Origin of the sequence: Kitasatospora sp. NPDC015120 (assembly GCF_043080305.1) — a bacterium.
GTDB lineage: Bacteria > Actinomycetota > Actinomycetes > Streptomycetales > Streptomycetaceae > Kitasatospora.
Map to the genome: position 1 here is coordinate 1,001,805 of NZ_JBIBVJ010000001.1, position 45,962 is coordinate 1,047,766.

Annotated in this window: 43 protein-coding genes and 1 pseudogene (1 of these 44 only partly in view); 22 read left to right on the forward strand and 22 right to left on the reverse strand. The window is 76.1% G+C overall.

Going from position 1 to position 45,962, the window contains the following annotated elements:
- Positions 1-2,025, reverse strand: the 5' portion of a protein-coding gene (locus ACF1AK_RS04640) for a discoidin domain-containing protein (RefSeq protein ID WP_391497277.1). The gene continues 36 nt to the left of window position 1, outside the view; the window shows 2,025 of its 2,061 coding nt (coding positions 1-2,025); the start codon lies at positions 2,023-2,025; its stop codon lies beyond the left edge, outside the window.
- A 244-nt stretch (positions 2,026-2,269) separates the two neighbouring features.
- Here ACF1AK_RS04640 and ACF1AK_RS04645 point away from each other — a divergent pair, with 244 nt between their 5' ends.
- Positions 2,270-3,787 carry an MFS transporter gene (locus ACF1AK_RS04645; RefSeq protein ID WP_391497278.1) on the forward strand — a complete coding sequence of 506 codons (1,518 nt, stop codon included), beginning with the start codon at positions 2,270-2,272 and terminating at the stop codon, positions 3,785-3,787.
- Between the two features lie 69 nt (positions 3,788-3,856).
- Here the strand turns inward: ACF1AK_RS04645 and ACF1AK_RS04650 are convergent, their stop codons facing one another.
- From ACF1AK_RS04650 to ACF1AK_RS04660, 3 genes are read right to left on the reverse strand one after another with little or no spacing between them, the layout of a single operon-like run.
- A complete protein-coding gene (locus tag ACF1AK_RS04650) occupies positions 3,857-5,269 on the reverse strand; it encodes an MFS transporter (protein WP_391497279.1) in 1,413 nt (470 codons plus the stop codon).
- Entirely contained in the window at positions 5,266-5,664 is a 399-nt protein-coding gene (locus ACF1AK_RS04655) for a hypothetical protein (protein ID WP_391497280.1), read from the reverse strand. The genes ACF1AK_RS04650 and ACF1AK_RS04655 overlap by 4 nt, the downstream gene beginning before the upstream one ends.
- Before the next feature lie 50 nt (positions 5,665-5,714).
- On the reverse strand, positions 5,715-7,544 hold the full coding sequence (locus tag ACF1AK_RS04660) for a glycoside hydrolase family 15 protein (protein WP_391497281.1): 1,830 nt from the start codon (positions 7,542-7,544) through the stop codon (positions 5,715-5,717).
- 230 nt (positions 7,545-7,774) lie between these two features.
- Here ACF1AK_RS04660 and ACF1AK_RS04665 point away from each other — a divergent pair, with 230 nt between their 5' ends.
- Entirely contained in the window at positions 7,775-7,975 is a 201-nt protein-coding gene (locus tag ACF1AK_RS04665) for a hypothetical protein (protein ID WP_355363385.1), read from the forward strand.
- Positions 7,976-7,987: 12 nt separating this feature from the next.
- Here the strand turns inward: ACF1AK_RS04665 and ACF1AK_RS04670 are convergent, their stop codons facing one another.
- Complete coding sequence (locus ACF1AK_RS04670) at positions 7,988-10,732, reverse strand: LuxR C-terminal-related transcriptional regulator (RefSeq protein ID WP_391497282.1); 2,745 nt, start codon at positions 10,730-10,732, stop codon at positions 7,988-7,990.
- A gap of 257 nt (positions 10,733-10,989) precedes the next feature.
- Between ACF1AK_RS04670 and ACF1AK_RS04675 the strand changes: the two genes are divergently transcribed.
- The 3 genes from ACF1AK_RS04675 to ACF1AK_RS04685 all read left to right on the forward strand — a co-directional run bounded on the left by ACF1AK_RS04675 (position 10,990) and on the right by ACF1AK_RS04685 (position 12,770).
- Positions 10,990-11,529 carry a hypothetical protein gene (locus ACF1AK_RS04675; protein ID WP_391497283.1) on the forward strand — a complete coding sequence of 180 codons (540 nt, stop codon included), beginning with the start codon at positions 10,990-10,992 and terminating at the stop codon, positions 11,527-11,529.
- A 165-nt stretch (positions 11,530-11,694) separates the two neighbouring features.
- Positions 11,695-12,171, forward strand: a complete 477-nt coding sequence (locus tag ACF1AK_RS04680) for a hypothetical protein (protein WP_391497284.1) — start codon at positions 11,695-11,697, stop codon at positions 12,169-12,171.
- 185 nt (positions 12,172-12,356) lie between these two features.
- Positions 12,357-12,770: a hypothetical protein gene (locus tag ACF1AK_RS04685; protein WP_391497285.1), complete on the forward strand. Its 414-nt coding sequence runs from the start codon at positions 12,357-12,359 to the stop codon at positions 12,768-12,770.
- A 4-nt stretch (positions 12,771-12,774) separates the two neighbouring features.
- On the opposite strand, the gene ACF1AK_RS04690 is transcribed toward ACF1AK_RS04685, so the two are convergent.
- Together ACF1AK_RS04690 and rpmG are read right to left on the reverse strand one after the other, a co-directional pair.
- Positions 12,775-13,347, reverse strand: coding sequence for a GNAT family N-acetyltransferase (locus ACF1AK_RS04690; RefSeq protein ID WP_391497358.1), 573 nt, complete (start codon positions 13,345-13,347; stop codon positions 12,775-12,777).
- An 85-nt stretch (positions 13,348-13,432) separates the two neighbouring features.
- Complete coding sequence (rpmG, locus tag ACF1AK_RS04695; RefSeq protein ID WP_391497286.1) at positions 13,433-13,597, reverse strand: 50S ribosomal protein L33; 165 nt, start codon at positions 13,595-13,597, stop codon at positions 13,433-13,435.
- A gap of 153 nt (positions 13,598-13,750) precedes the next feature.
- On the opposite strand from rpmG, the gene ACF1AK_RS04700 reads away from it, so the two are divergent.
- Positions 13,751-14,767 carry a PHP domain-containing protein gene (locus ACF1AK_RS04700; RefSeq protein WP_391497287.1) on the forward strand — a complete coding sequence of 339 codons (1,017 nt, stop codon included), beginning with the start codon at positions 13,751-13,753 and terminating at the stop codon, positions 14,765-14,767.
- Positions 14,768-14,788: 21 nt separating this feature from the next.
- Here ACF1AK_RS04700 and ACF1AK_RS04705 read toward each other — a convergent pair whose 3' ends face one another.
- The 3 genes from ACF1AK_RS04705 to ACF1AK_RS04715 all read right to left on the reverse strand — a co-directional run bounded on the left by ACF1AK_RS04705 (position 14,789) and on the right by ACF1AK_RS04715 (position 20,014).
- Positions 14,789-15,667 (reverse strand): RimK family alpha-L-glutamate ligase, encoded by an 879-nt coding sequence (locus ACF1AK_RS04705; RefSeq protein ID WP_391497288.1) that lies wholly within the window; start codon positions 15,665-15,667, stop codon positions 14,789-14,791.
- Between the two features lie 170 nt (positions 15,668-15,837).
- Complete coding sequence (locus tag ACF1AK_RS04710; protein WP_391497289.1) at positions 15,838-19,173, reverse strand: LamG-like jellyroll fold domain-containing protein; 3,336 nt, start codon at positions 19,171-19,173, stop codon at positions 15,838-15,840.
- Positions 19,174-19,375: 202 nt separating this feature from the next.
- Positions 19,376-20,014: an HD domain-containing protein gene (locus tag ACF1AK_RS04715; RefSeq protein WP_391497290.1), complete on the reverse strand. Its 639-nt coding sequence runs from the start codon at positions 20,012-20,014 to the stop codon at positions 19,376-19,378.
- 212 nt (positions 20,015-20,226) lie between these two features.
- Between ACF1AK_RS04715 and ACF1AK_RS04720 the strand changes: the two genes are divergently transcribed.
- The 5 genes from ACF1AK_RS04720 (at position 20,227) to ACF1AK_RS04740 (ending at position 27,677) form a co-directional block, all read left to right on the forward strand.
- Positions 20,227-20,706: a hypothetical protein gene (locus tag ACF1AK_RS04720; protein WP_391497291.1), complete on the forward strand. Its 480-nt coding sequence runs from the start codon at positions 20,227-20,229 to the stop codon at positions 20,704-20,706.
- A 639-nt stretch (positions 20,707-21,345) separates the two neighbouring features.
- Entirely contained in the window at positions 21,346-23,934 is a 2,589-nt protein-coding gene (lanKC, locus tag ACF1AK_RS04725) for a class III lanthionine synthetase LanKC (protein WP_391497292.1), read from the forward strand.
- A gap of 80 nt (positions 23,935-24,014) precedes the next feature.
- The gene (locus ACF1AK_RS04730; RefSeq protein WP_391497293.1) at positions 24,015-24,152 is read left to right on the forward strand and encodes a SapB/AmfS family lanthipeptide; all 138 of its coding nucleotides are present in this window, start codon (positions 24,015-24,017) and stop codon (positions 24,150-24,152) included.
- 133 nt (positions 24,153-24,285) lie between these two features.
- The gene (locus tag ACF1AK_RS04735; RefSeq protein ID WP_391497294.1) at positions 24,286-26,127 is read left to right on the forward strand and encodes an ABC transporter ATP-binding protein; all 1,842 of its coding nucleotides are present in this window, start codon (positions 24,286-24,288) and stop codon (positions 26,125-26,127) included.
- A gap of 122 nt (positions 26,128-26,249) precedes the next feature.
- Entirely contained in the window at positions 26,250-27,677 is a 1,428-nt protein-coding gene (locus ACF1AK_RS04740) for a pyridoxal phosphate-dependent decarboxylase family protein (protein ID WP_391497295.1), read from the forward strand.
- Here ACF1AK_RS04740 and ACF1AK_RS04745 read toward each other — a convergent pair.
- Positions 27,663-28,550, reverse strand: a complete 888-nt coding sequence (locus tag ACF1AK_RS04745; protein WP_391497296.1) for an SGNH/GDSL hydrolase family protein — start codon at positions 28,548-28,550, stop codon at positions 27,663-27,665. The genes ACF1AK_RS04740 and ACF1AK_RS04745 overlap by 15 nt on opposite strands.
- A 209-nt stretch (positions 28,551-28,759) precedes the next feature.
- On the opposite strand from ACF1AK_RS04745, the gene ACF1AK_RS04750 reads away from it, so the two are divergent.
- Entirely contained in the window at positions 28,760-29,158 is a 399-nt protein-coding gene (locus ACF1AK_RS04750; RefSeq protein ID WP_391497297.1) for an SHOCT domain-containing protein, read from the forward strand.
- A gap of 31 nt (positions 29,159-29,189) precedes the next feature.
- Here the strand turns inward: ACF1AK_RS04750 and ACF1AK_RS04755 are convergent, their stop codons facing one another.
- The gene (locus tag ACF1AK_RS04755) at positions 29,190-30,581 is read right to left on the reverse strand and encodes a hypothetical protein (protein WP_391497298.1); all 1,392 of its coding nucleotides are present in this window, start codon (positions 30,579-30,581) and stop codon (positions 29,190-29,192) included.
- A gap of 241 nt (positions 30,582-30,822) precedes the next feature.
- Here ACF1AK_RS04755 and ACF1AK_RS04760 point away from each other — a divergent pair, with 241 nt between their 5' ends.
- Both ACF1AK_RS04760 and ACF1AK_RS04765 read left to right on the forward strand, forming a co-directional pair.
- The gene (locus tag ACF1AK_RS04760; RefSeq protein ID WP_391497299.1) at positions 30,823-31,293 is read left to right on the forward strand and encodes a DUF6325 family protein; all 471 of its coding nucleotides are present in this window, start codon (positions 30,823-30,825) and stop codon (positions 31,291-31,293) included.
- Positions 31,294-31,324: 31 nt separating this feature from the next.
- Entirely contained in the window at positions 31,325-31,630 is a 306-nt protein-coding gene (locus ACF1AK_RS04765; protein WP_391497300.1) for an SHOCT domain-containing protein, read from the forward strand.
- Positions 31,631-31,849: 219 nt separating this feature from the next.
- On the opposite strand, the gene ACF1AK_RS04770 is transcribed toward ACF1AK_RS04765, so the two are convergent.
- A complete protein-coding gene (locus ACF1AK_RS04770) occupies positions 31,850-32,668 on the reverse strand; it encodes a methyltransferase domain-containing protein (RefSeq protein WP_391497301.1) in 819 nt (272 codons plus the stop codon).
- Positions 32,669-32,968: 300 nt separating this feature from the next.
- Between ACF1AK_RS04770 and ACF1AK_RS04775 the strand changes: the two genes are divergently transcribed.
- Positions 32,969-33,976 carry a polysaccharide deacetylase family protein gene (locus ACF1AK_RS04775; protein WP_391497302.1) on the forward strand — a complete coding sequence of 336 codons (1,008 nt, stop codon included), beginning with the start codon at positions 32,969-32,971 and terminating at the stop codon, positions 33,974-33,976.
- A 67-nt stretch (positions 33,977-34,043) separates the two neighbouring features.
- On the opposite strand, the gene ACF1AK_RS04780 is transcribed toward ACF1AK_RS04775, so the two are convergent.
- Positions 34,044-34,844, reverse strand: coding sequence for an aminoglycoside adenylyltransferase domain-containing protein (locus tag ACF1AK_RS04780; RefSeq protein WP_391497303.1), 801 nt, complete (start codon positions 34,842-34,844; stop codon positions 34,044-34,046).
- A gap of 190 nt (positions 34,845-35,034) precedes the next feature.
- On the opposite strand from ACF1AK_RS04780, the gene ACF1AK_RS04785 reads away from it, so the two are divergent.
- Positions 35,035-36,360, forward strand: a complete 1,326-nt coding sequence (locus ACF1AK_RS04785) for an ALF repeat-containing protein (RefSeq protein ID WP_391497304.1) — start codon at positions 35,035-35,037, stop codon at positions 36,358-36,360.
- An 86-nt stretch (positions 36,361-36,446) separates the two neighbouring features.
- Here ACF1AK_RS04785 and ACF1AK_RS04790 read toward each other — a convergent pair whose 3' ends face one another.
- A complete protein-coding gene (locus ACF1AK_RS04790) occupies positions 36,447-36,554 on the reverse strand; it encodes an oxidoreductase (RefSeq protein ID WP_391497305.1) in 108 nt (35 codons plus the stop codon).
- A 71-nt stretch (positions 36,555-36,625) separates the two neighbouring features.
- Positions 36,626-36,898, reverse strand: a pseudogene (locus tag ACF1AK_RS04795) (FAD-dependent oxidoreductase); the annotation flags it as partial.
- A gap of 167 nt (positions 36,899-37,065) precedes the next feature.
- On the opposite strand from ACF1AK_RS04795, the gene ACF1AK_RS04800 reads away from it, so the two are divergent.
- Complete coding sequence (locus tag ACF1AK_RS04800; RefSeq protein ID WP_391497306.1) at positions 37,066-37,506, forward strand: VOC family protein; 441 nt, start codon at positions 37,066-37,068, stop codon at positions 37,504-37,506.
- Positions 37,507-37,542: 36 nt separating this feature from the next.
- On the opposite strand, the gene ACF1AK_RS04805 is transcribed toward ACF1AK_RS04800, so the two are convergent.
- Complete coding sequence (locus ACF1AK_RS04805) at positions 37,543-37,956, reverse strand: MarR family winged helix-turn-helix transcriptional regulator (protein WP_391497307.1); 414 nt, start codon at positions 37,954-37,956, stop codon at positions 37,543-37,545.
- 53 nt (positions 37,957-38,009) lie between these two features.
- Here ACF1AK_RS04805 and ACF1AK_RS04810 point away from each other — a divergent pair, with 53 nt between their 5' ends.
- Complete coding sequence (locus ACF1AK_RS04810) at positions 38,010-38,828, forward strand: SAM-dependent methyltransferase (RefSeq protein WP_391497308.1); 819 nt, start codon at positions 38,010-38,012, stop codon at positions 38,826-38,828.
- A 19-nt stretch (positions 38,829-38,847) separates the two neighbouring features.
- Here the strand turns inward: ACF1AK_RS04810 and ACF1AK_RS04815 are convergent, their stop codons facing one another.
- Entirely contained in the window at positions 38,848-39,909 is a 1,062-nt protein-coding gene (locus ACF1AK_RS04815; protein WP_391497309.1) for a methyltransferase, read from the reverse strand.
- 292 nt (positions 39,910-40,201) lie between these two features.
- Here ACF1AK_RS04815 and ACF1AK_RS04820 point away from each other — a divergent pair, with 292 nt between their 5' ends.
- On the forward strand, positions 40,202-40,543 hold the full coding sequence (locus ACF1AK_RS04820; protein ID WP_391497310.1) for a hypothetical protein: 342 nt from the start codon (positions 40,202-40,204) through the stop codon (positions 40,541-40,543).
- 121 nt (positions 40,544-40,664) lie between these two features.
- Here the strand turns inward: ACF1AK_RS04820 and ACF1AK_RS04825 are convergent, their stop codons facing one another.
- Entirely contained in the window at positions 40,665-40,889 is a 225-nt protein-coding gene (locus ACF1AK_RS04825; RefSeq protein WP_391497311.1) for a hypothetical protein, read from the reverse strand.
- 149 nt (positions 40,890-41,038) lie between these two features.
- Here ACF1AK_RS04825 and ACF1AK_RS04830 point away from each other — a divergent pair, with 149 nt between their 5' ends.
- Positions 41,039-41,281, forward strand: coding sequence for a DUF6458 family protein (locus ACF1AK_RS04830; protein ID WP_391497312.1), 243 nt, complete (start codon positions 41,039-41,041; stop codon positions 41,279-41,281).
- Between the two features lie 520 nt (positions 41,282-41,801).
- On the opposite strand, the gene ACF1AK_RS04835 is transcribed toward ACF1AK_RS04830, so the two are convergent.
- Positions 41,802-42,176 (reverse strand): hypothetical protein, encoded by a 375-nt coding sequence (locus ACF1AK_RS04835; protein WP_391497313.1) that lies wholly within the window; start codon positions 42,174-42,176, stop codon positions 41,802-41,804.
- A gap of 211 nt (positions 42,177-42,387) precedes the next feature.
- On the opposite strand from ACF1AK_RS04835, the gene ACF1AK_RS04840 reads away from it, so the two are divergent.
- Positions 42,388-43,659 carry an MFS transporter gene (locus ACF1AK_RS04840; RefSeq protein WP_391497314.1) on the forward strand — a complete coding sequence of 424 codons (1,272 nt, stop codon included), beginning with the start codon at positions 42,388-42,390 and terminating at the stop codon, positions 43,657-43,659.
- Here the strand turns inward: ACF1AK_RS04840 and ACF1AK_RS04845 are convergent.
- Positions 43,586-44,533: a LysR family transcriptional regulator gene (locus tag ACF1AK_RS04845; RefSeq protein WP_391497315.1), complete on the reverse strand. Its 948-nt coding sequence runs from the start codon at positions 44,531-44,533 to the stop codon at positions 43,586-43,588. The two genes, ACF1AK_RS04840 and ACF1AK_RS04845, sit on opposite strands and share 74 nt — an antisense overlap.
- Before the next feature lie 145 nt (positions 44,534-44,678).
- On the opposite strand from ACF1AK_RS04845, the gene ACF1AK_RS04850 reads away from it, so the two are divergent.
- Positions 44,679-45,308, forward strand: a complete 630-nt coding sequence (locus ACF1AK_RS04850; RefSeq protein ID WP_391497316.1) for an RICIN domain-containing protein — start codon at positions 44,679-44,681, stop codon at positions 45,306-45,308.
- Between the two features lie 88 nt (positions 45,309-45,396).
- Here ACF1AK_RS04850 and ACF1AK_RS04855 read toward each other — a convergent pair.
- The coding region (locus ACF1AK_RS04855) for a carbohydrate-binding protein (RefSeq protein ID WP_391497317.1) at positions 45,397-45,962 on the reverse strand (566 nt) is incomplete at its 5' end.

Sequence of the window (45,962 nt, forward strand, 5' to 3'; positions counted from 1 at the left end):
CCCCCACCCGGTGCCGCGCTGCTCGCCGTGGATCCGCACCTGGCGGGCCGGGACGGCGGGGAAGCGCGCGGTGTCCAGCCCGCCGTCGCCGGTGGCGGTGGACCAGACCGTGCGCCAGGTGGTCCCGTCGGTGGACACCTCGATCCGGTACGCCCGGGCGTGGGCGCGCTCCCAGTCCAGGGTGACCCGGCCGACCAGGGTGGTGGCGGGCAGGTCGATCCGCAGCCACTGGTCGTCGCTCCAGTCGCTGGCCCAGCGGCTGGAGGCGTTGCCGTCGACCGCCCGGGCGGCCCCGAAGTCGGTGAACGGGTTCCACTCGGCCGAGCTCGCGGCGGCGGTGGCGCCCCCCGCGAGGTTCACCTCGGACCGGTACCGCTCGGAGGCGCCCCAGGTGGTCAGGTAGGACTCCGCGCCCCGGAACAGGTCGTCGATCACGCCCTGCCCGCCGACCAGCCGGATGTCCTCCAGCCAGTCCGGCACCAGACCGTAGTGCGCGGCGCCGTCGGTGTTGACGTCCCAGGTGCGGCTGCCGGCGGTGGCACGCTCGACCACGGAGCCGCCGTCGGCGGTGCGGAACGGGTAGCGCACCGGGTTCGCGGTGCCGGCCCCGCGCGGACCGGGCCAGCCGCCCACCCCGTTCATGTCGGTGCCGTAGCCGTAGCCGACGCCGTACTTGTCGCGCAGCGCGTCGGTGCGCCGCGCCTCCGCGCTGAACGCCTCCGCGCCGTTCATGTACTGGGCGACGAAACCGCCGAGCCGGTAGACGCGCTCCGTCCAGCCGAGGTCCATCCAGCTGTGCGAGGAGAGGACGCCCGGGTACGCCTCGGACTCCAGGACGTCCAGCGCCCGCCCCGCCGCCTTGACGCTCATGTGGTCGAGCTCCAGCATCATGCCGCGCCGCATCATCCCGCGCAGCGCGTACTCGCCGAGTTCGCTGAGGCCCCGGGTGTTGCACTGGGCGTCCGACGCGTAGGCGGGCAGCGTCACCCCCGGGGGCAGCTGGCTCTGCACGGAGGCCGGGGCGGGCGCCAGTCCGATCGGATTGTCGTGCTGCGGGCCGGTGCACTGCTCGGTCTGCCAGAACGTGCCGGTCGACAGGAACTGGCCCGCGTTGATCGCCGCGCCCAGCGTGCCCTCGTCGAACCGCACGCCGCACAGCGCGTTGTCGAGCTTGTGGCACAGGAACATGCTGCGCACCCCGAGCCCGTACAGCTCGTCGAGGCCGCGGTCGATGTCGGCCCGGCTGCACTGGGCGACGTCCAGCACCTGCTTGCAGCCGAACGGCTCCGAGGTCTCCACCCCGAGCACCACGGCCAGCTTGCCCTGCCGGACGACCTCCCGGGCCTGCGCGCTGTCGGTGACGATCCGGAACCAGCCCTTGCCCGGGCCGCCGTACATCCGGTCGACGTAGGCCTGCATGTCGTGGCTCAGCTTCGCCTGGAGGCGGATCGAGGTCATCTCGTCGCAGCTGCGGTCCTTGAAGAAGTAGACCGAGCAGATCACCCCGTTGGTGACCAGGTCGTTGACGAGCACCCGCTCGCCGCCGCGCCAGGCGCGCTCCACCCAGGCGTAGTAGTTCTGCTGGTGGGTCAGCGAGTCATGGGCGGGCCAGTCGGCGAAGGTCGGCCAGCCGACCGGGTCGTGCCGGCCGTCGCCGCCCTTGGTGATCATGTCGAAGACGGCGAGCGTGCCGTCGGGGTAGTGCTCGGGGCAGTCCTTGAGGGCGTCCGCGACGCCCGCCTCGGAGAAGGCCTTGCCGCAGATGAGGCGGCCGCCGAAGGCCTCGTTAGCCAGAATGTGGTCGTGCGCGTCGACGAAGCCGCGGACCCGGCCCCGGTCGTCGGTGCCGGTGAACGGCTCGCCCGTGACGCCGATCCCGGCGTCGGGCGCGGGCCGGGCGACCGGGTCCCACCAGTTCGTGCCGCCGGCCCCGCGCGCCGGGGCGGCGAGGGCGGCGGCGACCAGGGCGAGCAGCGCGGCGAGCAGGGTGGCGAAGCGCAGGCGTGCGTGGGGGATTCGGGTCATGGGCACCCCAGTTCCGGACGGGCGGACGGCGCGGCCGACGTCCCGTCCGTGGCGCGGCACCGCACCCTGGCCGGTCGTCAGGTCCGGCGCACTCGGTGTTGACGAGAATCGCCACTGTTGGACATTTCGTCAATAGAGTCGGCAGAACCGCCGCCGTCCCGGCCCCCGCGACCGTCGGCATGCCCGTCGCAGGACCGGGCACACGCCGGGGCGTCCATGACCGGCGAGCGCGGAGGAGACAGCAGTGGGGGAACGGACGAGAACGGCGGACCGGGGGCCGGAGGCGAAGGCCGGACCGGGCGGCGGCGCCGTGGAGAGCACGATCCCGGCCCGTCTGGACCGTCTGCCGTGGTCCGCCTGGCACTGGCGGATAGTCATCGGCCTGGGCACCGTCTGGATCCTGGACGGCCTGGAGGTCACGATCGTCGGCAACATGGCGGCCAGGCTCGCCGAACCGGGCAGCGGCATCGGCATCTCCACCGCCCAGGTGACCACCGTCGCGGCCGCCGTGTACGTGGCGGGCGCGTGCAGCGGGGCGCTGTTCTTCGGCTGGCTCACCGACCGGCTGGGCCGCAAGAAGCTCTTCATGCTGACGCTGGCGGTCTACCTCGCGGCGACCGCCGTCACCGCGTTCTCCTGGAGCGCCTGGTTCTTCTTCGTCTGCCGGTTCTTCACCGGCTTCGGCATCGGCGGCGAGTACGCGGCGATCAATTCCGCGATCGACGAACTGATCCCCGCCCGGGTGCGCGGACGGATCGACCTGATCATCAACGGCAGCTTCTGGATCGGCGCGGCCGTCGGCGCCTTCGCCTCCATCGCGCTGCTCGACACCGCGCTGTTCGCCACCGGCACCGGATGGCGGCTGGCCTTCGGCATCGGCGTGGTGCTCGGCCTGGTGATCCTCCTGGTGCGCCGCCACGTCCCGGAGAGCCCGCGCTGGCTGGTGACGCACGGGCGCGCCGACGAGGCCGAGGCGGTGGTGGCCGAGGCCGAGCGGATCACCGAGGAGCGGACCGGCTCCGCGCTGCCGCCGGTCACCGGCGAGCCGATGCTGATCCGCGAACGCGGCCCGCTCGGCTTCTTCACCATCGCCCGCACCGTGGTCACCCGCTACCCGCGCCGCACCGTCCTGGGCCTGGCCCTGTTCATCGGCCAGGCGTTCCTCTACAACGCGGTGACCTTCGGCTACGCCGTCATCCTGACCACCTTCTTCGACGTTCCCGAGGGCGACACCGGCTACTACTTCGCGGTGATCGCGCTCGGCAACTTCCTCGGCCCGCTGCTGCTCGGTCACCTCTTCGACTCGGTCGGCCGCAAGCCGATGATCGCCGGCACCTACCTCGGCTCCGGCGTGCTGCTGTTCGCCACCGCCGCGCTCTTCCAGCAGGGGGCGTTGTCCGCCGTCACCATGACGGCCTGCTGGACGGCGGTGCTCTTCCTCGCCTCGGCGGGCGCGAGTTCGGCCTACCTGACGGTCAGCGAGATCTTCCCGCTGGAGACCAGGGCGCTGTGCATCGCCTTCTTCTACGCCGTCGGCACGGCGGCCGGGGGCATCAGCGGCCCGCTGCTGTTCAACGGGCTGGTGAGCACGGGCGAGGTCTCCGACACCACCCTGGCGTTCTGCATCGGCGCCGCGCTGATGACGCTGGCCGGCCTGGTGGAGGCCCGGCTCGGCGTCCGCGCGGAGCGCCGCAGCCTGGAGTCCCTGGCGACCCCGCTGAGCGCCGTCGGCAGCGCCCCGCCGGGAACCGGTCGGGCGTGACCCGGTCCGGCCCGACTCGGTCCGGCCCGACCGGTGCGCCGGCGCCGTGCCCCGGGCGGTGGGAGCCGCTCACCGCCCGGGGGCGGACCGGGCCTCCCCGGTGCCGCCCGGCGGGCGGTCGTGCGGCAGGAACAGCGCCGCGCCGAGGCCGAGCACGCCGATGGCGGCGAGCGCGATCATCGCCGCCGCGTAGCCGTTGCGGGAGAGCTCGGAGACCAGGATGGTGCCCGCGACGGCGGTGCCCAGTGAGGAGCCGAGGTTGGAGATACTGCGGGACAGGCCGGAGATCTCGCCCTGCCGACTGTCGGGGAAGGCGGACTGCACCACGTTGACCGACGGGGTCAGCATCAGGCCGAGGCCGAGCCCGATCAGCAGCAGACCGGGCGTGAAGGGCCAGGCGCCGCCGAAGGAGCGCACCAGCAGGAGCAGCACGACGATGCCGGCCGTGGTGGTGGCGAAGCCGGTGACGATCAGGGTGCGCTGGGCGCGCCGCTTCGCCAGGCCCTCGGCGGCGAGCGAGGAGGCCAGCAGCCCCAGGGTGGCGGCGGTGAAGACACCGCCGGTGGCGATCGCGCTGTAGCCGCGGACGACCTGGAGGTAGGCGCCGACGGTGAAGGAGACGCCCATCAGGACGAGCCACTGGGCGTTCTGGGTGACCAGGCCGAGGTTGGAGACCCGGTTGTGGAACAGGCTGGTGGCCAGCAGTGGTTCCCGGCCCGCCCGCTCCAGCCGCCGGATCCAGCCGAAGAAGGCGGTCAGCACGGCGGCGCCGGCGGCCAGCAGGGCGATCATCAGCCAGGTGTTGTTGTCGGCGGCCAGGATGCCGGTCACCAGCAGGACCAGACCGGCCGCCGACAGCACCGCGCCCACGATGTCGAAGGACCGCGCGGGGTCGGCGGGCAGCGGGTCCTCCAGGGTGCGGGTGAGGAACAGGATCACGGCCACCACCACGGTCTGGAAGCCGAAGTTGGCGCGCCAGTCGATCGCCGTGGTGAGCAGGCCGCCGATCAGCGGACCGGCGGCCGCGCCGATCCCGCCGAGCGCCATGATGGTGCCGAACGCGCGGGCCCGGGCGGCGGTCCCGGTGAACAGCAGCGTGGTCAGGATGTAGACCGGCGGGATCAGCAGGGCGGTGCCGACGCCCTCCAGCACCGAGTTGCCGAGGATCAGCACGCCGAGCCCGGGGGCGGCCGCGCTGAGCACCGCGCCGACGCCGTAGACGGCCAGACCGAGCATCAGACAGCGTTTGCGGCCCCAGCGGTCGGTGAGCTTGCCGCCGGGGATCATCAGGGCGGCCATCACCAGCAGGAAGACCGTGATCGCCACCTGGACGCCCTGGACGCTGGTGTCGAGGTCCTCGCTGATGTCGTTGATCATCACGTTCATGCTGGAGCCGGCGAAGCTGCAGATGAACTGGGCGAGGGCCAGCGGAGCGAGCACGCGCCGGGCGGCCGTGGTGGGGTGAGCAGGTCCGGTGGTCATTCCCGGCTCCGTCCGTCGGGCGCGGTGAGCACCGCGTAGAGCGCGGCCACGTCGATGGCGATGATCATGAGTGACCAGGCGGGGTAGCTCGCCAGGAAGACGAACTGCACGAAGACGTTGGCGCAGAGCACCGTCGCCGGGAACCAGCGGGGGGGAAGGTCCCCGGTGAGCAGCATGATGCCGGCCAGCCCCTGGGCGACGGCCAGCGCGAGCACCGCCCAGCCGAGGCTGTGCAGGTCGCCGAAGACGTAGCGGTCGGTGCCGGTGACGACGGGCGAGTCGATCAGCGCGGCCATCGCGTCCCACCCGTTGAACAGGGCCAGCAGGATCATCGCGACGCCCGCGAACGGCAGCAGGTTCCGGCGGGGCCGCGCCGGGCGGGTGGGTGAGGCCATGGCCGGGCTCCTTTCGCGGACCGCGGACCTGGACCGGGCCGGGCCCGGCGTCAGGCGTCGCCCCGCCGGTCGAGCTCCTCGTCCAGGGCGAGCGCCGCGTCGATGAGCGCGAGGTGCGTGAACGCCTGCGGGAAGTTGCCCAGTTGCTCGCCGGAGGGGCCGATCTCCTCGGCGAACAGGCCGACGTGGTTGGCGTAGGTGAGCATCTTGTCGAAGGCGTAGCGGGCCTGCTCGACCCGGCCGGCCCGGGCGAGGGCCTCGACGTAGAGGAAGGAGCAGAGGTTGAAGGTGCCCTCGGTGCCGCTCAGCCCGTCGGGGGAGGCGGCCGGGTCGTAGCGGTAGACCAGGCTGTCGCAGACCAGTTCCCGGTCCATCGCGTCCAGGGTGGACAGCCAGTCCGGGTCGTCGGGGGACAGGAAGCCGACCTTGGGCATCAGCAGCAGCGAGGCGTCCAGGACCTCGGTGTCGTAGTGCTGGACGAAAGCTCCGCGCTCCGGGCTCCAGCCGCGCTGCACGACCTGGCGCAGCACGTCGTCGCGCACCGAGCTCCAGCGGTCCAGGTCCGCGGGGCGGGCGTGGGTGCGGGCCATCCGCACCGCGCGGTCGAAGGCGACCCAGCACATCACCCGGCTGAAGGTGAAGTCCTGACGCCCGCCGCGGGTCTCCCAGACCCCCTCGTCGGCGCGGTCCCAGTGCTCGGTCAGCCAGTCCACGAGCCGGCGGAACGCGTCCCACCCGCGCAGCGCCCCCATGCTGCCGTCCCCGGCGGCGAACGCGTAGGCGGCCTCGCCGTAGATGTCGAGCTGGAGCTGGTCGGCGGCGGCGTTGCCGGCCCGCACCGGGAACGAGCCCAGATAGCCCTCCCAGTGGTCGAGCGTCTCCTCGCTCAGGTGCGGATCGCCGTCGACGCGGTACATGATCTGCAGGCGTTCGCCCCCGGCGCCCGCGGCCTCGACCCGCTCGCGCACCCAGCGGCGGAACGCCTGCGCCTCCTCGCGGAAGCCGAGTCCGATCAGGGTGTGGACGGAGAGCGAGGCGTCGCGGATCCAGGTGTAGCGGTAGTCCCAGTTGCGCTCGCCGCCGACCTGCTCCGGCAGGCCCATGGTCGCGGCGGCGATCAGCGCCCCGGTCGGCCGGTAGCTGAGCAGCTTCAGGGTGATCGCCGACCGGTCCACGATCTGCCGCCAACGGCCCTGGTAGTTCGAGGACTTCAGCCAGCCGTACCAGAACGCCCGGCAGGCCTCGAAGGCGGCGAGGGCCTCCTGCTCGCTCGGCGCGGGAGGCGGCTCGCCGCCCGGGGGCAGGGTGGTCAGCTCCACCGTCGCCAGCTCCCCGGCGGACAGCGTGAACCGCGCGGTCACGTCCTCGCCGTCCGCGCGCAGGGTCACCGGGGCGGTGGTCCGCACGCACAGCTCCTGGCCGGGCGAGCTCAGCAGGGCGGTGTGCTCGTCGGGGAGGGCGAGCCGGTGGGCGGCGCGGCCGTAGTCGAAGCGCGGCCGGCACTCCAGGACGAAGGGCACCCGGCCGCGCACCACCCGCGCGCCCCGAATGATCCGGTGCCGCTCGGACGGGCTCGCGGAGGTGTCCGGGAGCATGAAGTCGATCACCTCCGCCACGCCCTGCGGGGCGAGGAAGCGGGTGATCACGATCGCCGTCCCGGCCAGGTAGAGCTGCTTCACCCGGGCGTCGGGCACGGCCTCCCGGTCCACGGCGAGCCGGCACCGCCCGCCCCTGGCGTCGTCCAGCAGCGCGGCGAACAGACTGGGGGAGTCGAACCGCGGGGCGCACCACCAGTCGATGTCACCCGCGGTGGAGACCAGGGCGGCGGTCTGCAGGTCGCCTATGACGCCGTGCTCGGCGATCGGGGGGTAGGGACTCATGGGGGACGCTCCCTCGGCGGACGGCGGGAACTGGACGGCGGGAACTGCCTGCGCCGCCACCGTACGGGCGGCGGCCCGCGCGCGGGATCACCCCGCGCGGGTGAGCACCCGCGGGGGCGGGTGCCGGGGCCGGCCGCCCCGCCCCGGCGGGTCACCTCGTGGGGGTGATGCGCCGCGCCCGGCGGGCGGCGAGGCTGGAGGCCACCGTCGAAGGGAAGGGAGCCGGCCCCATGCGCTACGAGATCCGGGTGTCCGGCGTGCTGCAGGAGACGACCCGCCGGGAGGGCTTCCCCGAGCTGGAGAGCAGGGTCGTCCCCGATCACACCGTGTTGTACGGGGACGTCGTCGACGAGGCCCATCTGTTCGGCCTGCTGAACCGCTGCCAGGCGCTGGGGCTGCGGGTGACGGAGCTGCACCGGCTGCCCGAGTGAGGCGCCGGCCGCTCACGGCCCGTCGATCAGGTGCAGCCGCGCCGCGGTGCGCACCGCCTCGCGGCGGTTGGCCGTCAGCAGTTTGCGGTTGATGCTCTTCAGGTGCGTCTTCACGGTGTTCGGCGACAGGAACAGCGCGTCGGCGATCTCCTGGGTCGACAGCATCCGCGCCGCGTGCCGCAGGACGTCGCGTTCCCGCTCCGTCAGCGGTTCGGCCGGCGGCGGCGGTCCGGCCGGTGACGGCTCGGCCGTCCGCACCGGGCCGGCCGGCGAGGGGCGGGCGGCCGGGGGTGGCGGGCCGGGCGGGGCCGGGCGCAGGTCGCCGGGCAGCCAGGCGTGGGCCAGGGCCAGCCGGGGCCGCCGGCGCAGCTGGTGCCGCACCCAGGGGGCGGACTCGCGGAACGGCCGGCGCAGCCGCTCCGGCTCGGCGACGGCGAGGGCCCGGGCCAGCAGCCGGGCGCCGTCCGCCCCGTCCGCTCCGTCCGCCCCGTCCGCTCCGTCCGCCCCGGCACCGGCCTGGGCCAGCAGGAGCAGCGCCCGGGTGCGGATCGCGCTGCCCACGGCGGGGTCGTCGCGCAGCGCGCGCAGCCGGTCGAGGGCGCCCGCCTCGTCCTGTCCGGCGGCCAGCCGGGCCCGGGCCGCGACCAGGAGCGAGTCCGGCGCGCGGGTCGGCACGCCGTCCAGGGCCGCCACCGCCGCCCCCGGCCGGCCGGCCGCCAGCTGCGCGGCGCAGGCGGCGACGGCGAGGCGCTCGCGGCTCCAGTCGGACGGACGGTCGGCGAGCGCGCGCTCCCCCGCTTCCGCCAGCAGCCGCAGCGCGGCGTCGGGCCGGCCCCGGGACAGCTCCAGCTCGGCCCCGATCACCGCGTTCCCCAGCACGACCACGGGATCGCGCTCGGGCGCACGCCGGGCCGACATCCGGTGCAGGGCCCGGCGGGCCTCGTCCGGCTCGTCGCGTTCCAGCGCCGTCGCGGCCAGCACCAGGTCACGCACCTCGGTGCGGCTGTCGGGCGGAAGGCTGGAACGGTCGGCCTCCTCGTCGGCCTCGCGCACCCGGTGCTCGGCCCGCCCGGACCGGCCGCCCAGCTGGTCGATGAGCGCGAGCCGGCACAGCGCGTCGTGGCGCAGCCGGGCGGTGGTGGGCGAGGCCGGCGCCTGCGCCGCGCGCTCCAGCGCCGCCCGGGCCTCGTCGAGGCGCCCCTGCCACAGCAGCGCCGAGCCGAGGCCGGCGTCGACCAGGGCGAGCAGCTCGGGGTGTTCGTCCAGCAGCTCGGCCGGTGCCTCGCGCGCCAGCTCGTGGGCCCGCCGGGCGGCCTGCTCGGCGAGCGCGGCCGAGCCCAGCAGCCGACCGGCCTCCGCGCGCACGAAGGCGGCCGCCAGCGGGAGCGCGGTCCGCTCCCGCGCCAGGAGGGGTTCCACCCGCGCCAGCACCCGCAGCGCCTCGTGCGGCTCCTCGCGGCCCAGGTGGACGGCCGCGCGGACGAGCTCGGCGGCCGGGTCGTGCTCGGTCGGCGGCATCCGGGAGAACAGGTCTCCCAGCCGGGTGGCGTCGTGTCCGGCGACCAGCTCGCCGAGGGCCAGCCGGTCGACCAGCAGCCGGGCGGCCAGTGCCCAGTCACCGCCCTCGGCGGCCTGCTCCAGTGCGGCCCGGCGCTGCCCGTGGCCGGCGAGCCAGCGCGCGGCCCGCACCCGCAGCTCGTCGACCCGCTCCGGGGCGGCGGCGCGCAGGTGCAGACGCAGGATGCCCGCGAACATCGGGTGCATCCGGTACCAGTCGTCGGACAGCGCCTCGGTGAAGGCGTTCTCCTGGTGCAGCCGCTCCAGGATCCGCCGGCCGTCGCGGCGGCCGGTGAGCGCGTCGGCGAGGTCCGGGTGGACCCGGCCCAGGATGCTGCAGCGCAGCAGCAGGTCCTGGGTCGGCGCGGGCTGGGTCCGCAGCACCTCGGCGAGCAGGTAGTCGGAGAGCGCGGCGTGCCCGGCGTCGATCCGCCCGAGGTACGCCTCGGGGTCGCCGGCGTCGTGCGCGGCGAGCGCGAGCAGCCGCAGGCCCGCCGCCCAGCCCGACACCGCCCGGTGCACCGCGTCCACGGTGGAGGCGTCCAGGTGCAGCCCGTGGCGCTCCAGCAGCGCGGCCGCCTCGGCGCGGCTGAGCGCGAGGTCCGCGGCGTGCAGCTCGGCGAGCTCGCCGGCGGCCCGGTAGCGGTGCAGCGGCAGCAGCGGTTCGCGGCGTCCGACCAGCACCAGCCGCAGCCGGCCGGCGGTGTGCCGGACCAGGTCGTGCAGCTGCCCGGTGAGCCGGGGGTTGTCGATGTGCTCGAACTCGTCCAGCACCAGCACCAGCGGGCGGGGCCGGTCGTTGATCCACGCGGCGAGGCGGACCAGCAGGGACGGTTCGACGTGCTCGGCCCGGGCCGGGGCGCCGACCTCGTCGGGCAGCCCCGGCACGCCGCCCTGCAGCGCCTCGCGGACGTAGGCCCAGAAGGTGCCGGGCTGGTTGTCGCTCTCCTCCAGGGTGAGCCACCCGGCCGGCCCGGGGAGGCGGCCGTGGGCCAGCCAGTCGGCCACCAGCAGCGTCTTGCCCGCCCCCGCGGGCCCGTCGACCAGGGTCACCGGCCGGGTGGCGGCCGTGTCGAGGCGGCGCAGTAGCCGTTCGCGCCGCACGAAGGTGGCGGCGGGCGGGCCGGGCGGCCGGACCCTGGTGACCAGCATCGGGTCCCCGTTGGGAAGGCTCGCGGGTGCTGTGCGGGTGTGCGGCATGGGGCCACCGCCTGGAGGTTCCGCCGTGCCGCAGGGCACGGCCGGGCGCGGAGCGGCGGGCCGCGGGCGCGCCGCTGCGGGCCGCTCGGGAGACGCCACCTCGACGGTAGTACGGCCCGGGCGCCGCGTGCCATCCGAGCGGCCGGGGCGCCTCACCCCGGGGAGGTGAGGCCGGCGGCCGCCGCAACGGCGAGGATCGTGGCGAGGCCCGTGGCGGGGACCGGCCCGCGAGGAGAGCGACGATGCAGGAGGCCGCCGTGACCGTTCCAGGACCGGCGTCCCGCCGGCACCTCCCCGGTCCGCCCGGACCGGCCCCGGACCCGGACCGGGACGCGCGGCGGACCGACTACGCCGGAGCCGTCTACGGCTCGATGCTGGCGGCCTCCGTGATCGCGGCCTCCAGCCTGGGCGGACCGCACCCGCGGCTCTCGCTGATCCTGCTGCTGGTGGTCACCGGACTGGTCTTCTGGGCCGCGCACGTCTACGCGCACGTCGCCGGGCAGCGCGAGGCCGGCCGCCGGGTCACCCGGCGCCAGGTGCGGGCGGTGGGGCGGCACGAGTGGCCCATCGTCGAGGCGGCGGGCCTGCCGGCCCTGGCGGTGCTGCTCAGCCCCTGGCTCGACCCGGGCGAGAACGCCTGGCCGGCCCTCGGCGTCGCGGTGGCCCAGCAGGTGGGCTGGGCCGGCCTGGGCGCCCGCCGGGCGGGCGCCGCGCCCCGGCAGGTCGTCGCCGAGGGCGCGGTCAACCTGCTGCTGGGCCTGGTCATCGTGGTCGCCAAGGTGGCCGTGGGGCACTGAACCGCCCGCGACCGGACCGCCCGCGACCGGACCGCCCGCGAGCGGAGCACCGGCGACCGAATCACCCGCACCGGGTGGTCCCGGCGCCGGTCCCGCGTGGCGCAGTGGTACCCGGGGGGGCCGCACCGGCCCGTCCGGGCCGACCGACACCTCACGGAGGCAACCATGACCGCCGCCGTTCCGCACGGCGCCGCTCCGTCCGCCGGGGCGTCCGCGACGACCGACCACCTCGGGTCCGGGCTGCTGACCTTCGCCGGCGTGCTGCTGGTGCTGGTGGGCTCCCTGAACGCCCTGGACGGCATCTCCGCGATCGCCGGCTCTCACGTCTTCATCGGCAACGCCCACTTCGTCTTCGGCGACCTGCTGGCCTGGGGCTGGGTGATGCTGGCCCTGGCCGTCGCCCAGCTCGGCGCCGCCTACGGCGTCCTGGTCCTGCGCACGCAGTGGGCCCGGTGGGCCGGTGTGGCCGTCCTGGTGCTCAACGCGTTCGCGCAGATGTCCTTCGTCCCGTCCTACCCGGTGTGGTCGCTGACGATCATCGCGATCGACGTGGTCGCCATCTACGCGCTGACCGCGTACGCCACCCCCGACCGCTGGTCACCGGCGCGGTCCGAGCAGCCCCCCGGCCCCGGCGGCACCTGAGCGGCCGGGCGCGCGCCCGGGCGCGCGGGGCGCGAAGGGCGCGGCGGGCCGGAAACCGGGTGGCATGGCGCGCGCCGGTGCGGGCAGACGTGCCACGGGCCGGTGCTGACGGCCCGTCGGGAATCCCCTCCCGGCGGGCCGTCGGGCGTCCGCCCGCACCGTCGCCACCGCCGAGGAGGAACCCGATGAGCCGGCCCGTCCCCCCGAACCTCTCCGTCGCACACCTCGCCGCCGAGGCCGCCGAACTCCTGCGCGCCGCCGGCAGCGCCCCGCAGGGCGGCCGGCCCGCCCTGCTGCACACCACCGAGGCGGCCGAGACCGTCGGCGCCCTGGCCGGGCTCACCGCGCGCCTGCCCGAACTGCTGGACCACGTCGAGGCGTTCCTCAGCAGCGAGCAGGCGGCCGGCCGGATCGCCCCCGGCGCCGCCGGGGACGGGGCGTTCGAAGCCGCCCGCACCGCCCGGGACGCCCGCGAGCAGCTCTACGAGGCGAGCCGCACCGCCGCCCTGCTCGCCGAGTCGCTGGCGGCGGCGACCGCCATCCTCGCCCCGCTCGGCGCAGCCCGGGGGAGCGGCGGCGCGACCGTCCCGCACGTGTGAGCGCTCACCCGGCCCCCGGCCCCGACGGGGGCCGGTCCAGCCGCCAGACCACTTCGGTCCCGCTGCCCGCCGGGGCCACCGGCGGTGCGGCCGGCCCGCGGCCGAGCTCCGTGAAGCCCAGCCGGCGCGGCACGGCGGCGCTCGCGGTGTTGGCCAGGTCGTGCGAGATCTCCACGAACTCCACGCCCGGCAGCGTGAACATCTCGGCGGCCAGCGCCGCGGCCGCGCGGGTCGCGAACCCCCGGCCGGTGGCGGCCGGGTGCAGCCAGTACCCCAGCCGCCACCCCCGGGGCCCGGCGCCCCGGTAGGCCTGGCACATCCCGAGCAGCCGCCCGTCCCCGGCGGCGAGGGCGTAGGTGAAGACCTCCCCCTCGTCCCACCGCACCGCCGAGCGCGCGAGGAACCCCCGGGTGCGCTCCGCGTCGTGCCCGGCGACCCACGTCTCCCAGGGCCGCAGGTGCTCCAGCGACTCCTCGATCAGCGCCAGTGCCGCCTCGAAGTCCTCCCGCTCGCGCCAGCGGCGCAGCACGAAGTCCCCGCAGTCGATGAGCTCCCCCGGTCGCGCCACGGGGGTCATCATGGCCCGCGGCGCGGCCGCACCGCCAGGGCCCCGGGGCCGCACCGCCCGTCCGCGGTGCGGCCCCGGTCCCGTGCGGCCGGGGTCAGCGCTCCTCGCGGAAGTCGGTGTGCCGGCCGAGGACCGGGTCGTACTTGCGCAGCACCATCCGGTCCGCGTCGGTGCGGCGGTTCTTGCGGGTGACGTAGGTGTAGCCGGTGCCGGCGGTGGAGCGGAGCTTGATCACCGGGCGCAGTTCGCTGCGGGCCATGGGGTGCCTCCCGATCGGAGATGGAAGTCGTTTTCACTTCTGCCCAACGCGAGCCCCCGCCCCCGCATTCCCGGCCGCCGTCCGGCCGCCTCCGCCCCCGCCCCGCCGCCCGCGCCCCGTGCGCCGGCCCGGGACCCGGCGAACACTGGAGGCATGGATCCGGTCGAAGCGCTCCGGCGGATCGCCTTCCTCCTGGAGTGGCGCGACGCCTCGCCCTACCGGGTGCGGGCCTTCCACACGGCGGCCGACGCCGTCCGCGCGCTGCCGGCCGGACCGGTGGACGCGGCCCGCGCCCGGGCGCTGCGCGGGATCGGCCCGGTCACCGCCGAGGTGATCGCCCAGGCCTCGGCGGGCGCGGTGCCCGCCTACCTCGCCCGGCTGGAGGAGGAGGCCGGCCCGCGGGCCCGGGCCGGCTGGGGCCTGGTGGCGGCCGGCCGCGGGGACTGCCACCTGCATTCCGACTGGTCCGACGGCGGCAGCCCGATCGAGGTGATGGCCGAGGCGGCCGCCGCGCTGGGCCACCGCTGGGCGGTCCTCACCGACCACTCACCGCGGCTCACCGTCGCCCACGGCCTCAGCCCCGACCGGCTGCGGCTGCAGCTGGCCGCGGTGGCCGCCGTCAACGCCCGCCGCGGCGCCGGCCTGCGGCTGCTGACCGGCATCGAGTGCGACATCCTGGAGGACGGCTCGCTCGACCAGGAGGAGGACCTGCTCGCCCGGCTCGACGTGGTGGTGGCCTCGGTGCACTCCAAGCTGCGCTCCGAGCCCGGTCCGATGACGGCCCGGCTGGTGGCGGCCGTGCGCAATCCGCACGTCGACGTGCTCGGGCACTGCACCGGCCGGATCGTCACCGGCCGCGGCCGCCCGCAGTCCCGCTTCGACGCACGGGAGGTCTTCGCGGCCTGCGCCGGGTCCGGGACGGCGGTGGAGATCAACTGCCGGCCCGAGCGGCGGGACCCGCCGGACGACCTGCTGGCGCAGGCGGTGGAGGCGGGCTGCCTGTTCGCGGTGGACACCGACGCCCACGCCCCGGAGCAGCTGCGCTGGCAGTCCACCGGCTACGCGCGGGCCGCCAAGGCCGGCCTGGGCCCGGACCGGCTGGTGACGACCTGGCCGCTCGGACGGCTGCTGGACTGGACGGGCGGCCAGCCGCCGGACCGGGGCCGCTGAGCGGGCCCCGCGCGGCCCGGTTCAGGAGCGTGCCAGCGCCGCCACCGCCTCGGCGAAGCGCGCGGGGCTGCGCGGGTCGGTGTCGAGGAAGAGGTTCGGCTCGACCAGTTCCAGCTCCAGGACCAGCGGCTCCCCCCGGTCGTCCAGCACCAGGTCCACCCGGGCGAACAGCGGGGGCCGCGGGCCGGGCACCGCCGCCACGGCCGCCAGCGCGGTGCGGATCTCGGCACCGGTCGGCCGGTGGGGGACGACGTCCGGATGCGGGAAGCGGTCGTCGTCGACGAGCCCGGGCTCCGTCAGCACCGGCCCCTTGCGGACGGCGTGGCTGAAGGCACCGCCGAGCAGCACCAGCGCGCGTTCCCCCTCCGCGATCCGGGGCAGGTACGGCTGGACCATCACGCCGCGGCCCCGCTCCAGCAGGGCCCGGGCGTGCCGGGCGGCCTCCCCGGAGCGGCCGGCCTCGTAGCGGGCGGTGTCCAGCGCGGCTGCCGAGACGGTCGGCTTGACCACGACGCCGTCCGGGCCGTCCAGCTCCGCCGGGTCGAACGCGGACCCGGGTTCGAGGAACCGGGTCGGTGCGACGGCCACCCCGTGCCGGGCCAGCTCCCGGAGGTAGTGCTTGTCGCTGTTCCAGCGGATCAGCGGCGCCGGGTTCCACAGCCGGGTGACGCGCGCCGTGCCGTCGGCCCAGTCCAGGAACTCGTCGAGCCGCTCCACGTAGTCCCAGGTCGAGCGGACCACCGCCAGATCGAACCGGTCCCAGGCCGTCCGGCCGACGCCCCACACCACCGGCTCCGCCGCCAGCCCGCACGCGGCCAGCGCCGCCACGAGGGGCGGCAGGTCCTCGTCGAGCCCGGCGCCGGCCTCGCTGGTCACCAGGGCGATCCTGGTCACGGTCATGGCACCCTCCTGATCGCCCCCGGTCCCCAGTCTGACCCCGGCCGGCCCGGGGCGGGAAGTGCCGCCCCGCGTGAGTGCCGCCTCCCGCGAGTGCCGCGCCGCGCGGGAGCCCCGTCGCGCGGGTGCCCCGCGACGCGCGCGGCGTCGCGGGGCACCCCCGCCCCTTCCGGTCAGCTCTTGGCGAAGCCGTCCGGGCTGAGCGAGTCGAAGCCGAGCCGGACGGCGGTCACCGTCCCCAGGTCGGCGTTGGTGGTGTGCACCGACAGCAGCTCCTGGTCGGTCAGCGCCCGGCGGTGGATCCGGAACTCGTCCAGCGCGCCGGTGAAGCGGTTGGTGCCGTCGGGCTTGGCGCCGAGCTCGAACCCGCTCACCGCGAAGGCGTCGGTGAGCGTCACCGAGCCCGCCGGGACGGCCGCCGAGCCCACCACCACGCCGTCCACCAGCAGCTGCAGCGTGCCGCCGGAGCGGCGCAGCGCCAGCTGGTGCCAGGCGCCGTCGCCGAACGCGGTGGTCGCCGAGGGGTCCGCCGCCGTCACCGTGGTGGTCGCGGTGTCCGTCTCGAAGGCCGCGTGGAGCCGGTCCTGCGAGGGCTGGATCCGCAACCAGATCTGCCGCTCGGCGGAGCCCGCCCCGTACGCCCACAACAGCACCTGGTCCGGGTCGGCCGGCTCGGCCCGGAAGCGCACCTCGGTGCTGATCGTGAAGTCGCCGGCGCCCAGTGCCGTCGCGGAGCGGTAGGGCAGCCGCACGTCGTCGTCGGTGCCGTCCAGGGTGAGCGCCGCGCCGAACGCGCCGGCCGCCGTGAGCCCGGCACCGCCGTCCACCCGGGCGTTGACGCAGTGCACCGAGCTGTCCGGGGTGGAGGGACCGTCGTCCAGCCGCACCACGTCGTGCTGCTGGGTCCACTGGTTCTCGAAGCTCCACCAGAGCGCGGGCAGGTCGGCCGGGTAGGAGCCGCCGCTGCCGGACGGCGAGCCGGCCACGGTGGCCAGCTCCGCCGCGCTCAGCGCCCGGTGGTAGAGCCGCACCTCGTCCAGCGCACCGGTCAGCACGTCGGTGCCGGTGGACTTGGCGCCCGCCCGCAGGCCCTCGATGCCCTGCTCGGGGGCGGCCGTCAGCGAGCCGGTGAGGCCGTCGACGGACGCGCCCGGGCCGCCGTCGACGCTGAGGCGCACCGTGCCGCCGCTCCGGGTGAGCGCCATCAGGTGCCAGGCGTCGTTGCCGAAGGCGGTGGCCGCGGAGGCGTCCGGCAGGGCCACCGAGACGGTGCCGGTGGTGGTCTGCACCCAGGCGAGGAGCCGGTCCTGCGAGGGCTGCGCCCGCACCCACAGCGAGCGCTGCCCGGAGGTGGAGCCGTAGGCCCAGAGCAGGGCCTGGTCGCCGGTGCCGGCCTGGTACCTGAACCAGAGGGTGTAGGTGAAGTCGCCGGAGCCGACGTCGAGGGCCGGGGTGTAGGGCACCTCGACACCGGGGTGGGCGGCGCCGACCGCGAGGCCGCCGGCGCCGACCCGCCCGGTCACCAGGGAGGGCTTTCCGCTGCCGAGCAGGGTGCCGTCGGCGCAGTGCCCGGAGACGTCCTCCTCGATCGCGATCGGCGTACGGGTGGGCGCGCTCGCCCCGTCCAGGACCTGGAAGGGCAGCCGCACGCCGAGCGCGGCGTCGGCGGCGGGCGAGAGTTCGGCGGCGTTGGTGTCGCGCAGGGCGGTGATCTGGGCGGGCGTCAGCGCGGTGCGGTACAGCCGGAACTCGTCCAGACCGCCGGTGAAGCGGTCGTCGGCGGCGGCGTTCGGCTTGGCGCCCAGGCGCAGCCCGCCGGACCGGTCGCCCGCGGTGACGGCGCCGGTGACGCCGGTCGCGGTGGCCGGGGTGCCGCCGTCGACGGCCAGGGCGACGGTGCCGCCGGTGCGCGAGAGCGTCACCAGGTGCCAGGCGCCGTCACCGAAGGCGGTCGCCGCCGACGGGTCGGGCAGCGCGACGGGGGTCCCGGCGTCGGAGCCCTGCACCCAGCCGTAGAGCCGGTCCTGTGCGGGCTGCGCGCGCAGCCAGACCTGGGGGACCGCGCCCACGCCGTAGCCCCAGAACAGCACCTGCTGGGCGGTGGCGGCGGTCGCCTGGTACCGGAACCAGAGGCTGTAGGTGAAGTCGCCCGCCCCGGGGTCGGTCGGGCGCGACCAGGGCAGCTCCGCGTACTGTGCGGCGGTGCCGGTGTTGTCCAGCACCAGGCCCTGGTAGAAGCGGCCGGCGCCGAGCGCGGCGCCGCCGCGCGGGTAGGCGTCGCCGTGCTGGGAGCTCGCGTCGGGGGTGGTGACCGCCGCGGCGGTCTGCTGCCGGCCGGAGCCGGTGCCGTGGAAGCCGCCGGGCACCCCGAGGGCGGACGGGGTGAGGGTGCGGTAGTGGATCTGGTCCGCGGAGAAGCCGATGCCGGTCTCGTAGAGCAGTCCGACCTCGCCGCCGACGGTCTCGACCAGGTCGGAGTAGCCCGACGCGTCGCCGGTGATCAGGCCGTTCGCGGGGGTCTTCCAGGTGGTGCCGTTGTCGGTGGAGTACCGCACCGTCATGTTCTTGCGGCTGACGGGGTCGGCGGGGCCGGAGAACAGCAGGGTGTCGCCGGACGCGTTCTGCCAGGTCTGCCGCAGGGCGAGTACGGAGCCCTGGACGTCCGGGGTGACCAGCGAGGGGATCACGGTGGCGGCGGGCACCGTCGTGCCGCCGTCGGTGCTGACCGCGCGGGTGCGGTGGTCGGCGCTGCCGCCGGTCTGGTTGCGCGCCATGGCGTAGACGTCGCCGCCGCGCAGTTCGGTGACGGACACCTCGCCGGGGTTGACCAGCGCCCGGCCGGGGTCGGCCGGGTCCGCCACGTAGGAGTTGGGGGTCGCGGAGGCCTGCCAGGTGGCGCCGTGGTCGTCGCTGTAGAGCACGCCCGCGTAGTCCACCCCGGCGGACGGGACCTGGTGCGCCCCGACCACCAGCCGCCCGGCGTGGGCGCCCTGGGTGAGCTGCACGCCGTGGCCGGGGCCGGTGGCGAACCAGCCGTTGGTGGCGCCGGAGAAGGTCGAGGTCAGCTGCTCGGCGGCGGACCAGGTGCGGCCGTCGTCGTCGCTGTGCTGGACCCAGGGGAGCCGCTTGCCGGTGGGCGTCGCGGGGTTGGAGGTGGAGAGCAGGAGGATCCGGCCGGTGGTGGCGTCCACCACGGGCGCCGCGTTGCCCCGGGTGTAGGGCTGGCTGGGGTCCTCGGGGCCGCCGGAGAGCACCGTCTCGATCGGGCCCCAGGTACGGCCGTCGTTGGTGGAGCGGCGCACCACGAGGTCGATGTCCTGGCGGTCGGCGCAGGTCGGGGACTTGCGGGCCTCGGCGAAGGCGAGCAGGGTGCCGGCCGCGGTGCGGATCAGGGCCGGGATGCGGTAGCACCCGTACCCGCCGGTGCCGGCCACGAAGAGCACCTGGTCGGTGGTGCCGCCGACCCCGCTCGCGAGGGCCGGCCCGGCGGGCGGGCCGGCCAGGGCCACGACGACGGCCGTGCAGAGCGCCGCCGCCCAGGCCGCCCAGGCCGGCCGGGCGAGCCGGGGAGCGCCGGACCGGAGCCGCGTCCGGCCTCCGCCTCGGCGTGAACATGATCGATTCATGACGGCGGACTGTAGGCGCGTCACGTGTACGGAGGATGACCGCCGCGTGCGCACCCCGTGGTCCGCCGGGGCGGCTGACCGGCCGTCACTCCGGCCAGGGGGAGCCCTTGATGACCTCGACGAAGTCGCCGCGCTCGAAGCCGGGCACGTAGTGGACCAGGACGTCGGCCTTGACGTTGCCGAAGGTGGTGGCGGGCCGGTCCCTGATGCCCTCGGTGAACGCGGCGAGGATCCGGTTCTTGAAGTCCGGCCGGGGGTGGGCGGCGGTGACGGCGGCGCGCTGCTCGTCGGTGACGGCGTGGTAGCCGACGCCCAGGACGTCCAGTTCCACGCCCCGGGTGACCAGCGCGATCTCCGGCGCCATGTGCAGCGGGATCTCCGGGGTGGTGTGCAGGGCGATCGCCGTCCACACCCGGTCGGCCGGCTCGCCCGTGATGCCGTGGGCGTGCAGGAAGCGCCGGGCCTCCTCGGCGCCGTCGATCTCGAAGCGCCGGTCGGTGCGGGCGAAGCGCCCGGTGAGCCCGAGGTCGTGGAACATCGCGCCGACGTAGAGCAGCTCCGGGTCGAAGTCCAGCCCCTGGTCGAGGCCCCGCAGGGACCCGAACAGGAAGACCCGCCGGGAGTGGTCGAACAGCAGCGGGGAGGCGGCCTCCCGCACCAGATCGGTCGCCTCCCGGGCCAGGGCGCTGTCCGGGATCCGCACGCCCGCGATCGTCTCGCTCATCGCTCCTCGTTCCTTCCTCGGGTGACCGCCCGGGCACCGCGCGGTCCGACTCCTCCAGGCTCGCCCGGGCACGGGTGCCGGCGCCACGGCCGTTCAGCCGTTCGCCCGACGGCTTCGCGTCGGCACCCGTGCCCGGGCACGGCGTCCACCGGCCGCCCCCGGCGGTTCGCCCCGGACCGCTCCGATCGGGCGGCCGGCTCGTTGAACGGGGTATGGCGGACGAAGCGGGTGGTGGCGGCGGTACGGCGCCGATGGTCTGGGCCCTGGCGGTGCGCGCGACGGAGGCCGGGCCGCCGTTCGCGGAGCTGATCGTGGAGATCGGACCGCGGCTGTACGGGGAGTTCGTCGAGAGCGCGGTGGACAGCGGCTTCGTGCTGGCGGCGGGGGAGCCGCCCGCGACCACGGCGGTGATCGGGCTGCGCGGCGCCGTGCTCAGCCGGCTGGTGCTGGTGGGCGGGCGGCAGCTGTGGGAGCCCGCCTCCGAGGTCCGTGCCTCGCCCGGCTGGGTGGCGGCCGCCGAGGGCCGGGGCGCGGTGGTCGTACTCGTCGTGCCGCCGGGGACGTGGCCGCCGGACCTCATGCACCTCGACGCCGAGCAGGGCGCGGAGACCCTCGGCCGGAGCCTGGAGGCGGCCCGCACCACCGGTGCGGTCCTGCACGGCACGGCCGGCCTGGCGCACCTCGGGTCCTGACCCCGGTGGGGCGCATGTGCCGCCAGGGGTCGGACCCGTGCGAACGAATCATTCCGATGAGGCCCCGGGTCGGTCAAGGGAAAACAAATTTCCCGCTTCCCTGAAATACTGCGGAAATAGAACGGCAATATCAAAAAGCGAGCAGCTGTTCGGACTGTTCGACAGGGTGGGCGGTTTCCCCCGGACGGCCCGGGCCGGCGGCGCGCCGGGCGTGCGCCGCCCCTGACCTGCCCAGATCGGCGTTCCGACCGGCCCGGGGCCAGGCGTGGCGCGAGGCCCTGCGCCCCGCTTGCGGAGCGGCGCGAGGGGCGGACGGGGTGCGCGAGTCCGGGCGCAGCGGCGGAATGCGCGCCGTTGCGGAGTCATGACGGCGAACCCAATATTCGGATGGCCCGATCGCCATACCGGAACCTCACCTCCGGGCTCCGCCTTCGGTCACCGGCCCCCCGCTCAGCCGTACGCCCCTGCTCAGCCGTGCCCGGCGCCGTTCCGCCGGAGCCGTGCCGCTCCACGCCCGCCGATCCGTGCGCCACGCCTGCCGCTCGCCGCTCCACGCTCGCCGCTCCACGCTCGCCGCTCCACGCTCGCCGCTCCACGCCGCCCCCGCCCGCTCCGACCCCCGCCACGAGGAGGGTTCCGTTGGACAACCGGTACGAGGCCTACGCCTACGCCGATCCGCTCTTCTACGACTCGCCCCGCCGCTGGGGGGCGCACGAGGAGTTCTCCGCCGTCACCCGCCCGCTGCCCGACGGCTGGGAGCACGGTGACCTGGAGATGTGGGCGGTGGTGCGCCCCGTCGGCGTGCGGATCCCGGACCAGGGCTGGAAGATCCACGTCTCCTCGTGCATCGAGACCGCGGAGGAGGTGCTGGAGACCGTCTGGGACTACTGCCTGCGCGAACGCATCACCTTCAAGTTCCTGCGCGGCCTGCCGATCCTCCAGGTGCAGAACTCCAAGTACGCGCCGCGCGGCTCCAGCGGCAAGTTCTGCACGCTCTACCCGGTGGACGACGCCGAGCTGGAGCGCTGCCTCGACGGCCTCGGCGCACGGCTCGCGGGCCGCAAGGGCCCCTACATCCTCAGCGACCTGCGCTGGCAGGACGGCCCGCTCTACCTGCGGTACGGCGGCTTCGCCGAACGCCACTGCCGCAACGAGGTGGGCGAACGGGTCCTGGCCCTGGCCGGGCCCGACGGCCGGCTCGTCCCGGACGTGCGCGGCACCGCCTTCGCCGTCCCCGCCTGGGCGCCGGTGCCGGCCTGCCTGGCCCGGGCGGTCGCCGAGCGCGCGCTCCAGCGGGACACCGGGCTGCCGTACACCGTGGAGCGGGTCCTGCACTTCTCCAACGCGGGCGGCGTCTACCTGGCCCGCGAGGGGCAGGACGGACCGCCGGTGGTGCTGAAGGAGGCCCGTCCGTTCGCGGGGCTGGACCAGCGCGGCGTGGACGCGGTGACCCGGCTGCGCAACGAGCACGCCGTCCTGGCCCGGCTGGCCGGAGTCCCCGGGGTCCCCGCCGAGCACGGACTGCTGACGGCCTGGGAGCACGAGTTCCTCGTCCAGGAGTACGTGGCCGGGCAGTCCCTGAGCGAGTGGCTGACGGCCCGCTACCCGCTGATCCACCCCGACGCCGACGCCGACGAGGACGCCGTCGCCCGGTACACCCGCGACGCCCTGGCCGTCGTCGCCCAGGTGGAACGGACCCTGGAGCAGATCCACGCCCGCGGCGTCGTCTTCGGGGACCTCCACCCCCGGAACCTGATCGTCGCACCGGACGGCGGACTGTGCTTCATCGACTTCGAACTCGCCAGCACCGTCGAGGACTTCCTGCGCCCGGCGCTGGGCGCGGCCGGGTTCACCGCGCCGCCCGGCGTCACCGGGCCGGACATCGACCGCTACGCGCTGGCGGCGCTGCGGCTCTGGCTGTTCTACCCGCTGGTCCAGCTCACCGCGCTGGACCCGGACCGGACCGGCCTGCTCGCCGACGCGATCGAGCGGCGCTTCCCGGTGCCGCCCGGCTACACCGACGCCATCCGCCGCCACCTCGCCCGCGCGCCGCAGGACGGCCGCACGCCCCGCCCCGAACTGGCCGCCGGCCGCGCCGCGCCCCTCGCCCTGCTGGAGGCACCGGTCGCCGACTGGCCGGCGATCCGGGACTCGCTGGCCGCCGGCATCGCCGCGGCGGCCACCCCCGACCGCGCCGACCGGCTCTTCCCCGGCGACGTCGCCCAGTTCACCCTGGGCGGGCTCGGCCTGGCGCACGGCGCGGCCGGCGTGCTCTACGCCCTGCACACCACCGGCGCCGCCGTCGACCCCGCGCACCTGCGGTGGTTCGCCGCCGCCGCCCGCCACCGCACCCCGGTGCCCGGGCTCTACCACGGCGGCCACGGCGTCGCCTACGTCCTGGACCTGCTGGGCGAGCGCGAACAGGCGTCGGCACTCCTGCGCCGCCTGGGCGAGGCCCCGGCCGCCGGCGACGGCGACCCGGACCCCGCCCCGACGCTGGCCTCCGGCGGCCCGGGGATCGCCCTCACCCTCCTGCACTTCGCCCGCGCCACCGGGGACGAACGGCTGCTGGAGGAGGCACTGGCCGCCGCCAGGAGCGCCGCCACGGCCTGGGAGAAGACCGGGCGCGCCGACGCCGGCCGGCGCGCCGGGCTGCTGGCCGGGGCCTCGGGCGCCGCGCTCGCCCTGGTCCGCCTCCACGAGCACACCGGGGACCACGCCCTGCTGGACCAGGCCGAAGCCCTGCTGGAACTCGACCTCGACCGCTGCATCACGGTGGCGGACGGCACCCTCCAGGTCGTCGACCGGCGCCGGGTGCTGCCCTACGTCGAGACCGGCAGCGCGGGCATCGGCCTCGTCCTGGCCGCGCTGCTCGCCCACCGGCCCGACAGCGTCCTGGCCGGCCGCCAGGCGCCGATCCGCAAGGCGGCGGAGCCGGAGTTCGTGATCCAGCCGGGCCTGTTCAACGGACGGGCCGGACTCATCGGCTACCTCGCCCTGACCGGCGACCCGGCCGAGGTGGCGCCCCTGACCGACCGCCACCGCACCCTGCTGGCCCTCCACCACGTCCCCTACCACGGCCGGCTGGCCTTCCCCGGCGACCAGTTGCTGCGCCTGTCGACGGACCTGGCGACGGGTTCGGCCGGAGTGCTGCTGGCCCTGGGCACGGCCCTGGCGGGCACCCCCTTCCTCCCGTTCACCGCGACGGCGCCCGCGCCGACCCGGTGACCACCCGGGCGCGCCCACCGCGCCCCCACCGACTCCCGGCCGCCCGGCCGGGTGATCCCACCGCACCGAAGGAGAATCCCATGGCGATCCTCGACCTCCAGACCCTGGAGCTGCCCGAGACCGAGGCGGCCCCGATCGACGACACCCTCGACCACACCAGCTCGCTGAGCGTCCTCAACTGCGGCACCAGCACCGTCAGCACGCTGCTCTGCCTCTGACCCGACCGGCCGCCCGCCCGGGCGGCCCGTGACGGTCGACCCGGCCGGACGGTCCACCGACCATCCGGCCGGGTCCCGGCCGCCGCGGCCACCGCCGCGGCCCGACGGACCCGCCCCAGGAGAGAGGTGTCCCGTGGCCGACCGGCCCGCGCCCGCCCCCGCCGCCGAGCCGGCCGACGCCCCCGCGCCGCCGGCCCCCGCGCCGCCGCCCGCCCCCGGGTCCGCGCCGCCGCAGGTCCGGCTGCGCCGCGAACTCGCCGCCCGCCCGGTCCGCCTCGCCGCCGCCCTGGCCTTCGCCGTGCTGGCCACCGCGGCCGCCCTCGCACTCCCGCTGCTGGTCCGCCGGATCGTCGGCGACTTCTCCGCGCACCGCTCGCTCGCCCCCGGACTGCTCATGATGGCCGCGGCCGCCCTCACCGGCGCGGCGGCCCAGGCCCTCTCCGGCTTCCACCTGGCGCGGGTCGCCGAAGGGATGACCTACCGGCTGCGCACCACCCTGATGGCCCACACGCTGCGCCTGCCGCTGCCCGTGGTCCGGGCCCGGGGCACCGGCGAACTCGCCGCCCGCGTCACCTCCGACGCCCAACTGCTGGGCCAGGTCGTGGAGGTGGCGATGCAACTGCCGCTCGCCGTGCTCAGCGTGCTGGCGGCCCTCGGGGTCATGGTGTGGATCGACTGGGTGCTCACCGCGGTCACCGTGGCCGCGCTCGCCCTGCTGACCGCCCTGGTCCTGGCGATCACCCGCCGGATGCGGGCCAACGTCACCGGGCAGCAGGACGCGGTGGGGCGCATCGCCCAGCGCTTCACCGCCGACCTGGAGGCCCTCACCACCATCAAGGCCTACCGGGCCGAGCCGCTGGCCGACCGCGTCCTGGCCGCGGACGCCGAGCACCTGCGCGCCGTCGCGCTGACCGGCGCCCGGCTGAGCGCCCTGGTCCCGGCCGTGCTCACCCTCGGCAACCAGTTCGCGATGATCGCGGTCATCCTCACCGGCGGAGCCCGGCTGGCGGCGGGCGAACTGCGGGTGGCGTCCTTCGCCGCGTTCCTGCTCTACCTGCTCCAGACCGTTCCGTCCGTGAACACCCTCGCCACCGGATTCGGCCGCCTCCAGGCGGGGCTGGCCGCCCGCGACCGCTGCAACGAACTCCTCGCCGTACCCCCGGAGGCCGACCCCGACGACGCCCGCCGGACCGCGCCCACCCCCGCCCCCGGCGCCCCGGCGGTGGTCTTCCGCACCGTCTCCTTCACCCACGGCGGCACCCGGCGGGCCGCCCTGCGCGCCGCCTCCTTCAGCATCCCGCGCACCGGTCTGACGGCCGTGGTCGGCCCGTCCGGCGCCGGCAAGAGCACCGCCCTCGCGCTGGTCGGCCGCTTCGTGCGGCCCGGCGCCGGATCGGTCAGCGTCCTCGGTCACGACCTCGGCGCCTGGCCGCTGGGCGCGCTGCGCGCCCGGATGGCGTACGTGGACCAGGAGTTCACGCTGCTGGAGGCCAGCGCCCGCGACAACCTCCAGCTCGGCCGGGCCGGCGCCGCCGACGAACAGGAGCTGGCCCGGGCCCTGGCCACCGTCGGCCTGGCGGAGGACGTCGCACGCCTCCCGCACGGCCTGGACACCGTCCTGGGCCGGGAGTTCGACCTCTCCGGCGGCCAGCGCCAGCGGATGGCCCTGGCCCGCGCCCTGCTCGCCGACGCCGACATCGTCCTGCTGGACGAGCCCACCAGCCAGCTCGACGGCCTCAACGAACTGCGCTTCCGCGAGATCGTGGACCGCCTGGCCCGCCGCAGCGCCGTCGTGGTCGTCGCCCACCGCCTGTCCACCGTCCAGCACGCCGACCACGTGATCATGATGGACCGGGGCACCGTCGTCGACGCCGCCGACCACCCCACCCTGCTCGCGCGCTGCGCCCCCTACCGCGAACTGGTCGGCAGCCAGGCAGTCCTCGCCGGCCCTGCTCCCGGCCCCCGGCTGCCGTGATCGCGCGCTGAGCGCCGCGAACACGGGGGCGGCCAGGCCACCGCATGCGGATTGGACCGGGACACCGCGTCCGCCGACGGCTAGCGTCGACGGCACACCCGACCGATCCGGAGAACAGCGCCATGCACCCCGACCTCGCCGCAGACCTGTCCGACCTGCCCGCGCTGCTGGAGGAGACCCGCCTCGCGGCGGCCGCCTTCCTGGGCTCGCTCGACGAGCGGCCGGTCGTGCCCGCCGCCGCTCCGCCCGCCGCCGCTCCGTCCGCACCGCGGCCGCCGGCCGGGCAGGGCGGCGGGCTGCGGGCGGCGCTCGCGGAGTTCGGCGAGCGCTGGGAGCCGAGGTTCTCCGCCGGGGCGGGACCGCGCTACTTCGGGTTCGTCACCGGTGGCGCGACCCCGGCGGCGCTGGCCGGCGACTGGCTGACCGCCGTCGCCGACCAGAACTCCAACTCCTCGCTGGACGACGCCGGCCAGCAGCTGGAGCGGGAGACGGCCGGCCGGCTGCGCGAGCTGTTCGGGCTCTCCGCCGCGCACAGCGGCACCTTCGTCAGCGGCGCGACCATGTCGAACACGGTCGGCCTGGCGATCGCCCGGCAGTGGCTCGGCGAGCGCCTCGGGGTGGACGTGGCCGAGGACGGCGTCGGCGCGCTCGGCCGGGTGCGGGTGCTGTCGGGCAGCGCGCACTCCAGCGTCGCCAAGGCCCTCGCGGTCCTGGGCCTGGGCCGCTCCGCGCTGGTGCCGGTGCCCGTGCTGCCCGGGCGGGAGGCGGTGGACGTGGCCGCCCTGGAGCGGGTGCTGGCCGGCAGCGACGGCCCGTGCATCCTGGTGGCCAACGCCGGGACGGTCAACACGGTGGACTTCGACGACCTGTCGGCGCTGGCCGACCTGCGCGACCGCTACGGCTGCTGGCTGCACGTGGATGCGGCGTTCGGCGCCTTCGCCGCCCTGGTCCCCGAGCACGCCGCCCTGGTGGCCGGCCTGGACCGGGCCGACTCGGTCTGCGTCGACCTCCACAAGTGGCTCAACGTCCCCTACGACAGCGCCGTGCAGTTCACCCGCCGCCCCGACCTCCAGGCCGAGGTCTTCCGCAACGCCGCCGCCTACCTCGGCCCGCTCGGCGAACACCCCGACCTGGTGCACCTCACGCCCGAGAACTCCCGCCGGCTGCGCGCCCTCGCCGCCTGGTTCACCCTGCGCGCCTACGGGCGGGACGGCCACCGGGAGATCGTCGAGCGCTGCGTCACGGGTGCCCGGGCCCTGGGGGAGGCCGTGGCGGCGACGCCGGGGCTGCGCCTGCTGGCCCCGGTCCGGCTGAACGTCGTCTGCTTCACCCTGGCCGAGGACCCCACCGCCGAGCGCCTGGCCGCGCTGGCCGCCGCCGTGGCCGACGAGGCCTTCCTGACCCCGACCCACTACGCCGGCGTTCCCGCGCTGCGGGCGGCGTTCAGCAACTGGCGCACCACCGACGCGGACGTCCGCCGCACGGCCGCGGCCCTCGCGACGGCGGTGCGCGGACCCGGACCCGAGCGGGCCGGCTCAGGGCAGCAGTGACCTGATGAGCGCGGCGACGTGGGCCTGCCCGGCGGGGTTGGGGTGCGTGGCGTTGGTGTCCGGGGCCGGATCGAGGGGCTCGACCCAGCGCTCTCCCGGCGGCCGGCAGGCGTCGTGACCGAGGGCGCCGCCGGGATCGCCGAAGACCGCCCGATGGCCGGCGGCGGCCTCGCCGAGCACCGCGTTCAGCCGCTTCTGGAGGCCGTACGCGTAGGGGACGTCGCCCCGGGCGATCGGCACGTCCGGCCAGCATCCCGTGGTGGGCGGCAGCAGGGGGAGGTAGCCGACGAGGACCACGGTCGCGTGCGGGGAGCGCGCGTGGACACCGTCGAGGACGCCCTCGACCTTCGGGCGCGTCGCGTCGATCGCCGCGAGCGCCAGGTCGGTTCCGCTCGCCGTGTAGGCCCGCTGGCACGGGTTGCCCTGCGGGTCGGTCCCGGCGATCGCGGCGCACGCGGCCAGGAGGTCGCTGAACGCGTCCTTGGCGCCGATGGTGACCGTGACCAGCTCGGTGTCGGGCCCGAGCGCGTCGAACTGGGGCGGGTTCACCCCGCCCGGCACCGGCTCCGGGGCGGTCATGCTCAGGGTCGTGGCGTCGCCGCAGGTGACGTCGGCGAAGCCCGCCAGGCCGAGGGCGGTGGCGAGGCCGTTCGGGTAGTCGTCGCGGGCGCGGCCGCATCCGGCGGGCGTGCCGTAGCTCTTGGAGACGCTTCCGTACGCCGCGTAGGAGTCCCCCAGCGCGACGTAGCCGTCGTACCCGCCGACCGGCGCGGCCGTGGCCGGAACGCCGGCCGCCGGCCCGCCGGCCACCACGAGCGCCGAGGTCAGCAGGGCCGTGAGGCGGATGCGGGTGGCGGTGGGACGGTGTCGCACGATTCCTCCTCGTGGCCTTGCGGCTGCCGGTCGCATGCTGTGCGCGTCCTCCGGTCGGCGCCCGGCGGGGCGGGCGCACCACCGTGAGGGTCCCCCGGATCACCCGTCCGGGGTGGTGCGCGCGCGGCCCCGGCCGGTGACCGTGGGCTGCGAGGGGGGAACGGGCGGCGCCGCCCGGCGCGGTCCGGCTACTCCTCCGGAGGCGGGCGATGGACAGCTATCCGCTGTTGAACATCTTCCTCACGACCATGTGGATCTTCCTCTGGATCCTGTGGTTCATGCTCCTGTTCCGGGTCTTCGGCGACCTGTTCCGGGACGACACGGTGAACGGCTGGGGCAAGGCGGGGTGGTGCGTGTTCCTGATCCTGCTGCCGTTCATCGGCGTGTTCGTCTACCTGATCGCCCGGGGCAAGGGCATGGGGATGCGCGAGGCGGCGCGGGCGAAGGAGGCCGAGGCGGAGTTCCGCACCTACGTGCGCGATGCCGCCGGGGCGGAGGCGAAACCGGCCAGTGCCGCCGAGGAACTGGCCCGCCTCGCGGAGCTGAAGCGCGACGGCTCCATCACCGAGGAGGAGTACCAGCGCGCCAAGGCGCTCGTCCTGGGATGACGCCGGGAGGGCCCGGTGCTGCCGCACGGGCTCAACGCTCCCCGTCCCCCGTGCCCCCCGGCGCGGGGGGCGCCGGTGCCGGGGGCGCCGGTGCGGGCGTGACGGGGTGGGCCGGGGCGAGGAACTCGCGGAGGGCGAAGGCCGCCAGCACGACCACGGCGAACCAGAACACCACCATGCCGGTCGGGTGGTCCCAGAGGACGAAGACCACGGCGGCGACGACCAGGATCAGCACGCCCAGCCACCGCTTCCAGCGCCGCACGAAGTGCTCCACCGGCCCGGCCCGCAAGCCCGCCGAATCGGCGGAGGACCGCAGCGCCGCGACCCCGTGCCCGGCCACCGAGCGCACCGTCACGGCGGCGCGCGAGGGGCCGGCGAAGAACGCCCCGAGCGCGACGACCACGGCCAGGAAGCCGACCATCCGCACGCCCGAGCGCAGGTAGTCGACGATGGCGTCGTAGACGGCGCCGGCGGCGGCCGGGGAGGCGTCGGCCGGCAGGTGGTCGAGGAAGTAGGAACGGAAGACCGCCAGCGCGATGCCGAGCAGCAGCATCGCCGCCCCGATGCCGAGGGCCGCGCCGACCAGTGCGCGCCGCCGGTCGAAGGCGGTCAGCACCCCGGCCGCGGCGATCAGCACGGTGATGACCGGCAGCCACCAGCCGAGGATCTGCAGCAGCCGGAACCCGCCCTTGATCTTGGCGAGGTCGGGCGAGGAGAACACCACGAACGAGGTGTGCACCTCGGGGATCTTGGCGGCGGGCGCGAAACCGGCGTTGACCAGCTCCGTCTTCACCCGTTCCACCATCGGCCCGATGTCGATCACGACCTCGTCGTTCTTCAGCACCACCGCGCCGCCGCCCTGGCCGGTGAGCGCCTTGACCATGGTGGCGTGCCCGGCCCGCACGGCCTGCTCCCACACGGTGGCGAAGGCGTCGCTGGTGACCACCCGCTCGGCGGCGCCGTGCACGAGGTCGGTCAGCGCCCCCTCCAGGGGACCGGTCAGCCCGCCGAGGAGCTGGGCGAGCCGGGGCGGCACGCCCTGTTCGGCGGCGGCCTGGGAGAGGTCGTTGACGACGGCCTTGACGTCGATCTGCTCCGTCGTGGCAGCGGTGATCCGGTCGGCGAGGGCGTTCTGCACATCGGGGTCGTGGGCGAGCGGCGCCATCGTGGCGACGAACCGGTCGGTGTCGGTGATCTCGTCATGCGCCCAGACGGCGATCACGGCCAGCAGCGACAGTACGGAGGCCACGACCACCAGGACGGTCGCGCCGGTGGTGCGCAGCCGGTGGTGCCGCGGCGGCCGGTGCCGGGCCTCGGCCTCCAGCTGGGCGACCCGGTGGTGGAGCGCCTCCAGTTCGTCGGACTCCTGGCGGCCGGGCCGCGGGCCCCCGGGCTGCGGCGTGCTGGAATCGGCCGGTGGCATGCGGGCGGCTCCTCGCTCTGGGGGGACGGCGGTGTCGCGACGGCGGTGTCGGGACGACGGACCGCCGTCGACACCAGCCAAGGGCCCGGCGGGCCGTCCGGCGACCCGGATCACCCCGAACAGGTGAGCCGCGGGCCGGGGCGGGCGGGTTAGCGTCGCCGAGGGTCGGTTCCACGACAGCACCCGGAGCCGGCTCCCGGCCGACGCCCTCGGCCGGCCCTCCCCGCGCACAGGAGCCGACGTGAGCAGCGAACCCGAGACGCCCGGCGGACTCGACGAACCGGGCCCCATCGACTACCTGGTCATCGCGTTCCCCGGCAGCCATCTCACCGGCGAGGGGCTTCCCCTGCTCGTCGACCTGGTCGAGCGCGACATCATCCGCATCCTCGACCTGACCTTCCTCCGCAAGGACGAGGACGGCACGGTGACGGGCGTCGAACTCGCCGATGTGACCGGCGACGGCCGCCTCGACCTCGCCGTCTTCGAGGGCGCCTCCTCGGGCCTCTTCGGCGAGTCCGACCTCGCCGAGGCCGGCGCACTCCTGGAACCGGGCGACTCCGCCGCCGTCCTGCTCTACGAGAACCGCTGGGCGGCGCCGCTGGCCAACGCGCTGCGCCGGGAGGACGCCCGCATCGTCGCCGGCGGCCGCGTCCAGCTCCAGGACCTCCTGGAGGTCCTGGACGCGCTCGAAGGACTCGACGTCGCGGGCTGACCCGCGTCCCCCATCCCCCCAGGAGGAAGCCATGCCAGGACTGCTCCGCGGAGTCGCCCGTACCGCGGTGGTCGCCGGGACGGCCACCGCCGTCTCCAACCGCGTCTCGCGCCGCCAGGCCGGCCGCTGGGCGCAGCAGGACGCCCAGCAGGCCGGCGCCTACGCCGAGCCCGCCGCGCCCCCGCCGCCCGCCGCCCCGCCCGCGGCCGCAGCGCCCGCCGCCCCGACCATGGAGGAGAAGCTGGACCAGCTCAAGGAGCTGGCGACGCTCAAGGAGCAGGGCGTCCTCACCGACCAGGAGTTCGCCGCCCAGAAGGCCCGGATCCTCGGCAGCTGACCGGGAGACGCCCCCGGTGGAGGGCTGCCGGACGCCCGGACCGCCGGGCCCGGGGCCGCGGTGACGGCCCGGACGGGCCTCAGCGCCGGTGCCCCGCTGCCCACCCGCCGCCGGTCCTCCGCCGGACCGCCCGCCCGCCGACCGGCACGGCGGGCCCGGGCCCGGGGAGCGACCGCCCGCCGGGCCCGCTGACGAGCCCGCTCCGCCACCGGCCCCGCCTCAGCGCGGCCGGTGGCCGGCGACGGCGAACATCGTCACCGACAGGTGGAAGGAACCACGCCCGGCGGCGGCCGTCAGGTCCTCGTAGAGCGCGTCGCGCTGCGCCCCGGTGATCAGTCCCCGCTCGACGGCGGCCGTCCCGAGCCCGTGCACCAGGGGCCAGGTGACGGAGCGCGGGTCGTGCAGCAGGACGGCCGAGCCGAAGGCGTCGACGGTCAGGCCCGCGTCGGCCTCCCACTCGGCGAGGCGGCGCCCGGCGTCCGGGGTCGCGGCGGCCTCCTGGACGACCGTGGCCAGCGCGGCCCGCACGCCGGGGGAGGCGGGGTGGATCACGAAGGTGGCCCAGTCGGTGTCCAGCAGGGTGACCCGGCCGCCCGGCCGCAGCACCCGGGCCATCTCGGCGACGGCCCGTGCCGGGTCGGTCAGGTGCTGCAGGACGCGCTCGCACCGCACGGCGTCCGCCTCGGCGTCGGGCAGCGGCAGGGCGAGGGCGTCGCCGTCCAGGAACCGGGCCGCGCTGCCGGCCTCGGCGGCGCGCCGCTCGGCGAGGGCGCGCAGGCCGGGGTGGGGTTCGATGCCGAGCGCGCTGCCGCCCCGCCCGACCGCCGCGGCCAGCACCTGGGTCTCCGAACCGGTGCCGCTGCCGACGTCCAGCACCCGCTCGCCGGCGGCCACCGCCAGCCGGTCGTGCGCCCAGGCGCGCAGCTGCCGCACACCGGGGTTGGCGGCCAGCGCGTCCAGTGCGGTGACCATCCGTTCGGTGACCGCGGGATCGGCGTTGGCGGGGTGGAAGGCCGAGGTGGGGCGCGGGTCGGTCATGGGGCCCACTCTAGGGACCGGGCCGGCTGCGGACCGGCGGCGCGCCACGGCCTGGCACGGAATCAATCCTCCGTACCCGAGCCGGTCTTGCCGTCCCGACCGTTCCGTTCCGCCCTATCGTCCTGGGCGCCCGGCGTCCGTATGATCTGGGCTGCCCGCCGTAGGGGACGCCGGTGGGGGAGCGGGGCCGGGTGGCGCCCGAAGCCGTCCCGCCGGCCGCGACCGTTCCACGGAGTCGTGGCGGCGGAGTCGTTCCAGGGGTGTCGTTCCAGGGAGGGCAGCGCGGTGCGGTTCGCGGGTGTGGGTGTGACGCGTGAGGGCTATCGGATCGCCGTACCGGGGGCGGTCGAGGTGCTCGAACGCTGCGGCGTGGACCGGCCGGTGGCCCGGCTGGCCGAACTGGCGGCCCGGACTCCCGGCGGCCTCACCGTGGTCGTCGACAGCGCCAACGGGGTCCTGGACGCACCCCTGGGGGCCGCCGGGATCCCGGTGCTCCGCGCCGATCCGCCGTTCCCGGCGGACGGCGGCGCCGCCGCGGAGCTGCTCGCCGCCCTCGGCCGCTCCCGTTCCGACGCCCTCACCGCGCTGCCCTCGGCGGGGTGGACGATGAGCGGCCGCGAGGAGGAGATCGCGGCGGCGGACCGGGCCAGCGCTCCGGTGGAGCGGCAACTCGCGGCAAAGGGCGCCGTGTTGACGGGCGGCGCCGATGCCGGTCCGCTGGTGGCGCTGACCTTCGACGACGGCCCGCACCCGGAGTTCACCCCGCAGGTGCTGGACGTGCTGCGCCGCCACGACGCCCCGGCGGCGTTCTTCTGCATCGGGCTGAACGTCCTGGCCCACCCCGAGGTGGTGCGCCGGATCGCCGACGCCGGCCAGACCCTCGGCAACCACACCTGGTCCCACGCCTACCTGCCCGACCTGGGCCCGATCGGCCTCGCCCGCCAGCTCGGCCACACCGGCGAGGCCATCGCCGAGGCCTGCGGCGACGACCGCCCGGTCCGCTGGCTGCGCCCCCCGTACGGCGGGCGCAGCCCCGAACTCCTGCGCGCCGTCGACGCGTCGGGACTCGTCACGGTGCTCTGGGACGTCGACGCCAAGGACTGGTCCCGCCCGGGCCCCGACGTCATCGCCGAACGCGTCCTGAGCCAGGTCCGCCCCGGCTCGGTGATCCTCATGCACGACGCGGGCGACGACCGCTCCCAGACCGTCGCCGCCCTGCCCGCCGTCATCACCGGCCTGCGCGACCGCGGCTACCGCCTGGTGAGCCTCGACGAATTGCTGGCCGCCGTCCACCCCGCTGCCGCCTGACCGGCGGCGGTGAGCCCGGCCCGCCGCCGCCGGCGCCGGGCAGCCCGAGGGGGTGCCGGGGCCGGCCTCACCGGCCGTGGGCCGCGGCCGCCTCCGCCACCCGCTCGCCCGCCCAGGTCAGGAACGCCCGCACCTCGCCCGCCGGCAGCGCCGCCGAGGTGCGCCCCGGCTGCTCGTAGCCGCGCACCGCGGCCTCCAGCAGCGGCCGGAACGCGGGCTCGGCGGCGGCGGTCTCCCTGGCCGCCTCCCGCTTGGCCGTCCACCGGCCGGTGCGGCAGAAGACCACCGCCCGGCAGCCCGCCAGCACCCGGTTGTCCGCGAGGTGGCCCGCTCCGTCGGCGTGCTCGCGCACGGCCTCGCGCAGCGCGGCGAACAGCTCGCCGGGCGGGGGCCCGGCGATCACCCGCCGCGCGGGCGCGCCCCACAGGGTGATCCCGGCCCGGTGGGCGATCGCGCGGTCGACGACGAACCAGAACGCCGCCGGCCCTCCGCCGCCCAGGTCCGCCCGTTCGGGCAGCAGCGGCCCGGTGTTGAGGTTCATCAGGTACCCCGCACCGCCCGAGGCCCGCCCGGCCGCGTCCGCCCCGTACACCACGAGTTCCAGCCCCGCCGCCGGACACGGCAGCCGCCGGTGGGCGAGCTCCCCGGCCAGCTCCCGCAGCGCCGCCGGCGGCAGGCCCGGCTCGACGACCACCAGGACGTCCACGTCGCTGCGGCCGTGCCGGTAGTCGCCGAGTGCCACCGATCCGACCGCCACCACGCTCACCGTCCCCGTCCCGCAGACCGCCCGCACCCGGCGGACGACCTCCGCCAGGTACCCGCGCAGCTCGGGCGGCACCGTCCGCCGCTCCTCGTCGAGGTCGCTCACGGCCTCCAGTCTGCCCGCCGCACGCGGCCCGTGTCGCGGCCGCGGAGGACCTCCTCACGACGGGCCGACCCGCCGACGGTCCGTGCCCGCCGAACCGGAAGCCCTGAAAAAAATGATGATGTGACGGTAAGTGAAAAGGCTCTATGCTTCGTGCGTTCACAGACTCTTCGCACAGAGCAGGTCCTGCCGGATGAAGCTTCCCCGGGTGTCCGCCGTCGTCGCCGCCGCGGTCCTCACCCCCGCCGTCCTCTTCCCGTCCTCCGCCTCCGCCGCCGATGCCCCGGCGCCGGTCGGCGTCTCCGGGCCCGACACCGCCTCCGAGGGGGGCACCACCCAGGAGGACCTCGACCGCGCCGAGATCCAGAAGATCCTGGCGGACCCGGAGAGCGGAATCTCCGTGCGCGAGGCCGCCGAGCGGGCCCTCGCCGCCGGGACGGCCGCCGACCTGCGGCGCTACCTGGAGGAAGGCCTCCAGAACGCCCGGGTGACCGACGACCGCGTCAGGGCCACTCAGATCCTCGCCATCGGCGGCCCGGCCGTGAAGAAGGCCGCGACCGCCGCCCTCCGCGGCAGCTACGCGGACCTCGTGCGGTTCCTCAAGGAGGGCCAGTACACGGCCCGCGCCGAGGACGACCGGGCCGAGATCGAGCGCATCCTCGCCGACCCGCAGACCGGCCGGGGCGTGCGGGAGGCCGCCCAGCAGGCCCTGGCCGTCGGCACCCCCGCCGCGCTGCGGCACTTCCTGGAGGTCGAGCTCGCCAAGCAGCAGGCCGACGACGACCGCGTCCTGGTCAGCCAGATCCTCGCCAAGGGCGGTCCCGCGGTGAAGAAGGCCGCGTCCGCCGCGCTGTCCGGCAGCTACGCCGACGTCGTGCGGTTCCTCAAGGAGGGCCAGTACACGGCCCGCGCCGAGGACGACCGCGCCGAGATCGAGCAGATCGCCGCCGACCCGCAGAACGGCCCGCACACCCGCGAGGCCGCCCGGAAGGCGCTCAGCGGCGACGCGGCCGGCCTGCGCCGCTTCCTGGAGTCCGAGCTGGCGGCGGCGCGGATGAGCGACCACCGGGTGAAGGTGTCGCAGATCGCCGAGAGCGGCGGCCCGGCCGTCCGCAAGGCCGCGCTCGCCGCCCTGGACGGCAACGACCAGGCCGTCCTGGCCTTCCTCGACCACGGCTGGGCCGCGGCCCGCGCCGAGGACGAGGCCGCCGCCGCCGCGAAGCCCACCACCCAGCCCACCACCCGGCCGGCCGAGCGCCCGGCCGAGCAGTCGACGGCCACCCCGGCGCCGCAGGCCACCGCGACCGCCCCGGCCGCCCCGGCCGCCCCCGCCCCGGTGGTCCAGGCCGCGGCCCGCACCACGACCGCCACCGGCGGCGACACCGCCGCCCGCTCCGGCCAGCTCGCCGCCACCGGCGCCGAGGGCCTCGGCTGGGAGGCCGGTGCCGCCGCCGCGGCGGTCGCCGCCGGTGCCGGCCTCGTCGTGGTCTCCCGCCGCCGTCGCCCCACCGAGGGCTGACCTGCCGCCGGGCACCGGCCCCGGCGCACCGCAAAAGGCCGGCCGGGGCGCCACCGTGGCGCCCCGGCCGGCCTCCACACCGGCCCTCAGCCGGGCTGGAAGAACGCGAGCATGGTCCGTGCGGCGTCCGGGGAGGCCAGGATCTCCTGGACACGCGCGGACTGCCGGGCCGCGGCGCCGGTGCGCTCGAACATCTCCCGTTCGTACTCCGCGACGGCGGCGGTGGCGTCCTCGCGGTGCGCGGCATCGCCGAGCAGGTGACACCGGGCGTGTCCTCCCGCAGCAGCAGGGTGCCGTCCGGGTCCAGGAGCCGCAGGTCCTGGCCCGCACCGCGGGCGATCGCCCGGAACCCGTCGGTCAGCCCGGCCGCGTGCAGCGCCCGCTGCCCGGTCGCGGCGTCCAGGTCGAGCATGCCGCCCTGAGCGCGCGCGTCGCGCGAGGCCTCGCGCTCGTACACCACGGCGTCGATGCCGTTCAGGTGCAGCACCCGGGCGAGGACCAGGCCCCCCGGACCGGCTCCGACGATGGCGATGCTCACGATGGCCCCCCGGCTCTCGGCTGTCCCCGTGACCACACTCTAGCAATTCGTCACCGACCCGCCCCGCTCGGCGGCCCGGCCGGTGGAGGATGGCCGGGAACGGCCTGGCGGCCCCGCCCGCCGGGTACCGACCCGCCCCGTGGCCGACCGCACCGAGGAGAACCGCCATGACCGTCCGCCGGATGGACAACGTGCTCATCGTCGTCGAGGACCTGGACGCGGTCATCGCGTTCTTCACCGAACTCGGCCTGGAGCTGGAGGGCCGCTTCCCGGTCGAAGGCCGCTGGGTGGAGCGGATCATCGGCCTGGAGGGCGTGCGGCAGGACGTCGCCATGCTGCGCACCCCGGACGGCCACGGCCGGATCGAACTGGCCGCGTTCCACGCGCCGCAGGCGGTCAGCCCCGAGCCGCGGCGGGCGCCGGCCAACACCCTGGGCATCCGCCGGGTCATGTTCGCCGTCGACGACATCGACGAGGTGGTCGTGCGCCTGCTCGCCCACGGCGCCGAACTCGTCGGTGAGATCGTGCGCTTCGAGGACGTCTACCGGCTCTGCTACGTCCGCGGCCCCGAGGACATCGTCGTCGGGCTGGCGGAGGAGCTCGGCTGACGCCCCGTCCGGCGGCCGGTACCGGTGCCGGCACTGTCAGGGCAGCAGGAGGGCCGCGAGTTCGTCGAGCAGCTCGGTGACCCGGCGGGCCCGCTCCGGGTCCGGGACGGCCTTCGCGATCAGCGGCCCGGCGGGCCGGGCGACGTGCTCGCGGATGGCGCGCCGGGCCACGTCGGAGACGGTCAGCAGGGTGCGCCGCCCGTCGCCCGGGTCGGCGGCGGCGTCCAGCAGCCCGCGCTCGCGCAGCCGGGCCACGGACACCGAGACATGGCTCTGCGCGAAGCCGGTGCGCACCTGGATGTCCCGGGCGGAGGTCGCCGGATGGCGGTACACGTCGGCGACCACGGCGATCTCGCCGGGGGTGAGGTGCTCGGAGGCCGGGTCGATGATCATCTCGCGGCCGAGTTCGGTCAACCGCTTGCCGAGCCTGAGGAGTTGCACGCCGTCCATGCCGAAAGAATACATCTTCACAGATGCATCGGCAGCGATGTAGATTGCCGGCCATGACGACCCCCGAAGCACTGAGCCCGGTGTCCCGCACCGCCCTGTCCGTCGCGCTGGTGCGGGCCTACGAGAGCTCCCGCCCCGACCCGCTGTTCGCCGACCCGTACGCCGCAGCGTTCGCCGCCGCCGCCGGGGTGCCGCTGCCCGCCGCCGGCCCGGACAGCGGCCTCGCCCGGGCCCTGGTTGCGCAGGGCATCCTGCGCACCCGCTTCTACGACGACCGCCTGCTCGCCGCCGGCGCAGGCCAGGTGGTGCTGCTCGCGGCGGGCCTCGACACCCGGGCCCACCGGCTGGACTGGCCGGCCGGCACCCGGGTGTTCGAACTCGACCTGGGCCCGGTGCTGGCCTTCAAGGAGCGGGTCCTCGACGCCCTTGGCGCCCAGCCGAGGGCGACGCGCACCGTGCTGCCCGCCGACCTGCTGGAGCCGCACTGGCCCGCCCGGCTGGTCGACGCCGGCTTCGACCCGGGGCGCCCCTCGGCCTGGCTGGCCGAGGGACTGCTGGTCTACCTCACCCCCGGGCAGGCGGCGGCCCTGCTCACCGCGGTCGCCGCACTGGCCGCCCCGGGCAGCCGGCTGCTGCTGGAACAGGGCCGGGACGTGAGCGCCACTCCGCACGACCCGGCCCTCGCCCACCTCACCGGCCTGTGGCGCGGCGGCCTCGGCCCCGGCACCCGGGACTGGCTCGACGGGAACGGCTGGACCACCGGGCTCACCTCCCTGGAGCGGCTCGCGGAGCGCCACGCCCGCCCGCTGCCGGGCCCCTCCGCCGCCGGCTTCGTCGAGGCGGTCCGCCGCCCCCGCGGGGAGGGTTCCTGAGGCGCCGTCGCCCGCCGGCTCAGGCCGCGACCGCCTCCACCACGGACAGCACGGTCGGGGTGGGGATCACCCGGGACAGCCGCAGCCCGGCCCGCGCGAAGAGCTCGGCGAAGTCGGCCTCGGTGCGCTCGCGGCCGGTGAGCGAGGCCATCATCATCAGGTCCAGGGCCTTGGACTGGTGGGGCGCGTTGCCCGGCGGGACCACGGCGTCCACCACCAGGACCCGCCCGCCCGGACGCAGGGCGCGGCGGCAGTGGCCGAGCAGGGTCACGCAGTCCTCATCGGCCCAGTCGTGCGTGATCCGCTTCAGCAGGTGGATGTCACCGGCGGGCACGGCGGCGAAGAAGTCGCCCTCGTGCGGCCTCCAGCGGCCCGCGAGCTCCGGGTGCGCCTCCAGGCGGTTGCCGGCGAGGACGTGGGACCGGTCGTGGAGGACGCCCTGCAGACCGGGGTTGCGGCGCAGCACCTCCAGCAGCAGACCGCCGTGGCCGCCGCCGATGTCCACCACCGTGCCGCTCTCCGGGAAGTCGTAGGCGGCGGCGATCGGCGCGTTCTCCTGGTCGGACATCGCCGCCATGCCGACGTGGAAGACCGCGGCGGTCCGCGCGTCCTTGGCGAAGTGGTCGAAGAAGGGCAGGCCGAAGATGTCCTCGAACGCGGTGGTGCCCTCGGTCAGACAGTGCGTCAGCTCCCCGGCCGGCCGCCACATGGTGCGGTCGGTGAGCATCTGGACGGCCGCGCGCACCGAGTACGGGACGTCGCCGCGCAGCGCCTGGCCGGCCGCGGTCAGTGCGAAGCGGCCCCGCTCGTCCTCCGTCACCACGCCCCGGGTGGCGAGCAGGCGCAGCACCCGGTGCAGATTGCGGGCGTCGGTACCCGTCGCGGCGGCGAGTCGGTCGGGGGTGGCGGGGCCGTCCGCCAGGTGGTCGGCCACCCCGATGTCGGCGGCGGCGCGCAGGGCGGCGGGGAACAGGAAGCCGAGCGCCTCGTCCACCAGGAAGGCGGCGGACCGCCGAAGGTTCTCCGTGTCGTCCGCGGTCCCCGTGCGCCCGCCGGTGGTCCGGTCCTCGTCCTGGCTCATCTCGTCCTCCTCCTCGCGGGCCGTGCGTCCGCCCGGGAGGCTGCCCGCCGGACACCGCCGCGAAGCCCGGCGCGCCGCGATCCCGCCCCTTCGGGTGGCGCGGGCCAGGCCTTCGCCGGACGCGCGCGGGGCGCCGGTGCCGGAGGCGGCCGGTGCGGCCGGCTCCGCGGGCCGGGCCGGGATTCGAAGGAGCCCGAAGGGTTTTGCCGGCGCGGGCCGCGCGGGGCGAGGCTGGGTCCGCCGGCCGAGACCGGCCCCCGTGATCCGTCCGACCCGCGACCGAGGAGTTCCCATGACCCGTCCGTCCGCCGTCCGTCCGCGCGTCGCCGCCGCGGCCCTCGCCGCCACCGCCTGCCTGCTCGGGGGCGCCGCCTCCGCCCAGGCCGCCCCGGCCCCGGCCGGAAGCGCCGGCGGCCCGAGCCGGTCCGTCGAGGCCACCGAATCCGCGCAGTTCACCGCCGGCAGCGCCGGAGGATCGCAGGAGACGGCCGTCAACGGCGCGGTCACCATGGCGTACCTCTACGCCCAGGGGGCGGGCTGGCAGCGCAGCCAGTGCTACGTCCTCGGCTTCGACGTCCGGTCGGCCGGCATCGGCTGGTACTCCGCGAGGGCCACCGTGCTCTGCATGCGCTGAACCACCGCCGGGAGCCCCGCCGAGGCGCACGCGCGTACCTCGGCGGGGCTCCCGGCACCGTTCAAGGCCGGCGCCCGGCACGCGGATCCGCAGGTCCGGGGATCCGCGCGCGACGGCGCCCTCAGCCGTCCGTCCGGGCCCCGTTCCGGGGCTCCCCGGCCGGCGCCGGGTGGTCGAGCAGCCCGAGGGCGTCCAGCAGGAGCCGGCAGTCCTCGGCGTCGTGCGCCCGCGCCGCCACCGCCCGCCGTGCCCGGGCCTGCACCTCGGGCGGCCCCGGGTCGCCCGGCGGTGCGAACAGGTCGCCCATCGTCTGCAGTTCGCGGTTGGGCCGAGTCGTCGCCGCCACTTTCGCCTCCCGTCCGGATGCGTCGGCCGTCCAGCGTACTGCGCCCGCCCGCCCGCCGGGAAAGCGGTCCCCCGTTCGACCGGAGGGCATCGCCCCGGCGATCCGGGGTACGCGGAGCGGCGGCCCCCGACAACGGCGGGCCGGACGCGATGACGGAGGGAATCATGGGCCTGGGTGGCTGCATCATCCTGTTGGCTGTGGGAGCGGTCCTCGCCTTCGGCGTGGACTGGCACGTCTCCGGCGTCAATCTGACCGTGGTCGGCATCGTCCTGATGGCGGCCGGCTTCATCGGCGTCGTGGTGTACGCGAAGGTTCTGGGCCGGCGGCGCTATCTGAGCGGCCGCGCGGTGGACGAGGTCGTCGTCGAGGAACGCCGCCGGGACAGCCTCTGACCCGCGCTCCGGAGGGGCCGGCCGGTCCGGCCCGCCCGCCGGACGTGTCCCTCCCTCAGCGCACCCGGCACCCCGGCGGGGCCCGGACGTGCCGCTTCGGCCGCCACCCGGACCCCCTGGAACGTCCCGCCGGACCGTTCCAGGTGCGGGTGGAACCGCAGGTCGGAGGGGGTGGAATCGTTCCAGTGCGCCGGATCCGGGGCAAGGGCTGGCGGGCGGGACGGACGGCGGGGCAGGGCGCTGCCGGGCGGAGCGCCGACCGGCGGGCCCCGGCCGGCGGAGTCCGCCGCGGCGTCCGACCCGAAGACCGCCGCCCCGGACCCCGACCACATGCCCACCGCGGAGACCCGCAACGTCCCGCTCGGCCCCGGCGCCAAGGTCCTGGGGCCCCGGCTCGGCCTCTACCGGGCCGGCGTGGCGGACGCGGCCACCGCGGACCGGCGGCCCTGAGCCCCGCACCCGCCCCGCCCGCGGCGGGCGGGGCGGGCGGAGCGGCGGGAGTCCGGCCGGGGGGCGTCCGTCACAGCGTGGTGAGGACGTCCTGGTGCACCTCGTCGAGGACGAACCCGTTGTCCCACCGGACCCGGACCGTCACCCGCCGGCCCTGCCCCCGGTGGGCGTCCCACTCCGGCTCCAGTCCGGCGATCTCCGTCTCCAGCCGCTCGCGACTCGCCTGCGGCATGGTGTGCCCGTAGTCGTCGAGGAGCGCCTTGAGCCGCTGGTACTCGCGGACCTCCTGGCTCTCCGGGAGTTCCCCGTTCACCCGTTCGACGGTGCCCTCGATCCCCGCTCCCAGCGAGAGGAACCCGACGACCGCCCCGGGCTCCCCGGCGAGCGCGTCACCGATCGCGAGGTCCTCGGCCAGCCGGACGCGGCGGCCTTCGTCCAGGGTCATCCGATTCTCCGTCTCTCCGTCGGCCGCCCACCGGGCGGCACCGTGCGGTTCCGCAGGTCACGCTACCCGGCGTCGGGCGGCAGGGCAGAGGGGACAGCGGCCCCGGGGTGCGCCCGCGGACCCGACAGGGCTCGTGATCGATGAGCGGGGCTCATCGGTCGATGAGGTCAACGATCTTGTTCGCCCTGGTGGCGGCTGATGGGCTGACCGCATGACGAACGACAGCAGGACGAACGCGGACACCCTCGCACCCCCACCCGCCCCACCCGCCACCGCGCAGCGCTGGTTGCCGGTCCTCGCCGTCGCCCTCGCCACCTTCACCGTGGTGTCCTCCGAGATGATGCCGGTCGGCCTGCTCACCGAGATGTCGCACGGCCTCGGGGTGAGCGACGGGGTCACCGGACTGTCCCTGACCATCACCGGCCTGGTCGCCGCCGCCCTCGCCCCCTTCGCCCCGAGGCTGGTCGGCCGGCGCGAGCGCAGGGCCGTCCTGGTGACCGCCGTGCTGCTGCTCGCCCTGGCGAACGCGCTGTCCGCCCTCGCGCCGGACTTCGCCGTCCTCGCCGCCGGCCGGATCCTGCTCGGTGCGGCGATGGGCGTCGTCTGGGGCCTGGTCGCCGGGATCGGCCCGCGCCTGGCCGAAGGCCCGCGGACCGCCCTCGCCATGACCCTGGTCTTCTCCGGCGTCTCCATCGCCTCCGTGCTCGGCGTCCCGCTGGGGACCTACCTGGCCGCTCTGTCCGACTGGCGCTTCGCGTTCTGGACGCTCGCCGCCCTCGGAGCCGTCTGCGCCGCCGTCCTCGCCGCCGCCCTGCCTCCGCTGCCCGCCCCGTCGTCGCCCGCCCCGTCGGTGCACGGCGGCCGGCGGCCGGACGGACCGGCCGGAGCCCTGCGCCACCGCGGCGTGGCCGTCGGGATCGCCGCCACCGCCTTCGTCGTGCTCGGCCACTTCGCCGGTTTCACCTACGTCCGCCCGGCCCTCGAAGCCGGCGCCGGCCCGAGCAGCGGCGTGATCGCCGGCTGTCTGCTGGTCTACGGCGTGGCAGGGGTCGCCGGGAACTTCACCCTCGGCCCGCTGTCCGGGCGTCACCCGAAGGCGGCCGTCGCCGCCGCCCTCGGCGGGGTCGCCCTGGCCGCCGCGCTGCTCCCGCTCGCCGCGGGCGGCTTGGTCACGGTGCTGCTCGTGCTGGTCCTCTGGGGCGTCTCGTACGGCGGGGTGTCGGTCGCCACCCAGGCCTGGGTGCGCACCGCGGCCCCGGCCGTCACCGAGGCCTCGGCGGCCGTCTGGGCGGGCGTGTTCAACGCGGGCATCGCGCTCGGCTCCCTCGCCGGCGGCCTGGTGGTCGACCGGGCCGGCCACCGCGCCGTCCTGCTCACCGCGGCCGGACTGGCCGCCGCCGGGCTGCTGCTCACCCTGCTGTCGCCGCCGCCCGGCGGGCTCCCCGGGGCGCGTCCCGACCGGCCTTCCCGGCCAGCCGGGTGACGAACCCGGCCGTCAGCCGGTGCGGCCGCCCTTCGCGCTGGACCACCACCAGCTCGGTCGGCCGCAGCCCGGGCACCGGCAGGAAGCGGAGGTCCGGGCGCCGGACGTACGTCGTGCTGCGCTCGCACAGCAGCAGTCCCCGGCCGGTGCCGGCCACCATCGACAGGCCCTCCTGGAGGGTGACCGCCCCCGCCGGGTAGGACAGCGCCCGCCCGTCCGGAGTGCGCCGGGGCGCGTGCACCTGCCGCCAGTACGCGGGGGCCGGGCCGCGCGGCTCGATCAGCGGCAGCGCGGCCAGCTCCTCGGCGCCCACCGCCTCCGCCGCGGCCGGGTACCGGGCGGCGTCGACCGCCACGTGCGCCGGCTGCCGGGAGAAGCTCATCAGCACCTCCAGCCCCGGCTCCCGGCACGGGCCGAGCACGATGGCGAGGTCGACCTCACCCCGGGCGAGCCGTGAGAACGGGTCCGCCCACGGCAGTTCGACCAGCTGCGTGGCGCCCTCCGGCAGGCCCGCGATCACCCGGGCGACCGGCTCGTACACCGCGCACTGGAATCCCAGCCGCAGCGGGCGGTCCGTGGCCGCCCGGGCGCGGACGGCGTCGTAGCCCTCCCTGAGCCGCTCGAAGGCCGGTACCACCTGTTCGGCCAGGACGGCCCCGAGCTCGGTCAGCTCCACGCGGCGGCTGGTCCGCCGGAACACCGGGGCGCCGATCCGGCTCTCCAGGCGCTTGATCAGCTGGGAGACCCGCCCCTGCGAGACGCCGAGACGCTGCGCGGTCCGCCCGAAGTGCAGCTGGTGGACGAGGACGGAGAAGCACTCCAGCTCCTGCAGCGGCAGTTCGGGCAGGGGCGGGGCGGGCGTCGGTGGTTCCACCTCGACAGCCTACGCCCGGCCGCGCACCCGGTCGGCGGGCCGGTCCCCGGCGGTGATCGAAACGGCCGGTACTCGACTGTGCCGGGGTGTCGTCGCGGCCCTAGCGTCACTGGTCTGAACCAATCAGACGGAAAGGGCAGCAACCATGAACGGTTCCAGGAGAGTTGGACGGATCCTCGCCGCCGCGGCGGCGGCGCTGACGCTGGGCGCAGGGCCCGCGGTCGCGGTCGGGCAGCCCGCGGCCGGAGAGCCCGCGGCGTCCGTGGCGCCCGGCAGCACCCTCGCGGCGAGCGCGGCGGCGGCCGGGCCGGCCGGGGCGGTGAGCGACTATCCGCCACGGACCTTCACGCTCACCAGCAACGCCCCCGAGGCGGACGGCAGATGTCTGGACGTCTGGGACTGGGGCAACGGGCCGTGGGTCCAGATGTGGGGCTGTCACGGTGGCGCCAACCAGTCCTGGAACGTCTCGTACAACGCCGTCAGCGGCGGCTACCAGATCCAGAGCAACGCCAGCGGCAAGTGCGTCGACGGCTACCGCGGCCGGGGGCAGCAGGTCGTCCAGCTCCCGTGCGACAACAGCGCCTCGCAGGCCTGGACCGTGCCGCCGAGCGCCGGGCGCCTGCGCTTCGTCAACCGCGCGTTCCCCGGCAGCCCGCCCGGCTTCCCCGGCCCCACCGGCCAGTGCCTGGACATCTACGACTGGGGCCGCGGCACCGTGGTCCAGCTGTGGGACTGCGGCTGGGGCCAGGGCAACCAGGAGTGGTGGTACAACTGATCCACCCGGCCGAGCACGCCGAGCGCCGCGGTCCGTCCCCTGGACGGACCGCGGCGCGGTGGTTCCACCGGAGGTCAGGGCCTGCCGGTCAGATGGCCTGCCAGAGCGCCGGGACGTTCGGCGGCTCCCAGCCGGCGTAGGCGGTGTGGCCCTGGAGGCAGCGGTAGCTGACCCCGTTGTAGGTCACGACGTCGCCCGCCTTGTAGGTGGTGCCGACGGCCCAGGTGCCACCCGGGTTGGGCGTGCCGTCACCGACCGTCAGGCTGAACTGGGCGGTGTGGACGGTGGCCCCGGCGGTGCCGGTGACGGTGACCTGGTAGCTGCCGGCCGCGGCGGACGAGGAGGCCGACAGGGTCAGGGTGGCGGAGCCGCCCGACTGGACGGACGACGGGCTGAAGGTCGCGGTGACGCCGGACGGCAGGCCCGAGGCGGTCAGGGCGACGGTCTGCGCGCTGCCCGAGACGACCGCGGTGTTGACGGTCGCCGTGGTCGAGGCGCCGGGCTTGACCGAGCCGGAGGCCGGGTTCAGCGCGAGCGAGAAGTCGTCGCCGCCGTTGTTGGTGCAGGTCGGGTCGCCGGTCTGGGCGGGGACGCTGACGGCGTCCCAGGCGGCCTTGGTGCGGGTGAAGAGGTTGCAGGTCGGGTCGAGGTTCT

What these genes read in the sequence shown, in the direction of transcription:
- ACF1AK_RS04650 (WP_391497279.1), bottom strand. Translation starts at nt 5,269, where the DNA reads ATGACCACCGGACCTGCTCACCCCACCACGGCCGCCCGGCGCGTGCTC.
- ACF1AK_RS04655 (WP_391497280.1), bottom strand. Translation starts at nt 5,664, where the DNA reads ATGGCCTCACCCACCCGCCCGGCGCGGCCCCGCCGGAACCTGCTGCCG.
- ACF1AK_RS04660 (WP_391497281.1), bottom strand. Translation starts at nt 7,544, where the DNA reads ATGAGTCCCTACCCCCCGATCGCCGAGCACGGCGTCATAGGCGACCTG.
- ACF1AK_RS04665 (WP_355363385.1), top strand. Translation starts at nt 7,775, where the DNA reads ATGCGCTACGAGATCCGGGTGTCCGGCGTGCTGCAGGAGACGACCCGC.
- ACF1AK_RS04670 (WP_391497282.1), bottom strand. Translation starts at nt 10,732, where the DNA reads ATGCCGCACACCCGCACAGCACCCGCGAGCCTTCCCAACGGGGACCCG.
- ACF1AK_RS04680 (WP_391497284.1), top strand. Translation starts at nt 11,695, where the DNA reads ATGACCGCCGCCGTTCCGCACGGCGCCGCTCCGTCCGCCGGGGCGTCC.
- ACF1AK_RS04685 (WP_391497285.1), top strand. Translation starts at nt 12,357, where the DNA reads ATGAGCCGGCCCGTCCCCCCGAACCTCTCCGTCGCACACCTCGCCGCC.
- ACF1AK_RS04690 (WP_391497358.1), bottom strand. Translation starts at nt 13,347, where the DNA reads ATGACCCCCGTGGCGCGACCGGGGGAGCTCATCGACTGCGGGGACTTC.
- rpmG (WP_391497286.1), bottom strand. Translation starts at nt 13,597, where the DNA reads ATGGCCCGCAGCGAACTGCGCCCGGTGATCAAGCTCCGCTCCACCGCC.
- ACF1AK_RS04700 (WP_391497287.1), top strand. Translation starts at nt 13,751, where the DNA reads ATGGATCCGGTCGAAGCGCTCCGGCGGATCGCCTTCCTCCTGGAGTGG.
- ACF1AK_RS04705 (WP_391497288.1), bottom strand. Translation starts at nt 15,667, where the DNA reads ATGACCGTGACCAGGATCGCCCTGGTGACCAGCGAGGCCGGCGCCGGG.
- ACF1AK_RS04715 (WP_391497290.1), bottom strand. Translation starts at nt 20,014, where the DNA reads ATGAGCGAGACGATCGCGGGCGTGCGGATCCCGGACAGCGCCCTGGCC.
- ACF1AK_RS04720 (WP_391497291.1), top strand. Translation starts at nt 20,227, where the DNA reads ATGGCGGACGAAGCGGGTGGTGGCGGCGGTACGGCGCCGATGGTCTGG.
- ACF1AK_RS04730 (WP_391497293.1), top strand. Translation starts at nt 24,015, where the DNA reads ATGGCGATCCTCGACCTCCAGACCCTGGAGCTGCCCGAGACCGAGGCG.
- ACF1AK_RS04740 (WP_391497295.1), top strand. Translation starts at nt 26,250, where the DNA reads ATGCACCCCGACCTCGCCGCAGACCTGTCCGACCTGCCCGCGCTGCTG.
- ACF1AK_RS04750 (WP_391497297.1), top strand. Translation starts at nt 28,760, where the DNA reads ATGGACAGCTATCCGCTGTTGAACATCTTCCTCACGACCATGTGGATC.
- ACF1AK_RS04755 (WP_391497298.1), bottom strand. Translation starts at nt 30,581, where the DNA reads ATGCCACCGGCCGATTCCAGCACGCCGCAGCCCGGGGGCCCGCGGCCC.
- ACF1AK_RS04765 (WP_391497300.1), top strand. Translation starts at nt 31,325, where the DNA reads ATGCCAGGACTGCTCCGCGGAGTCGCCCGTACCGCGGTGGTCGCCGGG.
- ACF1AK_RS04770 (WP_391497301.1), bottom strand. Translation starts at nt 32,668, where the DNA reads ATGACCGACCCGCGCCCCACCTCGGCCTTCCACCCCGCCAACGCCGAT.
- ACF1AK_RS04785 (WP_391497304.1), top strand. Translation starts at nt 35,035, where the DNA reads ATGAAGCTTCCCCGGGTGTCCGCCGTCGTCGCCGCCGCGGTCCTCACC.
- ACF1AK_RS04790 (WP_391497305.1), bottom strand. Translation starts at nt 36,554, where the DNA reads ATGTTCGAGCGCACCGGCGCCGCGGCCCGGCAGTCCGCGCGTGTCCAG.
- ACF1AK_RS04800 (WP_391497306.1), top strand. Translation starts at nt 37,066, where the DNA reads ATGACCGTCCGCCGGATGGACAACGTGCTCATCGTCGTCGAGGACCTG.
- ACF1AK_RS04805 (WP_391497307.1), bottom strand. Translation starts at nt 37,956, where the DNA reads ATGGACGGCGTGCAACTCCTCAGGCTCGGCAAGCGGTTGACCGAACTC.
- ACF1AK_RS04810 (WP_391497308.1), top strand. Translation starts at nt 38,010, where the DNA reads ATGACGACCCCCGAAGCACTGAGCCCGGTGTCCCGCACCGCCCTGTCC.
- ACF1AK_RS04815 (WP_391497309.1), bottom strand. Translation starts at nt 39,909, where the DNA reads ATGAGCCAGGACGAGGACCGGACCACCGGCGGGCGCACGGGGACCGCG.
- ACF1AK_RS04820 (WP_391497310.1), top strand. Translation starts at nt 40,202, where the DNA reads ATGACCCGTCCGTCCGCCGTCCGTCCGCGCGTCGCCGCCGCGGCCCTC.
- ACF1AK_RS04830 (WP_391497312.1), top strand. Translation starts at nt 41,039, where the DNA reads ATGACGGAGGGAATCATGGGCCTGGGTGGCTGCATCATCCTGTTGGCT.
- ACF1AK_RS04835 (WP_391497313.1), bottom strand. Translation starts at nt 42,176, where the DNA reads ATGACCCTGGACGAAGGCCGCCGCGTCCGGCTGGCCGAGGACCTCGCG.
- ACF1AK_RS04840 (WP_391497314.1), top strand. Translation starts at nt 42,388, where the DNA reads ATGACGAACGACAGCAGGACGAACGCGGACACCCTCGCACCCCCACCC.
- ACF1AK_RS04850 (WP_391497316.1), top strand. Translation starts at nt 44,679, where the DNA reads ATGAACGGTTCCAGGAGAGTTGGACGGATCCTCGCCGCCGCGGCGGCG.